The sequence below is a fragment of the Rhizobium hidalgonense genome (genome assembly GCF_002914525.1).
In the GTDB taxonomy this organism is placed as follows: Bacteria; Pseudomonadota; Alphaproteobacteria; order Rhizobiales; family Rhizobiaceae; genus Rhizobium; species Rhizobium hidalgonense.
The window spans coordinates 1-57,671 of the sequence record NZ_LODW01000116.1; the positions used below are offsets into that span (position 1 = coordinate 1).

At 59.0% G+C, this 57,671-nt stretch carries 53 protein-coding genes and 2 pseudogenes (1 of these 55 running past the window's edge); 31 read left to right on the forward strand and 24 right to left on the reverse strand.

Annotated elements, in window-relative coordinates; all coding sequences use genetic code 11:
* Positions 1 to 300: pseudogene (locus tag ATY29_RS31930) on the reverse strand (sialate O-acetylesterase); the annotation flags it as partial.
* A gap of 293 nt (positions 301 to 593) precedes the next feature.
* Between ATY29_RS31930 and ATY29_RS31935 the strand changes: the two are divergent.
* Both ATY29_RS31935 and ATY29_RS31940 read left to right on the forward strand, forming a co-directional pair.
* Positions 594 to 2,114 carry an FAD-dependent oxidoreductase gene (locus tag ATY29_RS31935; RefSeq protein WP_097533829.1) on the forward strand — a complete coding sequence of 507 codons (1,521 nt, stop codon included), beginning with the start codon at positions 594 to 596 and terminating at the stop codon, positions 2,112 to 2,114.
* Positions 2,115 to 2,245: 131 nt separating this feature from the next.
* Positions 2,246 to 4,516, forward strand: coding sequence for a PBP1A family penicillin-binding protein (locus tag ATY29_RS31940; protein ID WP_097533834.1), 2,271 nt, complete (start codon positions 2,246 to 2,248; stop codon positions 4,514 to 4,516).
* Between the two features lie 93 nt (positions 4,517 to 4,609).
* Here the strand turns inward: ATY29_RS31940 and ATY29_RS31945 are convergent, their stop codons facing one another.
* From ATY29_RS31945 to ATY29_RS31970, 6 genes are read right to left on the reverse strand one after another with little or no spacing between them, the layout of a single operon-like run.
* Entirely contained in the window at positions 4,610 to 5,302 is a 693-nt protein-coding gene (locus ATY29_RS31945) for an amino acid ABC transporter permease (protein ID WP_097533836.1), read from the reverse strand.
* Between the two features lie 17 nt (positions 5,303 to 5,319).
* Complete coding sequence (locus ATY29_RS31950; protein WP_097533838.1) at positions 5,320 to 6,027, reverse strand: amino acid ABC transporter permease; 708 nt, start codon at positions 6,025 to 6,027, stop codon at positions 5,320 to 5,322.
* Positions 6,028 to 6,083: 56 nt separating this feature from the next.
* Positions 6,084 to 6,911, reverse strand: coding sequence for a transporter substrate-binding domain-containing protein (locus ATY29_RS31955; protein WP_097533840.1), 828 nt, complete (start codon positions 6,909 to 6,911; stop codon positions 6,084 to 6,086).
* Positions 6,912 to 6,927: 16 nt separating this feature from the next.
* On the reverse strand, positions 6,928 to 7,668 hold the full coding sequence (locus ATY29_RS31960) for an amino acid ABC transporter ATP-binding protein (protein WP_003565772.1): 741 nt from the start codon (positions 7,666 to 7,668) through the stop codon (positions 6,928 to 6,930).
* Positions 7,669 to 7,675: 7 nt separating this feature from the next.
* A complete protein-coding gene (locus tag ATY29_RS31965; protein WP_097533842.1) occupies positions 7,676 to 9,151 on the reverse strand; it encodes an NAD(P)-binding domain-containing protein in 1,476 nt (491 codons plus the stop codon).
* Positions 9,148 to 10,137: a LysR family transcriptional regulator gene (locus ATY29_RS31970; RefSeq protein WP_037091671.1), complete on the reverse strand. Its 990-nt coding sequence runs from the start codon at positions 10,135 to 10,137 to the stop codon at positions 9,148 to 9,150. Before ATY29_RS31970 ends, ATY29_RS31965 begins: the two co-directional genes overlap by 4 nt.
* 166 nt (positions 10,138 to 10,303) lie before the next feature.
* On the opposite strand from ATY29_RS31970, the gene ATY29_RS31975 reads away from it, so the two are divergent.
* The 4 genes and pseudogenes from ATY29_RS31975 to ATY29_RS31990 form a co-directional block, all read left to right on the forward strand.
* Complete coding sequence (locus ATY29_RS31975) at positions 10,304 to 10,786, forward strand: CMD domain-containing protein (RefSeq protein WP_003565775.1); 483 nt, start codon at positions 10,304 to 10,306, stop codon at positions 10,784 to 10,786.
* Positions 10,783 to 11,358 (forward strand): peroxidase-related enzyme, encoded by a 576-nt coding sequence (locus ATY29_RS31980; RefSeq protein ID WP_003565776.1) that lies wholly within the window; start codon positions 10,783 to 10,785, stop codon positions 11,356 to 11,358. Before ATY29_RS31975 ends, ATY29_RS31980 begins: the two co-directional genes overlap by 4 nt.
* Before the next feature lie 157 nt (positions 11,359 to 11,515).
* Positions 11,516 to 12,721 (forward strand): MFS transporter, encoded by a 1,206-nt coding sequence (locus ATY29_RS31985; protein ID WP_003565777.1) that lies wholly within the window; start codon positions 11,516 to 11,518, stop codon positions 12,719 to 12,721.
* 26 nt (positions 12,722 to 12,747) lie between these two features.
* Positions 12,748 to 12,837, forward strand: a pseudogene (locus ATY29_RS31990) (GYD domain-containing protein); the annotation flags it as partial.
* Positions 12,838 to 13,023: 186 nt separating this feature from the next.
* Here the strand turns inward: ATY29_RS31990 and ATY29_RS31995 are convergent.
* Both ATY29_RS31995 and ATY29_RS32000 read right to left on the reverse strand, forming a co-directional pair.
* On the reverse strand, positions 13,024 to 14,022 hold the full coding sequence (locus ATY29_RS31995; RefSeq protein ID WP_003565778.1) for an ABC transporter permease: 999 nt from the start codon (positions 14,020 to 14,022) through the stop codon (positions 13,024 to 13,026).
* Positions 14,023 to 14,089: 67 nt separating this feature from the next.
* Positions 14,090 to 14,767, reverse strand: a complete 678-nt coding sequence (locus ATY29_RS32000; protein WP_244597486.1) for an ATP-binding cassette domain-containing protein — start codon at positions 14,765 to 14,767, stop codon at positions 14,090 to 14,092.
* A gap of 315 nt (positions 14,768 to 15,082) precedes the next feature.
* Between ATY29_RS32000 and ATY29_RS32005 the strand changes: the two genes are divergently transcribed.
* Together ATY29_RS32005 and ATY29_RS32010 are read left to right on the forward strand one after the other, a co-directional pair.
* The gene (locus tag ATY29_RS32005; RefSeq protein WP_097533845.1) at positions 15,083 to 16,063 is read left to right on the forward strand and encodes an NAD-dependent epimerase/dehydratase family protein; all 981 of its coding nucleotides are present in this window, start codon (positions 15,083 to 15,085) and stop codon (positions 16,061 to 16,063) included.
* A 48-nt stretch (positions 16,064 to 16,111) separates the two neighbouring features.
* Entirely contained in the window at positions 16,112 to 17,101 is a 990-nt protein-coding gene (locus ATY29_RS32010) for a substrate-binding domain-containing protein (protein ID WP_003565783.1), read from the forward strand.
* Between the two features lie 59 nt (positions 17,102 to 17,160).
* Here the strand turns inward: ATY29_RS32010 and ATY29_RS32015 are convergent, their stop codons facing one another.
* A complete protein-coding gene (locus tag ATY29_RS32015; RefSeq protein ID WP_097533847.1) occupies positions 17,161 to 18,039 on the reverse strand; it encodes a LysR family transcriptional regulator in 879 nt (292 codons plus the stop codon).
* A gap of 8 nt (positions 18,040 to 18,047) precedes the next feature.
* A complete protein-coding gene (locus tag ATY29_RS37135) occupies positions 18,048 to 18,215 on the reverse strand; it encodes a hypothetical protein (RefSeq protein ID WP_164895901.1) in 168 nt (55 codons plus the stop codon).
* Here ATY29_RS37135 and ampC point away from each other — a divergent pair.
* The 9 genes from ampC (at position 18,172) to ATY29_RS32060 (ending at position 30,265) form a co-directional block, all read left to right on the forward strand.
* Positions 18,172 to 19,326, forward strand: a complete 1,155-nt coding sequence (ampC, locus tag ATY29_RS32020) for a class C beta-lactamase (RefSeq protein ID WP_097533849.1) — start codon at positions 18,172 to 18,174, stop codon at positions 19,324 to 19,326. The two genes, ATY29_RS37135 and ampC, sit on opposite strands and share 44 nt — an antisense overlap.
* Positions 19,327 to 19,660: 334 nt before the next feature.
* A complete protein-coding gene (locus ATY29_RS32025; RefSeq protein ID WP_097533851.1) occupies positions 19,661 to 20,617 on the forward strand; it encodes an NAD-dependent epimerase/dehydratase family protein in 957 nt (318 codons plus the stop codon).
* Positions 20,618 to 20,693: 76 nt separating this feature from the next.
* Positions 20,694 to 21,872 (forward strand): glycosyltransferase family 2 protein, encoded by a 1,179-nt coding sequence (locus ATY29_RS32030; RefSeq protein ID WP_097533853.1) that lies wholly within the window; start codon positions 20,694 to 20,696, stop codon positions 21,870 to 21,872.
* The gene (locus tag ATY29_RS32035) at positions 21,866 to 24,868 is read left to right on the forward strand and encodes a trifunctional glycosyltransferase/class I SAM-dependent methyltransferase/polysaccharide deacetylase (RefSeq protein WP_097533855.1); all 3,003 of its coding nucleotides are present in this window, start codon (positions 21,866 to 21,868) and stop codon (positions 24,866 to 24,868) included. The genes ATY29_RS32030 and ATY29_RS32035 overlap by 7 nt, the downstream gene beginning before the upstream one ends.
* A 7-nt stretch (positions 24,869 to 24,875) precedes the next feature.
* On the forward strand, positions 24,876 to 25,946 hold the full coding sequence (locus ATY29_RS32040) for a glycosyltransferase family 2 protein (RefSeq protein WP_003565795.1): 1,071 nt from the start codon (positions 24,876 to 24,878) through the stop codon (positions 25,944 to 25,946).
* A complete protein-coding gene (locus ATY29_RS32045; RefSeq protein ID WP_097533857.1) occupies positions 25,943 to 27,697 on the forward strand; it encodes an ABC transporter ATP-binding protein in 1,755 nt (584 codons plus the stop codon). Before ATY29_RS32040 ends, ATY29_RS32045 begins: the two co-directional genes overlap by 4 nt.
* A gap of 5 nt (positions 27,698 to 27,702) precedes the next feature.
* The gene (locus tag ATY29_RS32050; RefSeq protein WP_375164582.1) at positions 27,703 to 28,854 is read left to right on the forward strand and encodes a glycosyltransferase family 2 protein; all 1,152 of its coding nucleotides are present in this window, start codon (positions 27,703 to 27,705) and stop codon (positions 28,852 to 28,854) included.
* Positions 28,855 to 29,368: 514 nt separating this feature from the next.
* Complete coding sequence (locus ATY29_RS32055; RefSeq protein WP_133118171.1) at positions 29,369 to 29,704, forward strand: hypothetical protein; 336 nt, start codon at positions 29,369 to 29,371, stop codon at positions 29,702 to 29,704.
* A gap of 354 nt (positions 29,705 to 30,058) precedes the next feature.
* Positions 30,059 to 30,265 (forward strand): hypothetical protein, encoded by a 207-nt coding sequence (locus ATY29_RS32060; RefSeq protein WP_003565801.1) that lies wholly within the window; start codon positions 30,059 to 30,061, stop codon positions 30,263 to 30,265.
* 415 nt (positions 30,266 to 30,680) lie between these two features.
* Here ATY29_RS32060 and ATY29_RS32065 read toward each other — a convergent pair whose 3' ends face one another.
* The 6 genes from ATY29_RS32065 to ATY29_RS37140 form a co-directional block, all read right to left on the reverse strand.
* Positions 30,681 to 30,929 (reverse strand): hypothetical protein, encoded by a 249-nt coding sequence (locus ATY29_RS32065; protein ID WP_025416841.1) that lies wholly within the window; start codon positions 30,927 to 30,929, stop codon positions 30,681 to 30,683.
* 102 nt (positions 30,930 to 31,031) lie between these two features.
* Complete coding sequence (locus ATY29_RS32070) at positions 31,032 to 31,739, reverse strand: TfuA-like protein (protein WP_003565805.1); 708 nt, start codon at positions 31,737 to 31,739, stop codon at positions 31,032 to 31,034.
* Positions 31,736 to 32,926, reverse strand: a complete 1,191-nt coding sequence (locus ATY29_RS32075) for a YcaO-like family protein (protein ID WP_097533863.1) — start codon at positions 32,924 to 32,926, stop codon at positions 31,736 to 31,738. Before ATY29_RS32075 ends, ATY29_RS32070 begins: the two co-directional genes overlap by 4 nt.
* A gap of 217 nt (positions 32,927 to 33,143) precedes the next feature.
* Positions 33,144 to 33,569 carry a helix-turn-helix domain-containing protein gene (locus ATY29_RS32080; RefSeq protein WP_003565809.1) on the reverse strand — a complete coding sequence of 142 codons (426 nt, stop codon included), beginning with the start codon at positions 33,567 to 33,569 and terminating at the stop codon, positions 33,144 to 33,146.
* Positions 33,570 to 33,619: 50 nt separating this feature from the next.
* Positions 33,620 to 33,922 carry a hypothetical protein gene (locus ATY29_RS36590; RefSeq protein ID WP_003565811.1) on the reverse strand — a complete coding sequence of 101 codons (303 nt, stop codon included), beginning with the start codon at positions 33,920 to 33,922 and terminating at the stop codon, positions 33,620 to 33,622.
* Between the two features lie 80 nt (positions 33,923 to 34,002).
* A complete protein-coding gene (locus ATY29_RS37140) occupies positions 34,003 to 34,305 on the reverse strand; it encodes a hypothetical protein (protein WP_165779372.1) in 303 nt (100 codons plus the stop codon).
* Between ATY29_RS37140 and ATY29_RS32085 the strand changes: the two genes are divergently transcribed.
* The 13 genes from ATY29_RS32085 (at position 34,205) to ATY29_RS32145 (ending at position 46,925) form a co-directional block, all read left to right on the forward strand.
* On the forward strand, positions 34,205 to 35,089 hold the full coding sequence (locus ATY29_RS32085) for a DUF6030 family protein (protein ID WP_003565813.1): 885 nt from the start codon (positions 34,205 to 34,207) through the stop codon (positions 35,087 to 35,089). The genes ATY29_RS37140 and ATY29_RS32085 overlap by 101 nt on opposite strands.
* A 559-nt stretch (positions 35,090 to 35,648) precedes the next feature.
* Positions 35,649 to 36,722: an endo-1,4-beta-xylanase gene (locus ATY29_RS32090; protein ID WP_003565815.1), complete on the forward strand. Its 1,074-nt coding sequence runs from the start codon at positions 35,649 to 35,651 to the stop codon at positions 36,720 to 36,722.
* A gap of 31 nt (positions 36,723 to 36,753) precedes the next feature.
* Entirely contained in the window at positions 36,754 to 37,905 is a 1,152-nt protein-coding gene (locus ATY29_RS32095; protein WP_003565816.1) for a glycosyltransferase, read from the forward strand.
* A complete protein-coding gene (locus tag ATY29_RS32100; RefSeq protein ID WP_003565817.1) occupies positions 37,905 to 38,411 on the forward strand; it encodes an acyltransferase in 507 nt (168 codons plus the stop codon). Before ATY29_RS32095 ends, ATY29_RS32100 begins: the two co-directional genes overlap by 1 nt.
* Positions 38,408 to 39,310 (forward strand): exopolysaccharide glucosyl ketal-pyruvate-transferase, encoded by a 903-nt coding sequence (gene pssM, locus ATY29_RS32105; protein WP_097533865.1) that lies wholly within the window; start codon positions 38,408 to 38,410, stop codon positions 39,308 to 39,310. Before ATY29_RS32100 ends, pssM begins: the two co-directional genes overlap by 4 nt.
* Positions 39,311 to 39,460: 150 nt before the next feature.
* On the forward strand, positions 39,461 to 40,963 hold the full coding sequence (locus tag ATY29_RS32110; RefSeq protein WP_097533867.1) for a lipopolysaccharide biosynthesis protein: 1,503 nt from the start codon (positions 39,461 to 39,463) through the stop codon (positions 40,961 to 40,963).
* A 31-nt stretch (positions 40,964 to 40,994) separates the two neighbouring features.
* Positions 40,995 to 42,026 carry a polysaccharide pyruvyl transferase family protein gene (locus ATY29_RS32115; protein WP_097533869.1) on the forward strand — a complete coding sequence of 344 codons (1,032 nt, stop codon included), beginning with the start codon at positions 40,995 to 40,997 and terminating at the stop codon, positions 42,024 to 42,026.
* Between the two features lie 12 nt (positions 42,027 to 42,038).
* Positions 42,039 to 42,860, forward strand: coding sequence for a glycosyltransferase family protein (locus ATY29_RS32120; RefSeq protein WP_003565822.1), 822 nt, complete (start codon positions 42,039 to 42,041; stop codon positions 42,858 to 42,860).
* A gap of 85 nt (positions 42,861 to 42,945) precedes the next feature.
* Complete coding sequence (locus ATY29_RS32125) at positions 42,946 to 43,890, forward strand: glycosyltransferase family 2 protein (protein ID WP_097533871.1); 945 nt, start codon at positions 42,946 to 42,948, stop codon at positions 43,888 to 43,890.
* Positions 43,891 to 43,914: 24 nt separating this feature from the next.
* Positions 43,915 to 44,799 (forward strand): glycosyltransferase family 2 protein, encoded by an 885-nt coding sequence (locus ATY29_RS32130; protein WP_097533873.1) that lies wholly within the window; start codon positions 43,915 to 43,917, stop codon positions 44,797 to 44,799.
* Entirely contained in the window at positions 44,796 to 45,779 is a 984-nt protein-coding gene (locus ATY29_RS32135) for a glycosyltransferase family A protein (protein WP_025416849.1), read from the forward strand. Before ATY29_RS32130 ends, ATY29_RS32135 begins: the two co-directional genes overlap by 4 nt.
* Before the next feature lie 214 nt (positions 45,780 to 45,993).
* Positions 45,994 to 46,452 carry a glycosyltransferase family protein gene (locus ATY29_RS32140; RefSeq protein ID WP_003565826.1) on the forward strand — a complete coding sequence of 153 codons (459 nt, stop codon included), beginning with the start codon at positions 45,994 to 45,996 and terminating at the stop codon, positions 46,450 to 46,452.
* Positions 46,449 to 46,925 carry a glycosyltransferase gene (locus ATY29_RS32145; RefSeq protein ID WP_003565827.1) on the forward strand — a complete coding sequence of 159 codons (477 nt, stop codon included), beginning with the start codon at positions 46,449 to 46,451 and terminating at the stop codon, positions 46,923 to 46,925. Before ATY29_RS32140 ends, ATY29_RS32145 begins: the two co-directional genes overlap by 4 nt.
* A gap of 40 nt (positions 46,926 to 46,965) precedes the next feature.
* Here ATY29_RS32145 and ATY29_RS32150 read toward each other — a convergent pair whose 3' ends face one another.
* The 4 genes from ATY29_RS32150 to ATY29_RS32165 all read right to left on the reverse strand — a co-directional run bounded on the left by ATY29_RS32150 (position 46,966) and on the right by ATY29_RS32165 (position 53,003).
* Positions 46,966 to 47,661, reverse strand: coding sequence for an SGNH/GDSL hydrolase family protein (locus tag ATY29_RS32150; protein WP_097533875.1), 696 nt, complete (start codon positions 47,659 to 47,661; stop codon positions 46,966 to 46,968).
* A gap of 151 nt (positions 47,662 to 47,812) precedes the next feature.
* Complete coding sequence (locus tag ATY29_RS32155) at positions 47,813 to 49,120, reverse strand: HlyD family type I secretion periplasmic adaptor subunit (RefSeq protein ID WP_003565830.1); 1,308 nt, start codon at positions 49,118 to 49,120, stop codon at positions 47,813 to 47,815.
* A gap of 15 nt (positions 49,121 to 49,135) precedes the next feature.
* The gene (locus ATY29_RS32160; RefSeq protein WP_003565832.1) at positions 49,136 to 50,899 is read right to left on the reverse strand and encodes a type I secretion system permease/ATPase; all 1,764 of its coding nucleotides are present in this window, start codon (positions 50,897 to 50,899) and stop codon (positions 49,136 to 49,138) included.
* Between the two features lie 487 nt (positions 50,900 to 51,386).
* Complete coding sequence (locus tag ATY29_RS32165) at positions 51,387 to 53,003, reverse strand: right-handed parallel beta-helix repeat-containing protein (protein WP_097533877.1); 1,617 nt, start codon at positions 53,001 to 53,003, stop codon at positions 51,387 to 51,389.
* 689 nt (positions 53,004 to 53,692) lie between these two features.
* Here ATY29_RS32165 and rapA2 point away from each other — a divergent pair.
* Complete coding sequence (gene rapA2, locus ATY29_RS32170) at positions 53,693 to 54,403, forward strand: calcium-binding lectin RapA2 (RefSeq protein WP_003565837.1); 711 nt, start codon at positions 53,693 to 53,695, stop codon at positions 54,401 to 54,403.
* 117 nt (positions 54,404 to 54,520) lie between these two features.
* Here the strand turns inward: rapA2 and ATY29_RS32175 are convergent, their stop codons facing one another.
* The 3 genes in view from ATY29_RS32175 to ATY29_RS32185 are tightly spaced (at most 47 nt apart) and all read right to left on the reverse strand, a layout consistent with a single transcriptional unit that may run on beyond the window.
* Positions 54,521 to 55,225 carry a hypothetical protein gene (locus ATY29_RS32175; RefSeq protein WP_003565839.1) on the reverse strand — a complete coding sequence of 235 codons (705 nt, stop codon included), beginning with the start codon at positions 55,223 to 55,225 and terminating at the stop codon, positions 54,521 to 54,523.
* Complete coding sequence (locus ATY29_RS32180) at positions 55,225 to 57,501, reverse strand: succinoglycan biosynthesis protein ExoP (RefSeq protein WP_025416854.1); 2,277 nt, start codon at positions 57,499 to 57,501, stop codon at positions 55,225 to 55,227. Before ATY29_RS32180 ends, ATY29_RS32175 begins: the two co-directional genes overlap by 1 nt.
* 47 nt (positions 57,502 to 57,548) lie before the next feature.
* Positions 57,549 to 57,671, reverse strand: the 3' end of a protein-coding gene (locus ATY29_RS32185) for a sugar transporter (protein WP_097533879.1). The gene runs 579 nt beyond the window's last position; the window shows 123 of its 702 coding nt (coding positions 580–702); its start codon lies off the right edge, out of view; its stop codon occupies positions 57,549 to 57,551.

A 57,671-nucleotide genomic window follows, 5' to 3' on the forward strand; every position in this document is an offset into this window, starting at 1 on the left:
GTAATTTGACCGGTGTCGCTGTCCACCGTAGTTGGCCGCGTTCGATTGGCCAAGAATGAGCAAGACAGCCGTTCGATCGGTTTGAACCGGGCAGGTCACAAGCGTTTTTGAGTCATCCCCGATGAGCCGTTCCTTGTCGTCGAAACTATATCGGCTTGGAGCCGCTGCCTTCTCTCCGCCAACCATTTTCTTCAGCGCGGAAAGTTGTGGCCAAGGAAAGATCTCATGTCTCGCGCTCATGCCGCCGAGAAGGTACATGGCGATCACGGCAGCCCCGCCGACTGCTAGCATTTTGCGCATGGCGTCACCTTTAATCATCATCCGATGACTAATCGAGGCTGGTCCAGCCACGAAGGTTCCTTTACACCAGCCATTTCTGCTTGCCCGGGCGTGATCTCACTGACTTCGTGGAGATCGACCCCGTCGCCACTCTCAACTATAGCCCGGACCAGCGATTGCAATTATCCGATTGGGTGAGAGATCCTGCCTGCTCGTAAGCAGCGTGCAGTAGCATGAAGAAAGTCCCGTTGCTCCAAGCGGAACTTTTGTGTGCCTTCCCCAATTTAGCTAGTAGTTGTTCGGAGATGTCCGCCATGAATGTGAGCGACGAAAGAACCGTCTCCTTGTGGGCCGCGCTTAGGGTTATGCCCGACGCGACACCACTCACGCGGAACGATGAGGCTGATGCCGTTGTCATCGGCTCCGGAATTGCCGGCCTGTCGGTAGCCTACGAGCTCGCCCTTGCGGGGCAGAAGGTTGATGTCATCGATCGCGGCCAGATCGGCAGCGGTATGACGGCGCGCACGACGGCGCATCTATCATCCATATGCGACGACTATTTCTCCAAGTTGATCGACCTTCGCGGGCGGGACGGGGCGCGGCAATTCTACGAGAGCCAATCGGCCGCGATCGATCGTATCGAGGCGATCCAGGGGACCGAAGGCATCGCCTGTGATTTCAGACGCGTCGACGGGTTTCTGTTTCCATCGTCCGAAGGACAGGAAGCCGATCTCAAACGCGAATTCGACGCCGCGCTGCAAATCGGCGTCGCGGTCGAACGAGTCACGGGCCTGCCATTTGCGGAATTTTCTGCGACACCCGCCCTTCGTTACACCAGTCAGGCGACATTCCATCCGCTCAAATATCTCCGTGGGCTGGCTGCGGGCATTCGCGCTCGAGGCGGCAAGCTTTTCTGCGATACAGTGGTCGAGGCGGTCGAGGAGACCGAAGGCGGTGTGCGTGTCTCGACGAGTTCCGGCTTCACCGTCACCGGAAAATCGGCCGTGGTCGCCACCAATTCGCCGATCAACGACCGTGTCGCCATCCACACCAAGCAAGCGCCCTATCGCACCTATGCGATGGCCTTCGAGATCGACCGCGGGGCGATCGCCTATGGGCTCTATTGGGACATGGAAGATCCCTACCATTACGTGCGCCTGCAACCCGGTGACGGCGCGACGGATTTTCTTATCGTCGGCGGCGAAGACCACAAGACAGGGGCCATCGACGATGCCGAAGAGCGCTTCGCCGCTTTGACCGCCTGGACCAGGCGTCTGGTGCCCGATATTGGCGCCGAGACCCATCGCTGGTCGGGCCAGGTCATGGAGACGATCGATTACGCCGCCTTCATCGGCCGCAATCCCGGCAATGACCGGGTTTTCGTCGTCACCGGCGATTCCGGCGAAGGTATGACCCATGGCGTGGTCGCTTCGCTGTTGATCCGCGATCTCGTTCTCGATGGCGACAGTCCGTGGCGGGAACTTTACGAGCCCTCGCGCAAGACGCCCCGGGCGATCGGCGATTACCTGATGGAAAATGCGACGGCGATCAAGAGTTTCGCAGAATATGTCGCGCCCGGCGAACGCGAGTCCGTCGACAAGCTACGGCCCGGAGAAGGCGCCATTGTCCGAGAGGGCCTCGCCAAGATCGCCGCCTTCCGAACAGAGGATGGGACCCTCTACAAACGGTCGGCATCCTGCACCCATATAGGCTGCCACGTGCACTGGAATTCCCTTGAACGCTGCTGGGACTGCCCTTGCCATGGCTCACATTTCGCTGTCGACGGCACCGCTTTGAATGGTCCGGCTGTCTCGCCCTTGGCCGACATTTGGTAGTCAAGTCTGTCCTGGCGCCTGTCGGGCAACTGCGCCTATATATTCAGGCCGCCCCTTTGCGGTAGAACACTCAGCGTCGCCCCATTATGAAGCTAAATTCTTGTTGGGAAGGAGCCTCTTGGCGGTAACCGATGCCTAATCCTCCCAAATCCTCCAACGAAAGCGTCAGCAACTCGAGCCAGGCTGGCCATCAGACAGCGGATTCGGCAGCGCCGGTGGACGCACCGGATTCGCCAGAATCCAACCGGGCTGGCGACCGGCAACAGCCCGACGGATCGTTCGGCCAAAGTCGACAGGCTGTGCGAAAACTGTTTCATGCGCTGCGCCAGGATTTGAAGGCAAGTTCCGCCTTGCGAAAGAGCAAGACGGTCGCTTCGAATCTGGGAGGATTGACCCGGCTGGAAAAGCCATCAGCTGCGACGGCCGCACTGATCAAAACCGGGCGCGGTATTCGCAGCCTGCGCACCAAGTGGCGTCACTCCGGCCGACGCGCTCCGTTTGCTGGCCGCTGGTGGAAATTGACGATGGGGCTGGTCTTTGTCGTCTGCCTCCTCGTCGCAAGCGTTCTGGTGTGGGCGCTGAAGGATGTGCCGTGGAGCGAGATCCGCGACGGAACGTTGAAGCCCGTCGTGGTGCTGGAGACTGCAGACGGCGCACCGTTGGTAAGGCAGGGACCATATCAAGGCCCCTATGCTCAATACGACCAGTTTCCGCCCGATCTGATCGATGCCGTTCTTTCCATTGAAGATCGCCGCTTCATGGATCACTTCGGTATCGATCCCCGGGGGATCGGCAGGGCGCTGCTGCGGAACCTGAAAGCCGGCTCGGTGGTAGAGGGCGGCAGCACGATTACCCAGCAACTCATCAAGCTGCAATATCTCGACAGCGATCGAACCATAAAACGGAAAATACAGGAGGTTGTCATCGCCGTTTGGCTGGAGTGGAAGCTCGGCAAGCGGGAAATCCTGACACGCTATCTCAACAGCGTCTACCTTGGAGCGGGCGCTACCGGCATGCCTGCCGCCGCGCGGATCTATTTCAACAAGGATATCGGCGACCTCAACCTGCCGGAATCGGCGATGCTGGCGGGATTGCTGCGGGCGCCGAGCCAATGGAATCCGATCGACAATTTCGAAGGCGCCCGGCAGCGCACCATCGTCGTTCTCGACGCGATGGCTGCGAATGGCAAGATTACCGCGCCAGCGGCGGTGGAGGCCAAGGCGAGCTTTGCCAAGCTGAATCCAACGACGCCGACGCCGCGCTCGGGAAGCTGGTTTGCCGACTGGATCTCGCCGCAGGCGAGCGAAATCGCCGGCTCCTCGCCGGGTTCAACGACAGTGCGCACGACGCTGGTGCCGCGGCTGCAGCAGACCGCCGAAAGGGTCGTGAAAAGAAGCCTGGACGGGGAGGGACAGACAGTCGGAGCATCGCAGGCCGCGCTGGTGGCGATGACGCCGGACGGCGCGGTCGTTGCCATGGTTGGCGGGCGCGACTACAAGGCCAGCCAGTTCAACCGCGCCGTTACTGCGATGCGCCAGCCGGGTTCCACCTTCAAGCTGTTCGTCTATTACGCAGCCTTGAAGGCCGGGCTCACTTTGTCCGACCAGGTTCTGGACGCACCCATCGACATCGACGGCTGGTCGCCGGAAAATTCCGGCGGCAACTATCGCGGCTGGGTGACACTTGCCGAGGCTTTCGCGCGGTCGCTCAATGCCGCCTCGGTGTCGCTTGCCCAAGAAGTCGGGCTGGACAATGTGATTGCCGCAGCGCGTGAGCTCGGCATCGATGCGCCACTTGCCAATACCCCGTCCCTGGCGCTCGGCACATCCGAAGTCAATCTGCTTAACCTCACCAGCGCCTATGCGTCCGTCCAACTCGGCAGAGCGCCCGTCACACCCTGGGGCATCATCGACTTTCAGGCGGCAGGACAGCCGAAGACGTTTCGGGTGGGCCAACAAGCAAAGCCGAATGTCGATCTTTCACCCTACCAGTCCGATCTCCTCGGTCTGCTGCAGTTGGTGGTCGAGCGCGGCACCGGGCGTGGAGCCGACCCCGGCACGTTTGCGGCCGGCAAGACCGGCACCAGCCAGAACAATCGCGATGCCTGGTTCGTCGGCTTCACCGAAACGCTCGTCGTCGGCGTCTGGGTCGGCAATGACGATGACGCGCCAATGCAAGGGGTGACGGGCGGCGCCTTGCCAGCGCATATCTGGCGGGACTTCATGCGCGCGGCGATGGCCGAACCGACGATCGGAGTGCGATCGACAGAGGCCGTGACCGACGGCCAAAGCGCGCCGCTGTCGTGCAACATCACCGCCTGCGCGCGAAGCTACCGGTCCTTCCGACCATCGGACTGCACCTATCAGCCATATTCCGGCGGCCGACGGCTCTGCGAAAAATGATGGGCGAAGATCGAGCGCGGAAAATTGGAGCACTGCTTCCTTGAGAACGAGGTGTGACTGGCTGGCCGTCGCACGCCGGTTCGCGGGCCGGCCTCAGGTCCGCACACGAAGCGCCCGCTCGGTTCTATCGGCGATCCGGGTGACGGCATAGGCGATCGCCATGTAGATCACGACGGCGACGAGGAAAGCCTCGAGGTAGTAGAAGTTCAGCGCGGCGGTCAGTTGCGACTGCGCGAAGATATCGACCACTTCGACGGCGAAGCCGAGCGACAGCGCCTTCATGATCACCATGAACGAGTTCGCCAGATCCGGGATCGCCGCGACGATCACCTGCGGCAGCATGACCCGGCGGAAGAGCTGGCTCTTCTTGTAGCCGAGCGAATAGGCGGCATCCGCCTGGCCGGTGTCGAAGGAATTCAGGGCGCCCTTGACCACTTCGGCCTGGAATGCGGCGCCACAGGCGGTGAGCGCCACGATGAGCGTGACCCAGTTCGGGGTCGAATGACCGTTATAGTCGACGCCGACGAGTGACGTCAGGAACTGCAGGGTCGATGGAAGCCCATAATAGGCGAGGAAGATGACGACGACCATCGGGACGCCCTTGAAGGCGACCTTGTAGGCGACGACGAGCTGCCGAAGCACGGGAACGCGGCGGTATTCGACCATGGCGAACAGGCTACCGATGATCGTCGAGAGCACAAAGACGGCAAGCGCCATTGCAAGGGTCAGCGGCACCGCGCCAAGGATTTCCCGGAGATCGGGGAGAAGAACGTCGATATCGAACATTATGCGCTCTCCTTCGCTCAGACGCTTGCGATCAGCGTCGCCCGAGCCGGCGCAGCCCTCGGAGCGAACTTCGCCGAACGGAGCTCGAAGTAGCGGACGATCAGCCATGCGGCCAGGCACAGCACCGAATAGAGCACAGCCAGTACCAGATAGGTTTCGAACTGATACTGGTTGTAGTCGCGCTCCATGACGAGATGGGCGGTCGCCATCACGTCGGCGGCACCGATATACATGACCAGGGCGACGTTATGGATCAGATAGATGATCGCGTTTCCGTAGCCCGGCAGCGCGATATGCACGGCCTGCGGGGCCAAGACGCGCAGGAGCTTCTGCCGGAAGGAATATCCGAGACTGTCGGCGGCGTCGTGCTGGCCACGCTCGACTGCGAGATAGGCCGGCCTTAGGACTTCGGAGAGATAGCCGCCGTGATAGAGGCTGAGGCCGAGCATCGCGGCGACCGTCGGCGACACGAAATCCTCGACGCCGAAAATGTCCACGAACACCGGAAGCCCGTAGAAGGCGACGAACAACTGTAGCACGACGGGCACGCTCCGGGCGTATGATACGTAGAGATCGGCCAGATGGCTGATCACCGGTATCCTGCGCACCCGGAACGTCGTTGCGATCAGGGCCAGCACGAAGCCGGCGACCATGGCCGTGAAGGTGATCGCAAGCGTCAGCGGCAGGGCCGAAAGCAGCTCGGGAATCATGATGGACAGGTCCACTTTGGAACGCTCCTTCTTTCAGTCTTTGGCCTGATCGCCGGTATCGCAGCCCGGCGTCACTTCATGTATGCGGTGATGTCCTCGCCGAACCATTTCTGCGAGAGCTTGGCGAGCGTGCCATCGGCCTTGAGTTCCTTCAGAGCCTTGTCGATACCGTCGGCGAGCGCCTTGTTCTCCTCGGAGCGGTGGATCAGGACGAAAGTCTCGTTGATCGCCACAGGCTCGCTCGCCTGGACCTTCAGCTTCTGCTGGTCGATCACGGTCTGCTCGCCGAGGTTCGACGGCAGCACAAGCGCGTCGTACTTGCCGTTCTCGACCTCCTTCAGCCGGTCCGGGTACGGAATTCCTGCGCTCGAAGCCGTTACCTCAATCTTATAGTCGGAGTTCTTTTCCTGCCACGCCGTGGCGAACTTGTAGATGCCGCCGCCCGCCGTCACCGGCACGATCTTCTTGCCGACGAGGTCCTTCATCTCCTTGATGCCGCTGTCGGTGCGGCTGTAGATCTTGATCAGGCTGGCGCCGATCGGCGCTTCCGGAATGAGGAACTGCTTCTCGCGGGCTGGCGCGCGATAGTAGCCGCCGGTCGCAATGTCGTATTTGCCGGTCGCCAGACCCGTCTCCTGGGCGATGTCGGCAGCGCCTTCCATCACGAACTTGTATTGGGGCAGCTTGGCGTTGATCGCCTTCAGGACGTCGGGCTCGTAGCCCTGCGGCTCGACGCCGATGGCGCCCCAGGATAGCGGCTTCGATTCCGCCGCGGTGGCGATCTTGATCGTCCGGACAGCGTCCTCGGCAAAGGCTGCGCCGGCGGTTGCGAGAGCGATGGAAACGCCGGCAACGGCGAGGCCGAAGCTGCGGCGGGAAAGTGAACTCGAAGAAGTCATTTCTGGAATCCTTTCTCTATTGGATTGCACGCTCGGAATTGAGGAACTGGGCAAGGCGTGGGTTGGAAGGCGTATCGAAGATTTCTGTCGGGCTGCCGTCGGCGGCGACGACGCCGCGGTCCATGAAGACGATGCGGTTCGAAATGTTCTTGGCAAACTGCATCTCGTGGGTGACGAGAAGCGAGGTGATGCCGGAGGACGTCACGTCCTTGATCACCTTGAGAACCTCGTTCACGAGTTCGGGATCGAGAGAGGACGTCGGCTCGTCGAAGAGCATGACATCGGGCTTGACCGCCAGCGCTCGGGCGATGCCGGTTCGCTGGAGCTGACCGCCGGAAAGCTGTGACGGGTAGTTGTCGAGCTTGTCGGAAAGGCCGACCCGCTCGAGCTCCCGCAGCGCGATCGTGCGGGCTTCGTCCCTGGATTTGCCCTGCACGACGACGAGCGGATCCATGACGTTCTGGATGACCGTCATGTTCTTGAAGACGTTGAACTGCTGGAACACCATGGCAGTGCGCAGCCGGATCGCCTGCACCGCAGCCTTGTCCGGGCGGGCGAAGTCCATCCTGATATCGTCGAACGCGATCGTTCCCGATGCCGGCTTCACCAGATGGTTGATGCATTTGAGAAGCGTCGTCTTGCCGGTGCCGCTCGGACCGATGATCGACACCACGTCGCCGCGCTTCACCGAGAGATCGACGCCGTTCAGGATCTGCGTGCTTCCGTAGGAGAGCTTTAGGTTGTTGATCTCGAGCATTTCAGTCTCAGGTCCTTTCGGAGGAGAGTTGGGCAAGCGTTTCGGTTTCGCCGTCCGCCCATTCGTCGCCGAGCAGTTCCGGGGTGTCGAAGGCCTGGAGATTTTCGAAGTGCGTCTCCCGGTCTTCGACAAAGAGCGATCGGACGATGCCACGGGCAAGGCGATCCGCGCCTTCGCTGATCGCCGGGATGTCGCCCGTGAGCTTGCCGTGGCTGAGCGTCGCCGGGAAATTGAAGCAATGGAGGCTTGCGAGAGTCGGGCATGAACCCGGCTCCCTTTCAAGGAACTCGAATGCATCCCCCAGATCGGGCGATCCCTCGAGTTCTGCGTTCGCCGTTCCGGCCGGCGTCGGGAAGCGGTCGCGCCAGAGGCGAATGTGCGGTTCGAAGGCCGCGAGTTCCGGCCTGGTCGTCAGGTCGATCTTGAAACCGGTGCCGAAGATCAAAAAATCGATGGAATAGCTGGCCTTCGACGTCGTCACGACGAGCTTGTCGCCGTCCTGCCGCAGCCCGGTGATCGGGCTTTGGAGATGAAGGTGGGCCTGTTCGAAGGCGCTGACGCGCATGACGCTCGGACGCGGCGGCGGCGTCTGCTGGCCCATCGCATAGTTGAGGAAGCGCCACTTCCATTCGTCCGGCAGTCCGGCGAAGCCATGGACGACGCCCTGGCTGCCGATGCCGGTGAACTTGTTGATCCGCGGCAATTCCGTCCGGCGGACGAACATGTCGAGGCGGCCGGCACCGGCTTCGAGCGCGGTCGCGGCATTGTCCATCGCCGACGCCCCCGCACCGATCACCCCTACCCGCTTGCCGCGCAGCGCGGCGAAGTCGATCGCATCGGCGGTGTGCGCCCAGAACCTGCGATCGATATTTTCGGCAATGTCGGGCACAAAGGGGCCGCCGAGACCGTCGCGGCCGGTCGCGAGAACCACGTGGCGGGCGATGATCTTTTCTCTACGGCCATTCTCGCTGCAGGCGAGGTCGAGCATGCCATCGTCGCGCGGCAGGATCGCATCGACCGAGACGCCGTTGCGCACCGGCAGCTCGAGCACCTTCCGATACCAGACCAGGTAGTCCATCCACGTCTCGCGCGGCGCCCGGTCGAGCGCCACCCACGCTGCGCTGCCGAAGCGCGCTTCATAGTAAGCGCGGAAGGTTAGCGCCGGCAGACCCATGGCGGGGCCTGTAAGCTGTTTCGGAGATCGAAGGGTGCGCATCCGGGCGAAAGTGACCCACGGCCCTTCCTGCCCGGCGGGTGCCTTGTCGAGGACGACATGGTTGGCGACGCCAAGGCGCTTCAGCATTCCGGAAGCGACGAGGCCTGCCATGCCGCCGCCGATGATGACGACATCGATGACGGGCTGGCCATCAATTTCGCGGGCGGGAACCCACGCCTTGGCGGGCAGCTCCAGCCAGGAAAGGTCCTGACGAAGACGCGCTTCGAGGGCATCAAGATTGTGAGGATTTCTGGAGAGGTCGCTCATGCGGGCGCTCCTTCGGAGATCGCAGCCTGCCCGTAGACGGTGTCCGCCAAGGTTTCGATGCCATTTGCCTCCAGCAGGCGGCAGCCCGGCATCTTCAACGCTTCGAGCCGCGCGGCATCGATTGCGGCGGCGACCGTCGGTGCGAGCGGCAACGCCGTCGCGGAGATCGCACCGAACAGGAACGGAATGGCCTGGTCGAGCACGCGCATGACGATGCCATCCAGAGGCACGCCGCAGACGGTCGCGGGCTCGACGATGGCAATGCCAAGGCCTGCGCGCACTAACGAGAGCGCAGTCAGCGAGGCGTTGACGTCGATGATGCGATCGGGGGCCACCCCTGCCCGTTCCAACGCCTCGTCGACGCGATGACGAAGCCGATACGGGTTTGCAAGCGTGATAATGCGACGCTCGGCAAGATCGGCCAGGCGAACGACGTCGTTCGCAGCGAGAGGATCTTCGGCGCCGATTGCGATCACGCACGGTGCTTCCGCGATCCAGTGGATGTCGAGACCGGGATGTTCGAGCGGCAGGCTCGATATTCCAAGATCGGCCGAGCGGGCGAGAACCGCCTGCACGACGTTTTCGGCGGCGAGCGCCTGAATGTGGAGATGACGCGGGATCAGGTCGGGTGAGACGGCGGCCAAAGCCTGCGGCAGGATTCCCGCGGCAAGAGACGGCGTCGCCGCGATGGTCAAGGTCGCGGGCTCGTCGAGACCGATCGCTTCGGCCCGTTCGCGGATGTGGGTCAGGCTGGCGAGATGACGTTCGACCTCGGCATGGAAGCGCAGACCGCGCGACGTCGGCTGGATGCGCGGACCGCTTCTGTGAAGGAGCGCGTAGCCCAGATCGGCTTCCAGGTCCTGGATCTGCCGCGTCACTGCCGGCTGCGAGCGGCCGAGCAGCCGGGCTGCGCCGGTGACGCTGCCGGCCGACATTACCGCCGCAAAAGCTTCGAGTTGCCGGATGTCGATCGGGTTTTTATTCATATTCAACATGAACCACCGCCATCCATGCTTTGGAAGCATGACGTTTCTATAATTTGAGTGGACAATAGATAATTATTTCGCATTGATTGCAAGCCTTCATGCTATTTTGACATAATGAACTTCAGACCTATCTAATGCTCTCCCGCGAGAAGCAAAGGAGCTTGCCTTGACGCTCATCGAAACTCTTGCCGCCGTCAGACCCGGCTCGGCCCTGGGCGAGGCCATGGAAAAGCGCGCGGAGATCCTGCGCCTCAGCGAAGCCGCCCACGACGCAGTCCTTCTTCCGCGGGACGCCGGCGGCCTGTCGCATGGCCTCAGGGCGGCGCTTGCCGCCCGTATGGCCCGTCACAACCACGACGAAAAACTGGCGAAGCACTACGATGAGCTCGTTAAAGATGCCGCCGAGGCATCGACAGCGCCGCTCGCCAGGCTGGGTACGAGCGTAACCGACGAGCGCATCGCAGAGATCGTCCGCCATGCGGACCGCCTGACCGTCGCGCCGCGCGAGGCGACGCGTGCTCACATCGAGGCACTGCGCAGCGTCGGCGTCAGCGACGCCGACATCGTCCGGCTCTCGGAACTGGCGGCCTTCGTGAACTATCAGGTGCGCGTCATCGCAGGGCTGGCGCTGATCGGAGCAAGACAATGAGCGAAGTCATCCACAGCTTCACCACAACGGTTCCCCGCTGGCAGCCCTATGTCGTGCCCGTCGATCTCGCGACCGCGACCGAGGAGCAGCGCGCGGCGATGCAGGTGACGCCGTCCAACAAGGGCATCTCGCCCTATGTGCTGACGCTCGCTCACGATCCGGAATCGCTCGCCGTCCGCTCGCCGCTGTTCAATCTGATCATGTACGGCAAGGACGGGCTGTCTCCGGGTGAACGCGAGCTGGGCGCCACCGCCGCCTCCATCGTCAACCGCTGCGTCTATTGCGCCGCCGTCCATTCGTCCCGCTTCATCAGCCACACCAAGCGGACGGATGTGATTGACTCCATCTTCGCCGACGGGCTCGATGCCGAGCTTGACGAGCACCTCCAGGCCATCTTCGACTTCGCCGCCCGTCTCTCCGCGACGCCGCCCGAAGCGGCGGAGGCGGACGCGCAGGCTATCGCCGACATCGGCCTCTCCGAGCTTGAAGCCCTGGACCTCGTCCTGTCGTCTGCCATCTTCGGCTGGGCGAACCGCTTGATGCACACGCTCGGCGAGCCGGTAAAAGATTGATGCCGTCAGCAGCGCTGCCGATCGCCGCGATGCCGGGGATGGGCTAGCGCCGAGCTCGATCGAAGCAGGTGTCGGAAAACCAAGCGCCAGATCAGGAGAGTAACAGTGTTTGCCGGCGCCGAGCCGGTTTCTCAAAAGCAAGATGAGATCGAGGCCGATGAAAGAGGTGCGAAGCATTCAGCCGATGACATGGCTTTTCGCAGCCCGTTCTTTGCGCGACTTCGGCGACGGGTTCGTCGCCATCCTGTTGCCGGTCTATCTGCTGGCTCTCGGCTTTTCGCCGCTGCAGGTCGGCGTCGTTGCCACCGCATCCCTGTTCGGCTCTGCGCTCCTAACCATCATCATCGGATTTCTTGGCGCGCATCATGATCTCCGCCGCCTGCTTCTGGCCGCCGCTGGCTTGATGGTCGCCACTGGTATCGCTGTACCCATGATCACCGACTATGGGTTGCTGCTGGTGGTCGCCTTTGCCGGCACGATCAATCCTTCGGCCGGCAGTGTGAGCATCTTCGTGCCCCTTGAGCACGCGGTCGTTGCCCGCGAAGCAACCAGCGCCGATCGCACGATGATGTTCGCTCGCTACAGCCTCGTCGGGGCCCTCGCGAGCGCCGGCGGCGGCCTCGCCGCAGCGCTGCCCGATGTGATGACGCGGCTGGGGATGGCGCAACTGACTTCGATCAAGCTGATGTTCATTGTCTATGCGCTGGTCGGCATTCTCGGCAGCCTTTGTTATGCACGCATACCGCCGCGTCCGGTGCGTCACGAAACCGACATACCGGCGGCACTCGGACCTTCACGCGCCATCGTCCTGAAGCTCGCCGCGCTCTTTAGTCTCGACGCCTTTGCTGGAGGTTTCGTGGTTCAGTCCCTGCTCGCCCTGTGGCTGTTCGAACGTTTCGATCTTTCACTATCCGAAGCCGGAGTGTTTTTCTTCTGGACGGGTCTGCTGTCGGCGTTCTCATTTCCTGTCGCCGCTTGGCTATCGAAGCGGGTGGGGCTCATCAATACCATGGTGTTCACCCACGTTCCGTCCAGCATTGCCCTTGGCCTCGCCGCATTCGCACCCACCTTGCCCCTAACGGTCATATTGCTGCTCATTCGAGCCGCGCTCTCGCAGATGGACGTGCCGACCCGCTCTTCCTATGTGATGGCCGTTGTCACCGAGGCGGAGCGTGCCGCAGCCGCAAGCTTCACGTCGGTGCCGCGAAGCCTCGCCGCGGCGGCCAGCCCAGCACTCGCAGGTGCTCTCTTCGCTGCATCCTATCGGGCTTGGCCACTCCTCATCTGTGCCACACTGAAAATCACCTATGACCTGCTGCTGCTATGGCAGTTCCGGCACCTCAAACCGCCCGGGGAAGGTTAATGGATCGCCTGCACAGATCCTCGCAACTAAACGGCAAACTCCATGGGTTCTGGTACGTCTTCGGCGAGGTTGACGGGTGGAATTTGTGGGAGGCGCCTGACAACGCATCGATGGCCCACCGGCAACTAGGCCGCAGCACCGCGATCTTTCGGACCGCCCTCGCGCTCAAGAGTCGCGTCGCAAGATCGCTGCACAGTGTTGCGCGATTTGCGAGGCTAAGGGTTCATCAATCTGTTCGGGCTGGCCCCTCACCGACGGCCAGTTCGCTGCTATTTTGCGGCGTCGGATCGAGGCGTCTTCGTCTACTCGCTCTGCCGCAAATTCCGGATCCGATCGAACAGCACCGCCAGCACGATCGCTCCGCCGATAAACGTCCCCTGCCAGAACGCATTGATGCCGAGCAGGCCGAGGCTGTTGCGGATCACTTCGATCAGCGCCGCCCCGACCAGGGCGCCGAAGGCCGTGCCGACGCCGCCGGCGAGGTTGGCGCCGCCGATGACGGCGGCGGCGATCACCTGAAGCTCCATACCGGCGCCGATATTGGTGGTGACGGCGCCGAGCCAGCCGGTCTGGACGATGCCGGCAATGCCGGCCGAGAGCGCCGAGATCATATAGACGGCGACTTTGATACGGCGCACGGGAACGCCGGTCAGGGTCGCGGCATGCTCGTTGCCGCCGATCGCGAAAATATAGCGGCCGAACCGCGTCCAGCGCAGCACGAAGCCGGTGAGCAGCGCCAGAATGACCATGTAGAGCACCGGATTGGCGATGCCGAAGAACCAGGCGCCGCCGCCGAGTGCCAGGAGCTTGTCGTGATCGGGGCCGAACTGGAAGACGACGGTGTTGTTCGAGGCGACCATCGCTAGGCTCCGCGCAATCGACAGCATGCCGAGCGTCACCACGAAGGGCGGGAAATTGAGATAGGCGATCAGCACGCCGTTGAAGGCGCCGATCACCAGCGCCGTGACGATCGCCGCCGTTATGCCGATCTCAATGGAGTAACCGGCGTTCATGGTCACCGCCAGCACCATGCTGCAGAGGCAGAGCACCGATCCCACCGACAGGTCAATGCCGCCGGTGATGATGACAAGCGTCATACCGAGCGCGATGATGGCGACGAAGGTGACGTTGCGGGTGATGTTGTAGAGGTTCTTCGCCGTCGCAAAGGAATCGGTGGCGAAGGACAGGAAAAGGCAGGCCAGAAGCACGGCGATCAGCACCCAGAATGTCTGGCCGCCGACGAACTCCGCAAGCCGGCTTCGCTGCTTCTGTGCAATTGTCTGGTCCAGTGTCACTGCCATTTCGACCTCTCACTCCAGATAGACATTCCCGTCGGCGGTATTTCTCCCGCGGGATAAGCGGCGCGGCTCAAACCTGTTCGATGGCGCCTGTTATCAGACCCGTCACTTCCTCAGGCGAACTCGCGGCAATCGCCTTGTCGGCGACTTTCCGGCCGCGGCGCATGACGATCACCCGGTCGGCGACGGTGAAAACATCGGGCATGCGATGGCTGATCAGCACGACCGCGATGCCGCGGTCCCGCAGCTCGCGGATCAGATTGAGCACCTCGGCCACCTGGCGGACGGAGATCGCCGCAGTCGGCTCGTCCATCAGCACGATCTTTGCTTCCGACAGCATGGTGCGCCCGATCGCCACCGCCTGCCGCTGGCCGCCCGACATCTGCTTGACCAGATCGCGGGGGCGCGTTTCCGATTTCAACTCCTTGAAGATCTCGCCGGCGCGCCGGTACATCGTCTTGTAATCGAGGACGCGAAACGGGCCGATGCCGCGGCGGAGTTCCCGCCCGAGGAAGACGTTGGCGGCCGCCGTCAGATTGTTGCAAAGCGCCAGATCCTGATGGACGATCTCAATGCCGTGCTGGCGCGCCTCGACCGGGCGGTGCAGGACGATGTCCCGCCCCTCCAGACGCATCGTGCCCTCGCTCGGCCGGAAATTGCCGGCGATCATCTTGACCAGCGTGCTTTTGCCGGCGCCGTTATCGCCCATCAGGCCGACAACCTGGCCGGCTTCAAGCGCGAAGGACACGTCGTTGACCGCCTGGATGGCGCCGAAATGTTTTGAGATATTGGTGAGTTCGAGAACCGCGACCAGCCGACTACCCTCCCCGGAACCTGCAGGCCTGCCTTCGCCGCCGGTTGCCGGTTGCCAGTCAGACGCCTGCGATCTCGCTCGGCCGATCTCCTCCCGGAAAAGCGATTGCGTTCATTAATGCAAAAGCGCCAGGAATCGTCAATCAAATGTCGGCTAAAATAGCCCCTCATCACAAAAATCTATTTTGTACGACAAATACAGATTGACGCCGGAAACGCGTGCATATTAGCTGTTACTGGGGAGAGAGGTATGCTGATCCTTGTCACCGGGGCTACCGGCAAGGTCGGGCGGCGCTTCATTACTGGGCTGCTTGACGAGCCACGATTTTCCAAAGCACGCGTTCGCGCGCTTTGCCATAATCGCGTGCTTGCGGAGACCGACCGCATCAGTGTCGTGAAGGGCTCGATCGCCGACAGCGAAGTCGTCGCGGCGGCGATGGACGGTGTCACCCATGTCGTGCACCTCGCCACCTGTAAGGAAATCCCTGCCGATGTCATGGATATCACTGTCAAGGGCCTGTTCTGGCTGCTCGAGGCGTTCCGCACCAGCCCCACGGCAAAGCAGTTCATCCTAATCGGCGGCGATGCCGGCATCGGGCATTTCTTCTATCGCCATGACGGACCGGTGACCGAACAGACGCCGCATCGCGCCTATCCCGGATGTTATGCGCTCTCCAAGGTGCTGGAAGAGGTGATGCTCGAGCAGTTCACCATCCAGTACGGCATCAACAGCTGCTGCCTGCGGGCGCCGTGGATCATGGAGAAGGACGATTTCAGGTTCACGCTGTCCTTCGGCGACGATGTCTTCGGCGGGCCGGACTGGAAGACGCTGGTGCCGCCGGCCGATGCCGAACGTTACGCGCATGATGGCACGGTGCCGCTGCTACGCGATGCCGACGGCCGGCCGCTGAAGCGCAATTTCGTGCATGTCGATGATCTCGTCGCGGCGATCCTTGCGGCAATCGACAATCCGCGCGCCAAGGGCGAGCTTTTCAACATCTCGATGGATCGACCCGTCGATTACGGCGAGGTCGCAGCACACCTGGCCCGCACGCGCGGGCTCGGCTCGGTCGACATATCAAGCCAGTTTCACTCGAACTGGATGGACAATAGCAAGGCCAGATATCTCTTGGACTGGGAACCGGTCTACGATCTGGAGAAGCTGATCAATTCGGCTTGGGACTACCAGCGTTCGAAGGAGGAGCCTCGAGTCGTCTGGTATCCAGGTTGATGACGCGGCGGGTGCAGAAGCGCCCGTCTTTTTCAATGGGAGGAAGCTATGAGGAAGGCATTATTGCTTACAGCTGCAGTCCTGGCGCTGACGGCCGGTCAGTCCCTGGCCGCCAAGAAGCAGCTGGTCATCGTCGTCAAAGGCCTCGACAACCCGTTCTTCGAGGCGATCAACCAGGGTTGCCAAAAGTGGAACAAGGAAAACGCATCCGCCGAATATGAATGCTTCTACACCGGCCCGGCATCGACCTCCGATGAAGCCGGCGAGGCGCAGATCGTCCAGGATATGCTGGGGAAAGCCGATACCGCCGCCATCGCCATCTCGCCCTCGAACGCCAAGCTGATCGCCCAGACGCTGAAGACGGCCAATCCGAGCGTTCCCGTCATGACGCTCGATGCCGATCTTGCAGCTGACGACGCAGCGCTGCGCAAGACCTATCTCGGCACCGACAACTATCTGATGGGCGCCAAGATCGGCGAATACATCAAGAAGGCCAAGCCGAACGGCGGCAAGATCTGCACCATCGAAGGCAATCCCGGCGCCGACAACATCCTGCGCCGCGCCCAGGGCATGCGTGACACGCTGAGCGGCCAGAAGGATCTCCCCGCGCTGAAGGGTGAAGGCGGCTGGACGGAGGTTGCCGGCTGCCCTGTTTTCACCAATGACGATGGCGCCAAGGGCGTTCAAGCGATGACCGACATCCTCGCCGCCAATCCCGACCTCGACGCCTTCGGCATTATGGGCGGCTGGCCGCTGTTCGGCGCCCCGCAGCCCTATCGCGACCTGTTCAAACCGATGGCCGACAAGATCGCCAAGAACGAATTCGTCATCGGCGCCGCCGACACGATCGGCGACGAAGTGGCGATCGCCAAGGAGGGACTGGTCACCGCGCTCGTCGGCCAGCGGCCGTTCGAAATGGGATATAAGGCGCCAACCGTGATGATGGACCTGATCGCTGGGAAGAAGGTCGAGGATCCGGTGTTTACCGGGCTGGATGAATGCACCAAGGATACTGTCGACACCTGCATTCAAAAGTGATGCTGGCATTCGATAAATGACGCGGCTCGGAGCGTCCACGCGTGTGGGCGCTCCGATGATCATGCCGGGCTCAGTTGCGAACCCAGCCAATCCGTAAATGCGCGCATCGCCGCCGTGACCGGCCGCGATTGCAAGCGCGTCAGCCAGTAGCTGCCGAGCGATATGGCGGTGGCGAAGGGCTGGACGACCGCGCCTGACGCCAGATGCCGTGTGAACATCGATGGCGGCGCGAGCGCGATGCCGAGCCCATGGAGGGCGGCCTCCATCATGCCGACGGAGGAATCGAAGACGATACCGGCATTGACCTGCGCTGCCGGCGGAACGCCTGCCGCCTGAAACCAGGTGCTCCATTCCTCGGTTCGATAGCTGCGCAGCAACGTCGCGCCGGCAAGGTCTGCGGGCGATTGCAGATGTTCCGCCAGCTTGGGGATGCAGAGGGGCGAGAGCGGCGCTTCGAACAGGCGTTGCGCCTCGGTGCCGTGCCAAGAACCGCTGCCGAAGCGGATGGCGAAATCCAGCCCTTCGGCGGCCGGATCGACCCGGTTGTTGTTGGTGGAAATGCGGAGATCGACAAAGGTATGCCGGCGCTGGAAATCCGAGAGCCTCGGCAACAGCCAGCCAACGGCAAATGTCCCGACAACGCCGAGGAACAGCAATTCCCGCACCTGCCCGGCTTCGATCCTGTCCAGCGTCGTCGCCATCTGGTCGAACGACGCCGTCACCGTCGGGAGCAGCGCTTCGCCTTCCGCGGTGATTTTCAAACCGCGGGGGAGACGCTGGAACAGGGCCACCCCCAATCGCCTCTCCAGGCCTTTGACCTGCTGGCTGACGGCCGCCTGAGTGACGCAGAGCTCGATCGCGGCGCGGGTGAAGCTCAGATGCCGTGCGGAGGCCTCGAAGGCGCGCAGGCCGTTCAAGGGGAGGAATTGCCGAACCATTGTGAGCCCTAGATTTTCTTTTGGCTGCTGCGAGATATCATCATTTGTGATTGCAAAATAGCGCCGTTAAACGTCGTCGCCATCGGCCTTTGCGCCGCTTTTGGATGCCTGTCGATTTGGAGGATGACGGCTATGAAAAGCATTGGGATAAGCATTTTATCGGCATCTATGCTCATGGCCTGCGCTGCCACAAGCGGTTTTGCCGCCGACGAAACCAAGATCAAGACGATCACGGATGCCGCGATCAAGCCGATCATCGAGAAATATGCCATCCCCGGCGTTGCCGTCGCCATCACCGCCGACGGCCAGGACCACATCTTCAACTATGGCGTCGAATCCAAGGACACCGGCAGGCCGGTGGCGCCGACCACGCTGTTTGAGCTCGGCTCGATCAGCAAGACCTTCACGGTGACGCTGGCATCCTATGCGGAAGCAAGCGGACAACTCTCACTGTCGGACAAGGTCGGCAAGTTTCTGCCGGCGATGAAGGGAAAGCCATTTGGCGATGTCACCCTGATGTCTCTGGGCACCCATACAGCCGGCGGATTTCCGCTGCAGCTTCCCGATGAGATCAAAACCGAAAAACAGCTGCTCGGCTATTTCGAAGCCTGGCGACCCTCCTATGCGGCTGGGACGCAGAGAAGTTATGCCAATCCCAACATCGGCATGCTCGGCTATGTCGTGGCGAAAGCCATGCACGGCGATTTTGCGGCGTTGATGGAGGGCAAGCTGTTTGCCGCGCTCGGTTTGAAAAGCACCTATATCGATGTGTCGAACGCGCGGCTCGCGGACTATGCTCAAGGTTATAAGCGCAGCGGCGAGCCGGCCCGGATGACGCCGGCCATGCTTTCGGCCGAAGCCTATGGCGTCAAATCCACCGCAGGCGACATGATCCGTTTCGTCGGCGCCAATATGGGCCTGGTCAAGCTCGACGAAAAACTGCAGCAGGCGATCACCAACACCCATATCGGGTATTTCAAAGCAAGGGCGATGACCCAGGATCTCATCTGGGAGCAATATGCCTATCCGCCGAGCTTGAGCGACCTGTCGCAGGGCAATTCGCCCGCCATGCTGAAAACCATGCCGGTCTCGGAATTGCGGCCGCCGATGAAGCCGCGAGACGATGTGTGGATCAACAAGACCGGCTCGACCAATGGCTTCGGCGCCTATGTCGCCTTCATCCCCAAACAGCGGCTCGGCATCGTCATCCTGGCCAATAAGAACTATCCCAACGAGGATCGCGTCGCCGCAGCCTATCAGATATTGACCGCGCTCTCGGCCGACTGAACCAAAACAGGCCGGCCGACTCGGCACACGTCGGGCGGGCCTCCGCGGCAAGCACACGGCATCATTTAATTCTGCATCGAGCGTCCGAAAATCGAGTCGGACTTTAGCCCGATGCCGAGCCAGCGCCCTCGTGATACACAAAACCAGTGCGATCGACGGACGCATTCCGGCGCAGGTGCTCTGACGCCGAATCGGCGGGCACTACTTTAAGTAAAACCTATGAATAATTAAGATTAATAAGGGAGTATTTCCTGGAAAACTTCTAATGAATTGCCACGACTTAAAGGTGATGCTAATAAACGCTCATATTCTTAACGTCACAAGGCACAATGCAATGAAAAGCGTATTGATTTCTGGCGGAGCTGGATTTATCGGTTCACATCTGTGCGACCGGCTTTTACTTAGAACGGACGTCCAGAAACTGGTGGTCGTTGACAATCTCTGGACCGGACTTTTCGACAATATCGCCCATATTAGGGATCCCCGCTTTCACTTCGTGAAGTCGGACGTCGAGACGCTGCGCAGTTCTGAAAAATTCGATGAAATCTACCATCTTGCGTCCCCGGCATCGCCGCCATGGTATATGAAGGAACCGAAGAGGACGATTTCCGCCAATCTTCTCGGAGCACTCCGGCTGCTGGAGCTTTTGAAGAAGGGCGGGCGTTTCGGCTTCACCTCGACCTCCGAAGTCTATGGCGACCCGCTGGTGTCGCCGCAGCCGGAATCCTACAAGGGCCAGGTGGACTGCACCGGACCGCGCTCGTCCTACGACGAGAGCAAGCGCTGCACGGAATCGCTGCTGTTCGAAATGCAGCGCACCGAGGGGCTCGACCTCAAGGTCGTGCGTCCCTTCAACATCTACGGCCCCCGCACACGGCCCGATGACGGCCGCGCCGTCTCCAATTTCATCACCCAGGCGCTGGCGGGCCGGCCGATCACCGTGTTCGGCGACGGCAAGCAGTCGCGCAGCTGGGGCTATGTCGACGATGTCGTCGATGGTTTCGCGCGATATTTCTGGATCAATGAAACCGACTACAAGGGACCTCTGAACGTCGGCAACGATCGCGAGATTTCAGTTCTCGAAGTCGCGCAATATGTGTCCAAACTGGTCGGCGGCGTGCCGATCGTCTTCGAGCCATCACCGCCGCAGGACCCGACGAACCGACGGCCTGATCTGACCAATGCGAACTACGTCATGCCGGAGTGGTCGTGCAAGGTCTCCTACGAACAGGGCGTGGCCATGACGCTCGACTGGTTCAGGGAAAGATTGACGGCGGGCGCGGCGGAATAAGCCATCACGACTTTCAACGCTCGCGTCATTAGACGCGAGCGGCGTATGCTCAGGGGTGCGATTTGAGAGAGTGGTAATGCGTGAATCAATACCGTCCGATCTGAAGGATGTGAATTTCCCCGTACCGATCCACTATCTCGATCTGGCATCCGACCATATCGACGCTGCGTCGTCTCCGCTCTCCAATGGGCTGGTGGTCTTTCTGTCGGATGGTCTTCCCGTCGGACAAGCCTACATCGAAAGACTGGAAACTGCCGCGGCACTGGCCGAGCGTGTCGTGCGGCCGGATACGCTCGAGCATATCGCTCAAGTCGCGCAAACGCCGCTTCGCAATCGCGAGGTCAGCATTCTGATCTGCACCAAGGACCGGCCGGAGGAACTGCGCCGGTGCCTGGCCTCGATCCCCGAACAATCGCTCCGCCCCGTAGAGATCATCGTCGTCGACAATGCGTCGGCTGGCGATGCGACGCGTCGCGTGGTTGAAGAGGCTGGCATCACTTATGTCCGCGAAGATCGGGTCGGGCTGGACTTTGCACGCAACGCGGCGGTTCGCGCGGCGAAAACCGAGTTCGTCGCCTTTACAGATGATGACGTGGTCCTTCACCGCCAATGGCTAGAGAACCTGATGAAGGCATTCGACCGGCCGGAGATCGCCTGCGTCACCGGGCTGGTGCTGCCCGGAGAACTCGCAACGCCCGCGCAATTCATCTTTGAAAAACACTGGAGTTTCGGCAGGGGTTATCTCCGGCAGGATTTCGACCAGGATTTCTATCGCCTTCACGAACGTTACGGCGCTCCGGTCTGGACGATCGGCGCCGGCGCAAGCCAGGCCTTCCGCCGCAAGGTTTTCGACGAGATCGGCCTGTTCGATGTCCGCCTCGATATGGGTGCGGCCGGCTGCTCGGGTGATTCAGAATATTGGAACCGGCTGCTGCATCACGGCCATGTCTGCCGCTACGAGCCGACGGCGGTCTCGTGGCACTTCCACCGCAAGGATATGAAGGGGCTCGCCAAACAGATCTACCAATATATGAGCGGCCATATCGCCGCACTGCTGGTGCAGTATCAACATACCGGCAATGGCGGCAATCTCCGACGCATTCTGCTTTCGTTTCCGAAATATTATGCCGGCAGGCTGCGCAAAAGATTGCGCAAAGGTGCGACGTCGCACGACTTCTTTTTGAAGCAGGAGATGCTCGGAAGCATCAATGGCGCCTTCTATGTTCTGCGCCGATGGAAGATGCGAGCATGGTGACGACGGCCGCGCCCGATATCTCCTTCCTCATCCCTGCCCATAATGCAGGCGATACACTTGCCGAATGTCTTGCCAGCCTGCAGCGGCAGACCCGATCGAACTGGCAGGCGGTGGTGGTCGATGACGGTTCGAGCGACCGCACCTGGGAGATACTTCAGGGCATCGCAGCAACGGACGATCGGATTTTCGCTGCCCGCCAACCGAATGCCGGCGCAGCCGCGGCGCGGAACCACGCCGCCAGATTGGCGGCCGCCCCCCTGCTCTGCATGTTGGATGCCGACGACTGGGTAGATCCGAGCTTCGTCGAAACCCTGCTGCCGGTGGCAGCGGATGCATCTCCAGCGACTATTGCCTATTGCTCCTACCGCCGTGTCGCGCCGGATGGCCGGCAGATGCAGGTCGAACAGGCTCCGCTCCTGACAGGGAATATCGCCAAGCGCGAATTCTCTTCCTTTTGTGCGCTTGCCGTCCATACGGTCGTCTTTCCCAAAAGCCTTTTCGACAGACTCGGAGGTATGGATGAGAGCTTGCAGACCTGCGAGGACTGGGATCTGTGGCTGCGCATGGCCTTTGCAGGCGCCGAATTTCGCCGTGTGGACGAATGCCTGGCTTTCTATCGCATGAAGGCGGGATCGCTGTCCGGCGATCCGGTCAAAATGGTTCGTGACGCCATTTGCGTGACGAGTAAGGCAGAAGCGCTGCGCGTGCAGCACGGCTTATCGGCCGAGGAGCCGGAGGCGGGTTGGATCACGCCCGCCGTCAGCCAGTTGCGCATGCTTGCCTGGGTCGTCGCGGCCAAGCTCGATTCGACCTTGGATGTTGCAGCCCTGGCAGCACTCCTGCCCGAAATACCGGACGCTACGGGTTACGAGAGCTTCTTTGCCGGCGTGATCCTGCACGGCCTGCAGACCGGCCTGCTCCCCGACCGGACCGACGATCTGATCGATGCGCTCGACAAATGGCAGCCGACGTTCCTTCGGCTCATCCAGTTGATCCAGCGTCATTCCTTCCCCGGCACCGGGCGCAAGATCACTGAATCTGCCTGCTGGCAACTTTCCGCCGCGAACTTTTTGCGCTCCTTCACGCTCGGCAATATTCAGGTGGCCAGTGTCGAGATCGGCGCGCTTTCCAGGATCCCCAAGACTGAGCAAGCCGATACGCTCATCATGCACTGCTTTGCCGGTGCAGAGCATGTCGGCTCCTTTGTCGGGCCATTCTGGGGGGATCTTTCGATCCGGGCGCAGATCCGACTGATCATGTATGAGATGAAAGCAGCAGAACATCTGCAAAATCCGCATACGCTCGCCTATTTCAGTTCCTGGACAAGGGAAGCGCTGCGTGGCTACAGAGCCTTCGGCGGGCTGATCATCCACAATGGCCGGCGGCGAGGACGTTTCGAACGACTGATGGTCCACCTCGGGCGCAACGCCCTGCTGGCCAGCGCGCCAAGCGACAAGCAGGACTACGATGCTCGGCTGTCCGACATCCTGCGGGATATCGAGCGCCGTTTGGCGCCACTGTTTCGAGATTCACCTCAGTTGCCGTCAGACAAAAACGAAGGGACTGCGCCCGTTCGATCAGAAGAAGAATATTGGGAGCATATCTTCGAACGTCCCGATCCATGGAATTACGTCTCGGTCTACGAACAGGTCAAATATGCGCAGACGTTGAGCCTGATCCCGCAGGGGATCGACAAGGCGCTGGAGCTTGCCTGTGCCGAAGGCATTTTCACCGAAAAGCTGGCGGCAAAGGTCGGCCGGATGACGGCCACGGATATTTCGCAGCGGGCAATTGACCGGGCGGTCGAGCGGTGCCATGGCCAAGACAACGTCGAGCTTCTCGTTCTCGACTTCGTCAGACAAGATCTTCCGCCCGAACAGGATCTCATCGTCTGTTCGGAGGTCCTCTATTACATGAAGGATGAGGAGATGCTTGCCGCCGTCTGCCGAAAAATGGCGGCGGCTTTGAAACCGGGCGGCTATCTGGTTACCGCCCATGCGCATATCCGCCGCGACGAACCCAACCGGACGGGTTTCGACTGGGGCAATCCTTTCGGTGTCGGGACGATCAAGCGGGTTTTCGCCGAACAGGCCGGGCTCGCCCTGGAAGAGACTGTCGATACCGAGCTCTACGCGATCCACCGCTTCCGGAAAGGCGCCATCGCCAGTCCTGCCCTGCGGATCGAGCGGCATGGAACGCCGTTGGATGTCGATGTCGCGAAGCACGTCATCTGGGGCCCCGACGGCGTCGACCGCGAGGTGGCTTGGACGAACGAGCTGACGACCTCGGTCCCCGTTCTGATGTATCATCGGATCGCAGAGGAAGGACCCGCCGCACTCCAGCGCTTCCGCACGCCGCCGGAGATTTTTCGCAAGCAGATGCAGTTCCTGCGGCGGCAGGGTTTTTACACCGTGACGGCGCCGACCCTCGCCGATCTTTTACGCAGCGGCAAGCCGATCCAAGGCCGGCCCGTCATGCTGACATTCGACGACGCCTATGTCGATTTCCTGGCGAATGCCTTCCCGATCCTGACCGAGAATGATTTCAGCGCCGACGTCTTCGTCGTCAGCGATAAAGTCGGCAGCCGCTCGGATTGGGATTCAGCCTATGGCGAAACTGCCGCCTTGATGACGTGGGCAGATATTCAGGTGCTGCATCAAAAGGGCATCAGCTTCGGCTCCCACCTCGCCACCCACAGGCCAGCCAGTGCGATTGACAACGAATCGCTGCTGGCCGAAGCCATGCTGTCGCGCAATGCGCTGCAGAGCCGGCTTGGCGGAGCGGTGGAGGCAATCGCGCTGCCCTATGGGGCGACGGATTTCAGGGTGCCGGGCATTCTTGCCCTGGCGGGCTATGGCCTCGGCTTCACGACACGACCGGCAAAAGCCACCCTCTCCGACAATCTCTTCGCTCTGCCACGCATCGAGGTCCGCGGCGATCGTCCGCTTGACGCCTTCCCTGAACTCATGGGCCTACCGGGCGCCTTTATCGGATGACGACGCCATGACTGCTGCTACAGCCCCTTTGATCACCATCGTCATACCGGCTTACAACGCCGAGAAAACGCTTTTGGAAACATTGGGAAGCGTCTCCAGTCAGTCCTACGACAAGCTGGAGATCCTGGTGGTCGACGACGGATCGCGGGATGGCACCTTCGATCTTGCCCGCGACTATGGCCTGAAAGATGACCGGGTTCGTGTTCTCCGCCAGGACAATGGCGGGGTTGCGCGTGCGCGCAACCATGGGATCAGAGAGGCGCGCGGCCTCTATATCGCCCCCGTCGATGCCGACGACATATGGCATCCCGAGAAAATCGAGCTTCAGCTTCAGGCGCTGAAAAAGTTTCCGGACGGACACGGGGTTGCCTATAATTGGTATGCGGCGATCGACGAAAACGGCATCATCTTCGGCCATTCACGCCCGGTCCTGCATCAAGGCGATATCTTCGAACTCCTGCTCCGGGAAAACTTCATCGGCAATGGCAGCACGCCCTTGATGCCGCGGGCGGATGTCCTTGCCTGCGGCGGTTATGACGCCGGCCTGCGTGATGCCGGCGCCGAAGGGTGCGAGGATCTGAAACTTTATCTCGCTTTGGCCGAGAAATTGCCGTTCGCGCTGGTTCCGGATTTCCTCACCGGTTATCGCTTCACCCGGGGGAACATGTCCAGCAACGCCCATCGGATGCTGAAATCCCATGCCTTGGTAATGGCACCGATCGCTGCGCGTTATCCGCAGCTTGCGCGCGATATCCGGGCGGCCCAGTTCAACACGGCGCGCTGGTATTTCAAGAAGGCCTTTTTTGACGGCGATTACCCCCAGGTGAAAAAGCTGGCGCCGATGATGGCCGGAAAATACACCCCGCAGCTGATCATCTACGGCATGCGGGACAGCTGGCGCCAAGCCAAACGCCAAGGCATCGCGATGGCAAAGCGCGCCCTTGGCAGACCCCCGGCCCGGCCGAAAACCCGCTTCGCAGGTGCAGTCCTTCCACAACCTGGAACGGCATTCAGCGATCGTTTCACGACCGTCCCCGTCAAGGACGCAGTGAAGCCGACCGGGGGCAGCCGACCATGAATAGGTTTCGAAAACCCGCTCCCGCCAAACCGACAGGCGCCTATAATCTGATCATCGCGGCTCGGTTCCGCGAGCTCCGGCAACTCGTACCGGCGCTGCACCTCAAGATGACGGTGATGATCATCCTCGGCATTCTGACAGGTTTCTTGGAAATGGTGGGGATCACTTTTCTGGTCAGCCTCGTCTTTCTTCTCGGGCAGCAAGGCCCGGTTTCCGGCTCCGGCGCTGCATGGCTTCCAGCCTTTTTCGGCAGCATCGACCTCAGTCTTTCAAAGCCAGTGCTGATCGGGATCCTCGTCGGCTCCATCCTGTTACGGATTTTTCTCGGATGTGCCAATGCGCTGATTGCAAGCGCCATCAACCACCGCATCAGTGATCGCGTGCGGGATCGTCTCTACGCCAAGGTCTTGACCATACCCTTCCAGCGCTTTCAGGATTACGAGCGCAGCGACCTGATCAACGTCATTGCAACCGAATCTTATGCGGTATCGTCGGCGCATGCCAACCTGGTGCGTCTGGGAGTCAATTTCGGCACGATCGTTATCTTCGGCATCGGCATGCTGGTCATGGCCTGGCCGATCGCCCTGCTTGGGCTCGCCTTCGGCTTCATCCATAATTTCGCGCTCGGTCTTTTTGCCGGCGCCTACCGCCGCCTCGGCGCCTCGGCACTGGCGGCGGTGGAAGCCTTGACCCAGTTGAGCTGGACAACGCTGCAGACCTTGAAGGCCGTCAAAAGCTTCGGCTTGGAACCGCGCCACCAGCAGCTTTTCGAAGCGCTTTCCCGCGACGTCGGCCAGACCTGGCGCAAATCGGACCGGATGGGGGCGATGACCTCGCTCCTCAGCGAGGTCCTGACCTTCGGAGTCATTCTGACGATCATCCTGTCCTCGGAATTCCTGCCGGTGGATTTCAAGGCGGCGCTCTCGGCCACCATCCTTCTTTACCGGCTTCAGCCGCATATCAAGGGATTCGATTCCCAGATCCTCAGCCTTTACGAGATGGAAGCCTCGCTGCAGAACGTGCTGGCGCTGCTATCGGAAAAAGACGACACCAAACAGACCTCGAAAGGGCAGCCTGTAACCCGCCTGGCAGATGCGATCGTCTTCCACGATGTCTCATTCGCCTACGAGCGTGCGAACGCCGCGGCTGTCAGCCATCTCAATTTTTCGATCCGAGCCGGTGAGACAACGGCGCTGACGGGGCCAAGCGGTTCCGGCAAGACGACGATCCTCAACATGATTCTCGACCTCACCCGGCCGACCCAAGGCAGGATCACGGTCGACGGCGGGGATCTCGCAACAATCGACCGCTCCAGCTGGCTGCAACTACTCTCCGTGTCGGGCCAGGACGTCGAACTGATGGAGGGCACGGTGCTCGACAACATCAGATTTCGTCGCGATATCTCGGAGGATGATATCCGCTGGGCCGCCGATATGGCCTGCGCAACCGAGTTCATCGAAGAACTACCGTATGGTTTCGATGAATGGCTGGGCGACGAGGCGATCCGGCTTTCGGGCGGGCAAAGGCAGCGCATCGGCCTGGCGCGCGCCCTCGCCGGCCGGCCACAGATCCTGCTGCTGGACGAAGCCACGAGCGCGCTCGACGAGGATACCGAGATGCGGGTGTTTGCCGCGATGAAGGAAGACGCCGGCAGGACGCTGATCGTTGTCAGCCATCGGCCCGCCGTCGCCCGACTGATGAAGAACCGGATCGATCTCCGTCCGCCCTCACCGACCTCCAGGCTGGGGTGACGGCTATGAAGCTCGTGACGATATCAGGGATTGAGGTGGCGGTCGTCATACCCGCCTATAATGCCAGCCCCTACCTTGCCCAGACGCTCCAATGCGTTGTCGATCAAACCCATAAGGCCCTGGAAATCATCATTGTTGACGACGGCTCAACCGACGAGACGGCGTCTATCTGTCGCCGCTTCGCCGCCGCCGATCCAAGGATCAAGCTTCTGTCGACAGAAAACCGTGGCGTCGCTGCGGCCCGTAATATCGGCATTGCGTCATCGACCTCAGACTATATCGCCTTTCTCGATGCGGACGACCTCTGGCATCCGACCTATGTCGAGCGCATGCTTTCGGCTCTCCATCCCCTCCCAGAGGCCTGGGGGGCGGTCTACGCTCTTCACCGCTTTATCGACACCGAGGGATATTGCACGAAATCAGGCTCGTCAGTGAACGCCCGGGACTGCATTTTAGCGCGTCATCTCGTTTTCCGCTTCGTCGGCAATGGCAGCGGTTTCATGGTTCGCCGCGCTGTCGTCGATAAGATCGGCGGCTACGATCCGCGTTATGCCAGGCAGGGGATTGGCGGATGCGAGGATTTCGATTTCGAACTCCGTACGGCAGAGCATTTCAAAATCGAGACGGTGCCGCTGGGTCTGGTGGGATACCGCCTTCACGCGGAAGCCATGTCTGCCGACAAATCGCGGATGGCTCGATCGCTACTGGCGGTGAGCGAGCAATGCATTGCCCGCAATCCAGAACTGCCGGCTTATGTCGTCAGTTGCGCCCGTGCCTCGGCGCATCTCTATGCATTTTCAAAATATGCCAGTTTGAAAGATTGGCAGAGCGCCGCGACTTCGCTGAAATACATCTATGATCATAGCCCGACGCTCGCTGCCAGCGTGCTGGTCAGATTGATCCTTACGAAAGCCAGGAGAGCCGCACGCAGGACCTTGCGCAAAGCCTGGCCGGTCGGGCGGAAAACAGAAAGGAATGTCAAGAAATTCGAAGAGATAGACCCGCTTTCCCCCTTGGTGGGCGGTTGGTCACGCTTCAGAACGAAAGCATTGCTCCGGCGCCTGTCGGAAATCGATCGGGCTGGTGGATGCTGTGCGGCGACCTCGTCAGCAGGCCTGATGCCTGGCGGCCGAGCATTGTCAAATATCCAAAGTTAGAGATCTCCTCATTCGACCGCCGTCATATTATGTTCCGAAATTTGAAATGTCCCCGAATATCAGTAAGTAAAAATAGAGATTAATTCGGGGAAAAAGCATTCACCCCAATAATAACATGTGACAATAAAGGATTTGCCTGCGATCATACCTATGCACTGTGCAAAACTTCCTACTGGAGGACCCGCCACCACCCCGGCGGGTTCTCAACTTGTTTCACGACAAGTCGCCGCAGGCGCGCGCCTGTATTGCTGCCTCAACATCGATACATCTTGTTTCGGATGGTGATATTTCATTGGTGCGGTCGCCGTGATGAGCAACCTCCATCACCGGCAAATGAAGATGGAAGCGCTGTCTATCCCGGGAATATTTCCACCGATGCTTCAACTCACAACTGAATCCCCTTCGAGCAGGAACGTTATCTGGCCGACAGGAAACTGTCATTAAGTCGATATTATTATCAGGTAGACATCAAAAAGTATAATATCCATGCGTAACAACAGTGCATCTCATAATCATGACCAGACTTAACTTAATAGTCATGCAATTTATATTGAAACACAACCTCTATCTGAAATTAGAAATTTTACCTTTTGATAAATTTCGACTTGCTCTATCCGATTTTCGAACCCAATTCACTGACCATTACATTTCTACGGATATCCGCATGACCGCTTCCCAAGGAGAAGAAAACTTCCGGAAAACCATCCACGGTTTTCAATTACATAGAAAGCTTGCGGTATCGCTGATGAGTGTGTCACGGCTGAAGGACCAACAGCTGGGGATGGCCGCACGCCGCATAGGTGCCGATGCAGTTCGCCGTGGCGCGATGACGACATTGGAGAAGCATTGATCTATAATATACTGATAATCAACCGATTTTATAGTTCACTGCGTCCCACCGGACCAGGTTCGGCGGCGATGGTCGGCCTATCGTTTCGAACCTTGGCACAGGATCTGGCGCCTCCAACGGAAAATTCGCGGCACCGGGATGCCGACCCGTCGCTGACGCGTTTCCCGATCCGAGACAATCGATAGTTGGCAATGCGACGTCGTCCCGTTTCGTCCGCCGCAAAGGTCTTATGGTATGCCAAACCTGTGTCGAAATGGTCGCACCTCGATAGCGAATTAACCCTTCATAAAGCATTTGCTTGCTCAACTTATAATTTGTGTCATGGTGACTGTAAGTAGTGAGGGAGCCGACCTGATGAGTGATATGGCATCGCATATTCCGGAATTTGGTTACGATGAGCGCGTCATGATCTGCCGGAAGCAGATCGAAAAGGCGGTCTATCAGTTCATTGCAAACACGAAGGTTGACGGATGCGATCCGGCGGAGGTCGCCATGGCCATCGCCGACATAGCCGACGATTACATTCTCCTGCTGGCTCAGAAGCGTAATCTGACCCATTGATCAGGGATCGACCATTGGTCGGCCGATCGCCCGGCAGCTGAACGCAAAGTCGCCGCCGCTTCCCTGCCAGGAGGTAACGTCAACGTGATCGTTTATCACGCGCTATATTAAACCCTCAGGCTCAAACCGACCGGCGACAATCAGACTTCTCCACCTACAATTCAGGACCGACTGAAAAACCTCGGCGAGCCACGGGCGTCCGTCTCTGCGCCTGATCCTCCCCGCAATCGAGTGAACGCCCGCTTCGGGAGATGACTGCGCTTTTGCACCAGCGCACGCAAAATCGCGAAAACCGGTTGATTTTCGCGGTCATCCACATGAGCTTGAACGGTGAACATTCAACGGCGCGTCAAGCGACGCGCCGTTGTTTTAATGCATGTCGTCCCCCACGCTCTACGCTACCCGACGCCATGCATTAATGGCTTCTCACACTCGCTTGCGGAACCGGCGAACGCAATTCTGCCAATTCCCTGGGCAACCCCTCCCCCAGTTCCTGCTTCACCGCCTCGAGCGCCAGATCGAGGCAATTCGTCGCGAACGGCAGCTTGACATCCTGTGCGACCTGCCGCGCATAGGCGATCATCCGCGCCAGCGCGATGAGTTCGTTCAGACCGTCCTGCGCCCCCTGGTCTGCATTTATCTTGGCAATCGATGTCACGTCCATGACCATTTCTCCGACGAATTGAAGGAATGATACGCGCGTAGACGGGGTCGAGCCCGTGAAAAAAGCGTGACACAACCCTTGGTGAAGACTGCTGCCTTCGCTTTACAATGCAGGACGCGTATGGAACGCGGTTGCGTGCAGTTTCCAGGGCAGATCGGCCTTCGAACGGATGTTGGGGGCTTCCTGCACGGCTTTCAGCAATTCCAGGGCATCGATGCGTTTTTGATCGACGGAATTCGAAAGGAGTGCCGCCAGCAGTCGCGGACGGTCCGGCTCAGCGATACCGGCACATTGCTCGACGATCGCCCGCCACGTCCGCTTCTTGAAAAAGGTCGCATCTGCCGCATCTTCGAGTTCCTGGCGCAGCCCAACTGCCAGCAGTCCGCCATCCTCCATCGAATCGAGGGTGGCGCTGACATTGACGAGCGGTATCGTCAGCGGCTTGCTGCCGAGTGCCGTCGGCGCGTGCACGAGTGCGACGGCGGCATCGTCGACCAGCCGGCCGGTGCGATAGTCTTCGAAAATGCGGCCGATCCCGATCATCCCGAATGAATGACATTCCGCCGCCCGCAAGGCGCCCATGCTTGCTGCCCCGAAAACCGCCACGCCGAGCGAGAGAGCATGGAGAATTTCCTTATGTCGAACCGGTGCGGCATATTCAAAACCGCCGTCGATCAAGCCGATGACATTGGCGCCCTGCTCCACCTGAGCCAGGACATCGCCCTGCATGGCGGGCGGCAGAACGCGCAGCGCCTCGCCAGCGAGCGATGCCGCATCGGGAAGACTGGGACCTGCGAAAACGATCTTCAAAATCCTATCGCCTTGGCCAGAGCCCTTGTTCCAAATCGCCGAGCGCGCCCTCCCTCCGGATTTTCGAGCTCGGGGATAACCACCTTGACGACGCTGAAGGGAAGCGTGTCGTTGCTGAGCAGAACTCGGATCACCGAAGTGATCCCTCGGTTGCGCAGAGCGTCAAGCACATGCTGCAGCAACTGCGTCAAATCCTGTTGCCGATATCCTGGCGCCCCCTCACGGCGGAGGGCGGCTGACGGTGCGGCAACCGCATCGAAAGCTTGCCGCATCAGCGGCGGAAGGGATCTCGAGAAAGTTGCAGGAGAAATATCGTCCCTGGCGCCGCTGATATAGGTCAGCCGGGATTGCACGGCTTCCGTCACCGCCCGAATGGCGGCGCGGACGGGAGACGGATGCGCCCCGGTGCCGCCCGTCACTTCGACGAGGCGAATGCCCCTGTCAGCGTAAAGATGGCTGGAGCCCGAAACCAGCTCCCCAGGACCCAGCATGGCGGTGAAACAGGGGACTGCGATGTCGCTGGTGATATCGAACAGCCTGAGCGCCAATCCCGATGCTTCGATCTTGTCGATCAGCCCGTTAAGGGCATCGTCCTCAAAGCCGCGGGGATCGACGCAGCCGAAATAGAGATCGGCTTCCCCGCTCACCTGCCACAGCACCTGAGCGTCACGCTCGATACGCTCCAGCACGCCATGAAAGATTGCCTCCTCAGCGCTGTTTCCCGAAGCCAGGCCATCCGACGACATCCAGTATCGCGCGTCACGCGTCCGGTCGAGCACCACCGTTTCGAAAGGAATGTGGATCTCGCCGCCCGTGAGGAGATTGATGCCGGCAACCCATTCGGTCTCGTCATCCGGCCCGAGATCGGGTTTATGGACGGCGGTCAGGCAGTTCAACCGGTCGACCTGGTAGCCCGTCGTCTGGAGGCGGGAAGAGGAACCATGGATGCGCTTGACGAAGGGTTCGCCGGCAACCGCCCGTTCAAGCGCCTCCATGACCGTGGATACCTTGGCGTCCAGATCGGTCACGCCCTTTCCCTGAGCAATGACGATCGACCGCGAATTCGGGGCATAGGCACACCAGACAGGGATTCCGATGTGGTCCAATCCAGTATGTCGCGCAACCCTGGTGATGCCGAACTTTTCAAAAAAAGGTTCAACACGGGAAAGAGTTTCCCCCGGCGATATGATCCTATCGGAATAGTGGGCCCGGTGTGTCAGAATGCCGCCTCACCCGTCGCCGTCACTCCGCAGAAGCTAAGCCAATTGATAAGGGCTGAATTCATGGCGCACCGGCATAGCGATGGGTTATCATCAACAGCTCCTTGATCGAAGAGCGGACCGGTCGCCATTCGTCTCGTTCAACGGCAGATCGCCGAAAGTCTGCAGGCGGCACGATGCGCCCTCAGCCGTTAATAACCGGATCCTGCAACTCACCGTCGATTTCCGATAGCCCCGCGACGGCCAGACTTTTCGCCAGTGCCACCAGTTTTTGCCTGATATTCGGATCCTCGATGGCGATGAATGCCTTGTTGAGCGCCAGCCCCTCCTTCGAGGACAAAAACCTGTTCAATTCGCTCGTCTCGCCTTCGATCGGTCCGGAACCACCGTTCTCGAAGAAAAAACCGATGGGCACACGAAGAATCTCGGATATGCGCTGAAGACGGCTGGCACCTATTCGGTTTGCACCTTTTTCGTATTTCTGGATCTGCTGGAAGGTAATGCCCAGAAGTTCGGCCAGACCGTGCTGGGTCATCCCGAGCGTCTTTCGCCGGACCCTCACGCGGTTGCCAACATAGACGTCGATCGAATTCGGGGATTTAGCCTTCATGTGAATAAGTCTCCCACTTTATCAGCATGCCCAGCCGTATAATGGAGAGTTTAAGCAAAAATGCAACTAAAAGTAAATATTTCATAGGGATTTTTTTGGGCGCTGCGCATAGTAAAAACAACCTGTGGATTATTGCAGCGGATGCCCTTGGAGCGGATGCGCATCGCACTGTCGCGCGTACTGCTGCTCGAAATCAGGGCTGCGGGACACCTGCTTCTAAAGAGGCCTTTTGAGCCACGGCAAACTCGGCAAAAACGGCATGCTTTCGACATAATCAAACGGGCCTTGTCTAAGCCGGTATCCAGAAGCAGCGTGCTTAGGGTGTTTTCGACCAGAACTTGTTTCAGCAGCATGAAGTGATCATCCCTCAAGTAACAAGCAAAATATATAATCTGGAGTTTTACAATTAAAGACAAAACCAGCGGCAACTGCTTCATAGAGCGACGAGCGACAGGGCAAACCGTTCACGATCGAATCGGTGATGCGCCTTCGCCGAATCTGTCGCGTCTATCCTGATGGTGATGCACAAAGGCGCACAATTGCCGACATGAAGCCAAAGATATTTAACGGATAAATGTATACTGCTGGATTTAGACAGCCCGATCGAAACCCTTCTCGCACCGGAGAAGACAAGCTTGCCCGAGAATTCGTCCGCAAATGCAAAACAGCCATTGGGAAAACCGAAGATTCCCGTGGTCTTCTGGTTGCTGCTGACGATCTCCCTCTCGCTGGTCATGGGGACGGTGCTTCTTTCCAACGATATGAAACACTTGAAGACGGTGAGCCATTATTTTGGCTTCGAGCTCTTTCCCGCTGATGTTAGGCCGCCTCCCCCCAAAGCTCTTCCGCGCCCGACGCCGCCTGCCGCCTTCAAGCTCCCCTTGCATCTCATCGAACCGCCATTGGCACAGACCGCGGCGACTTTCCTACGCACATGGCGAATATCCGGGCCGGCAATGTGTGCCGCGCTACGCGATGCCGGCATCGCAACCAGCGATTGGGTGGCGGCGAGCTTTAACGCCGATACGTTCGAATGCTTTTTCGAACATGGCGGCAAGCGGGAGAAGGATCAGCTTCCGAGCTCCATCTTCGTCATCGTTCGCGGCGACGCCGCTGGCGCGATCAACAATATGCGGGTGAAAATCATCAATCCCGAGACAGATCAAAACGGCCAGCTCGATCCCGGCATTCTGCGGATCTTCGAAACCATGTTGCGACAACCGCAATGGCTCGATTTCCATGAGACGCTGAACGCGATCAGGGATTTGAGAGACATCAAGGAAGACGGCTTCGGAGCCAGTATCAACTTCACCCGTGAAGTGCTCAATCCCGGGCGCTATAATTTCACGCTGTCGCTGGATGCGACCTCGGGACCGCAGAAAAGAACAAGAAGCTATTTTTCCGACAGAACATGGCTTCCATCGCCGGAGCCCACGGCCGAGAACGACGTACGCTCGGCACCGGCATCCACGCCTGCCGATGCCGAGGGACCGGCAACAAAGCCGGACCATCCGCATTAAAGCAATTCCAGCAAAAATGCGGAGCGGTATGCCGTTGCGAATTGCGTGAAAACGAAGAAAAAGAGCATATCCGTGATTCCGAAAAAACGGATATGCTCTAGGGGCTGCCGAGATTATGCGGCGGCTATCACACCATGTAACTTGCACCCTCGTGATGCCTCAATGCAACCACAAGGAGGCTCTGATCAGCGCTGCAAACAGGATGACAATGACGCCGGCGACGCCGAGGACAAGGGCTGTGAACGGCCGGACATCGAGCAGAGATAAATCGTTTCGGACAGTCGCCATAAAAAAACGGCATTTTGAAATGCCATATGAAAACAGCTCATCAGATAGCTAAACCGATCTTCCATCGCGAGCGCCCTCTAGAACCGTATGTGTCTTGGAGGACAGCTGGAAAGTCTAGCATATACTGACAATATCCCCTGGTTCGAAAGTATATTTGAGGTTGCATTACTTTATTGAATTGAACGCGAACCCCGCGATGGATCGTTGCCGGCTAGTCCAGCCCCTCAAAATTGCGCCGCGGACATGAAAAAAGCCAACAGTGAGAGATAGAATGAATAGAAGACGTTTCCTCGCCTCGATTCCGCTTGCTCTGTTGTATGCCAATGCCGGCGACGTCCTGGCACAGGTGCCTCCGGCGAGCGGGTTGCGCCCCCTTGCCGACAGCAAGGCGTTCCGACTCGGATCGGCAATCGACCTGCAGAACATCACCGACCCAATCGCTTCCGGGATTTACACCGACAACGTCAATTCGATAACGCCGCGAAACGAGTTGAAATGGAATGCCACAGAAAAGAGACCGGGTGTTTTCAATTTCAAGAGTGCCGACCTTATGGTTGCATTCGCGCGAAAAAACAACATGAGGGTTTATGGCCATACGCTGATCTGGTATCGCGTCCCGGAGTGGGTCTCGGACATCGACGACGCAAAGACAATTCAGGCGGCGATGAACCGTCATATTAAACAGGTTGTCACTCGCTATAAGAACTCGATCGACGCTTGGGATGTGGTGAACGAGCCGTTGGAATATGATGCGCCGGATATGCGGGATTGTGTTTTCCGACGCCTTCTTGGCGACGATTATATCCGTATGAGCTTCGACATGGCGCACGAGGCCAATCCCGGGGCGACGCTGGTGCTCAACGAAACGCATCTGGAGAAAAAATCCGACGTGTTCGAACAGAAGCGCGCGCGCATCTTGAAGATCGTCGAGGATCTCGTCGCCAAGAAGACGCCGATCGGCGCCGTCGGGCTGCAGTCGCATTTCCGCCCCGGCCTCGACCGAATCGATCCGGAAGGAATGGGCCGTTTCTGCGCGGCGCTGAAGGATATGGGTGTCGGCGTTTTCATCACCGAACTCGATGCCTCCTGCCACTTTTTGAACCGCGACAAAAGCTTCACGCCGGCGTCATACGCCGATATTTTCAGCGACGTGATCACCGTGGCGGCCGAACATGGCGACTTGAAAGGCGTGACGGTATGGGGCATGTCGGAAAAATACGGCGAGCACGATGAGAAGGACGCCGGTCCCGGCGCGGTCTGCACCAAGCGCGTTAATCTCTACGACGAAAACAATGCGCCGAGAAGTGCGGTTGATGGCATCCGACGGGCAATAGAGGCGATGTGATGCGCAAGACAACGGAGACGTCGACAGATTCATGAGAAAAGCCGTTATTTACGTGGAAAAGTTTTTGCCTGCCAGCCAGGCATTTGTTCTCAATCAGGCGGTGGCGTTTCGTTCCTTCGAAGCTGAAATTCTTGCCGGTTCCCGAATTTCTTCCGCCCATACCAAAAAATCCACTGTTCCGGTTCATGACATCCGTCGGTCTCCCGTTGCGCGGGCCGGTGAACTGCTTCTGAAAATCCCGCAGATCGGCCTTCCCTTTCTCTTTCCCGCGATCGGTAATGCCGATCTCGTTCACGCCCATTTCGGCAAAAACGGTTATGTCATAGGCCCCTTAGCTCGTGCCGCAGGCAAACCGCTGGTCACGACCTTCCACGGCTTCGACGCCACCTACGGCGGCGATCCGAAAAAGCCGGGCGGCTTCAACCAGGTGCGCTTCTTCGCCAAGGGCCGCAGTGAAATGGCCGGCTGGAACAGCTGGAATATTGCCGTTTCCGACTTCATCCGTGACCGGCTGCTGGCTCTCGGTTTTCGCGCCGACCGGGTCTTTCGCCATCATATCGGCATCGATCTCGATCTCTTCAAAATGGAGCCCCGTCCGCGAAAAAAGGGATTAGTGGTTTCAATTGCCCGCTTCGTCGACTACAAGGGCCATCGATTCATGATCGACGCGTTGTCCCGCGTGGCAGCGGCCGGCACGCCGGTCGAATTCGTCATGGTCGGCCAGGGTCCGTTGAAAGAGGAAATCGAAGCACTGGCGCGTCGTTCCTTGCCAAGCGTCACGATCCATGAAAATCTGTCGCAGACTGAGATAAGGGATCTGCTCGCCAGTGCAGAGCTTTATCTCCATGGCAGCGTGACCCTCGACAACGGTCACGCCGAAGCTTTCGGCCTCGCCAATCTGGAGGCGGAAGCCGTCGGGACTCCGGTCGTCGCATTTCGCTCGGGAGGCGTGGGCGAAGCGATCGAAGAGGGGAAAACTGGTTATCTCGTGGAGGAGCGGGATGTCGCAGGAATGGCGGAAGCGGTCGGAAGACTGCTCAACGACCGGGCCCTGTGGACAGCCTTCAGCGCGCGGGCACCGCTTCTGGTGGCCGAGCGCTTCGACTTACGTCGTCAGACGGGGATGCTCGAGGACTATTACAGTTCCGTGCTAGACGAATATTCCAGCCGGGGTCGGACTTGATGGTGCAGACAGGAAAAAAGCCGAAGTGGGGACTGAATGTATTTCGGCCGCTGCGGAATGGAATTGTGACGGCCAAATGGCTCTATTATACGAAGTTCTGGGGAATGGACATCGATCCGACCGCCAGCTTTTCGCTCAGCGTGCGGTTCGACAAGACCAACCCGAAGGGATTGCATATCGGCGCGGAAACCTATGTCGCCTTTGAGGCGGCGATCCTGACGCATGATCTCACGCGCGGGCTCTACCTTCACACGAGAATCGGCAAACGCTGCTTCATCGGCGCCCGCAGCATCATCCTGCCCGGCGTTGAAATCGGCGACGAATGCGTCATCGGCTCCGGCTCGGTGGTGACCAAAAGCGTTCCGCCGCGCTCGCTTGTGGCGGGCAATCCGGCAAAGGTTATTCGCAGCAACATCGAGATCATTTCACGTTACGGACGCATGGCACGCGAGGATGAGGCGATCTCGCAGGTCGTCACGCATTTGCCGACTGGAGAAGCACGATGAAGATGTTTGCCTACCGCGGGAAACACGAGAATTTTGGCGACGAGCTGAACCATTGGCTTTGGGAGCGCCTGCTGCCCGGCTTCTTCGACGAGGACGAAGGGCAGCTCTTTCTCGGCATCGGTTCGATCCTCTACGACAATTTCGATCCGAACATGCAGAAGATCGTCTTCGGCTCAGGTTATGGGGGCTATACCAACCCGCCGAAGGTCGACGGCAACTGGACCTTCTATTTCGTGCGCGGAAAAAAGACCGCCGAAGTCCTCGGCATCGATCCGAGCTACGCCATCGGCGATTCGGGCATCCTGACGCGCAGCTGCTGGGATGCCAAAAGCATCGAGAAGCGCTATCCTGTCTCCTTCATGCCGCACTACGAAAGCGCCATGTACGGCAGTTGGGATAAGGCCTGCGATCTCGCCGGCATCCACTATATCGATCCGCGCTGGTCGGTGGACAAGGTTCTGACCGAAATCAGCGCGTCGCATAAGGTCGTCTCCGAGGCGATGCATGGCTGCATCATATCAGATGCGTTGCGCGTTCCATGGCGGGCGATCCGCCCGATCGCGCCGGGCAATCGTGCCAAGTGGTACGACTGGGCGAGTGCGCTCGATCTGGAGATTGATTTCGACCCGATCGGCCCGTCGAACCTCGTCGAAGTCGGAGCGTCGCTGGTACGGAAAAATACCACCCTGTTGAAGAACATAACGTTCCGTCACCGCCGGATCCGGCAGCTGACCGGAAATTACGTCCTCGGATCGACGGTCAAGACATTGCAGCGGGTGGCGGAGAAGCCGGGTCAGCTCAGCACTGATGAGGCTATCGCAAGAGCACACGAGAGAATGCTGGTCGAACTGAACCGGCTGAAGCAAGATTTTTCCAAGAAAACGGCAAGCGCCCTTTAAGGTCGCAATCGGTTTCGCGATGAGGCAACAAAGCATGATGCTTTCCAACTCCATCAATCCTCTCTGCGCCGGCAAGGGGCAGAGGCATTTTGGATCGGTATGCGGCCCGCTTGAATGGTCGATGTTCCAGACGGCGGGAGCGGTGCGCCCATGAGCAGTGTGACCGACCGACTGATTCAGGGCAGCATCTGGCTGAGCCTGTCTCGCGCCATCGTCAACGGGCTTTCGGCACTCAGCACCTTTGTGCTGGCCTGGTATCTCGTACCGGCGGATTTCGGTCTCGTCGCCATTGCGACGACGATCCAGGTCATCTTGAGTTCGGTCACCGAACTTTCGCTCAATCAGGCGCTCATCCGCCACGAGTCTCCGAGCGAAACCCACTTCAGCGCGGTTTGGACATTGAGCGTGACAAGAAGCGCCATATTGGCGCTGCTGTTTGCCGCCGCGTCTTATCCGATCGCCGAATTTTATAACGAACCTCGGCTGACCAGCGTGATGCTTGCCCTGAGTTTCAGCCTGCTTCTCAGCGGTCTCGCCAATCCGCGGCGCGTCATGCTCCAGCGCGATCTGATCTTCTGGCAGGAATTCGTGCTGAACGTCTCGCAAAAGCTGGTCGGTTTTGTCGTGACAGTGGCAATTGCCGCCATCTATCAAAGTTATTGGGCGCTCGTTATCGGCACGCTTGCCTATCAGGTGACCAATATCATCGTGTCCTACACCGTCTTGCCATTCTGGCCGCGCATAACCTTCCGCCATGCCCGGGAACTGTTTTCCTTCTCCGTCTGGCTGACGGCCGGACAGATCGTCAATACGTTGAACTGGCGGATCGAGTATCTGCTGATCGGCAAGATGCTCGGCGCCACGCAGCTTGGTCATTATACCGTCGGCAATACGCTTTCGACACTGCCGACGCGCGAGGCGACGGCGCCGTTGAACCAGACGATTTATCCGGGTTTTTCCAAGGTCCGCAACGATCCGGTCCGCCTCATCGCAGCCTATCAGCGCGCGCAGGCGCTTCTGGCTGCGGTGGCGCTTCCGGCAGGTATCGGCATGGCTGTTGTGGCTGATCCGATGATGCGGCTGGCCTTGGGAGAGAAGTGGGCTCCTGCGATCTTCATCGTCCAGGCACTCGCATCGGTCTTCGCCTTGCAGACGCTCGGTTCGCTCGTCCAGCCGCTGGGCATGGCGAAGGGCCATACCAAAATGCTGTTCATCCGCGACACGCAGATGCTGGTGGTTCGCGTTCCTATCATCATCGCCGGCCTGATGATGGCCGGGCTTCCGGGCGTCGTTTACGCGCGGGTGTTGACGGGTCTGATTTCCACCGTCGTCAACATGCTTCTCGTCAAGCGGCTGATCAATCTGCCGTTCCTCCAGCAGCTCGCGGCAAATTTCCGCGCGCTTGCCAGCGTCGCCCTGATGGCCGCCGGCGTCTGGGGATTGTCGCATGTCTTGAACACCCCCACCGACAAGCCGGCGCTGGCCCTGCACCTCGCCGTCCTCGTCTTCACCGGCGGTATTCTCTATATCGGTTCCAGCTTTGTCCTTTGGCTCGCAATGAAGAAGCCAAATGGCCCCGAAACCGAAGTTCAGCGTATCGTCGTCAAGTTCCTGTCAAAAGCCAAGCGTATTGCCGTTCCCAAGTCGGCTTAAAGCAAAAACGAACATTAACAAGTGAGGCAAAATGACCAGCCTATCCAGATCTGAGCTGATCGCAAAACTCAATGGAATGATCCATGATTGCCTGAAGGACTATGTCTCGCGCGACGAGCCGCTCGCCATTCTCGACTTCCCCGACATCCGCAATTGTGGCGACTCGGCGATCTGGCTGGGTGAGATGGCCTATCTCCAGGATCGTTTCGGCAAGCGCCCGGATTATGTTTCCAGACTATACGACTTTTCCGCGGAAGAGCTGAAACGGCGAGTTCCCACAGGCCCGATCTTCATCCACGGCGGCGGCAATTTCGGCGATATCTGGGTTGCCCATCAGGATTTCCGTGAGGCGATCATGGAGCGTTTCCCGGATCGGCAGATCATCCAGTTCCCGCAGTCGATTCACTACAGTTCGCCTGAGCGCATCGAGCAGTCCAAACGGGCAATCGGGCGCCACAAGAATTTCGTGCTGCTCGTGCGCGACGAAGAATCGAAGGAATTTTCCGAGAAACATTTTGACTGCATGGTCCGGCTATGCCCCGATATGGCTTTCGCCATCGGCGCGCTTCCGCAACGGGCGACGCAAATTCCCGTCCTAGCCATGCTGCGCGAGGATGCGGAACGGGTTGGCGGCACCGATCGCAATATTCCTTCCGACATTCCGGTGGAAGACTGGATCACCGAGTCGAAACGGAAGGTGAATATCGCCAAGAAGCTGGGCGTAGCTTCGGCCTATCTCGCATTGAAGCCGAGCGAAGTTGCCTTGCGCAGGCTGGACGCCGCCGCGCACAACCGCTTCGAACGCGGCATCAGCCAAATCTCGCGTGCCCGCGCAATCGTGACCGACCGCCTGCACGTCCATATCTGCTCGGTGCTGCTCGGCCGTCCGCATGCAGTGCTGGACAACAGCTACGGAAAGATCCGCCGCTTCATGAATGCCTTCTCCGGCGGCACGGATCTTTCCTACAAGGCGACCTCGCTCGAGGACGGGATCGAGTGGGCGCGTCACCAGGCGGCCCAACGGCGTATCGATAACAAAGAAGCTATGAGCCTGCGGGCTTAAGGGGGTTATTCGATGCCACTTGTCACCTTCATTATCCCGGTCCGACATCAGGACAATGCCCGCGACTGGAGCAGGCTGAAGGCAAATCTCACCCAAACCGTGGCCTCCATTTCCAATCAGACCAATGGAGATTGGCGCGGGATTATCGTGGCGAACGAAGGTGCCGACCTGCCTGATTTGCCGGAAAAATTTTCCGCCGTGCGGGTGACTTTTCCGCCGAACGACCTGCATGAACTCGGCAAGGGCAGCAAGGAAGACTTCCTCGACGCCTTCCGGGCAGACAAAGGCCGGCGCGTCCTGAGCGGCATGTTGACCGCCGCCGATAGTCGCTTTTTCATGATTGTCGACGACGATGACTTCGTCAGCTCTCGCATCGTGCAGCACGCATCCGAAAATCGGGACGCGAACGGGTGGACGATCGACCATGGTTATATCTGGGACGATGGCGGCAATTTCCTGTTCGGCCACGATGATTTCAGCCATCTCTGCGGCACTTCGCTGATCATTCGTGCCGATCTCTACGAACTCCCCGGTCGCTTCGAGGATGCTTCGCTCGACTGGATCAAGTCGATGCTGGGCAGCCATGTCCGCATTGCGAACATCCTGTCCCAACGTGGAGCGCCGCTGACGAAACTTCCCTTTCGCGGGGCAGTCTATCGGGTTGCCCATGGCGGCTCGCACAGCCAGGCACCGAGCCTGCTGCGGCAGTATTTCCTGAACCGCGGCGTGCTCACCAAACCGCGGCGGTGGTTGCGTAATCTTCGCAAGCTGAGGGTTCTCGGCGAAAATCACCGGCGCGAGTTTTTCGGCAAAACACGGTCGAACCCCGCGTAAGGCGCCGATCCCGTTCAAACATCGCACAGGCAGTTCAAAATATGGGGCTTTTCGCTTTCGACTTCACCAAGAGGGTTGGTCACTGATGTCGGATCTATTCGTCAGCGTACTTTTTTCCTCCTACAATGGCGCCAGCCGCCGGCTGCGCCATACTTTGGATTCCTTGGTGCGCCAGGAGCTTCCTCATGATCGATGGGAACTGATTGCTGTCGACAACAACAGCAATGACGACACGTTCGATCTTTTGACGTCATTTAGCGATAAGCTCCCCATCACCATCCTGCAGCAGCGCAAGCCGGGAAAGTCCGGGGCGCTGAATTTGGCTCTGGATCGGGTGAAGGGAGATCTCGTTGTCTTTACCGATGACGACATACGGGCCGAACCGAACTGGCTGAAAGCCATCGTCGACTGCGCCGTCGCCCATCCGGGCTATGGCGTCTTCGGCGGCAGGATCGTCCCCGATTGGGAAAAGCAGCCGAAAGGCCGCTTCATCGAGTGGATTCCGATGGGATCCACCTTTGCAATCGTGGATGAAACGCAAAGCGGGCCGTGTGACCCGACAAAGGTCTGGGGCCCCAATACGATCATCCGGCGGGAACTGCTGGGAACCAGTGTGCGCTACCGGGAAGATATCGGTCCTCTCCCGGGAAAGATATTTGCCATGGGGGAAGATGCGGAGATCATCATCCGTCTGGCGGCAAATGGCGCCAAATCCTATCGATGCGCCGAAGCCGTGGTTCATCACTGGATTCCTGCATCCAGTGTCACCGAGGATTGGGTGCAGAAACGCGGTGAGCGTCTTGGCTATGGCATGCCGGCGCTCTTTCCCGACGAGGTGCCTGGAGGAGTGCGGCTGAGCGGAGTTCCGCTTCCGACCTGGATCGAAAGCGCGCAATGGGCATTCCGGGCAGCCACGCTTTATCTCCTGCCGCAGTCCAAGAAGCGTTTCTGGGCGATCTGGAAATACTACTACATGCGGGGTTATCGTGCGGGAATTCGCCGATATGCGCCGCAGACGCTGGCGCGGTGATCGATTGATCCAGGAGGCGGTAATTTGAAACTCTCGGTGCTCATCAATAATTTCAATTACGGCCGCTTTCTCGGCCCATGCATCGATAGCGTCCTGTCGCAGGCCTACCCCGACTTCGAAGTGGTGGTGGTCGACGACGGATCGACGGATGATTCCCGCGAGATTCTTGCCTCCTACGGGGATCGGATTTTGGCTGTCTTGAAGGAAAACGGCGGTCAAGCCTCGAGCTTCAATGCAGGTTTTGCGGCGGCAAGCGGCGATATCCTCTTTCTCCTTGACGCCGATGATGCGTTTTTGCCGGGCAAACTCGCACGGATTGCCGAGATCTACGATCGCAACGAGATCGACTGGTGTTTCGACCGGGTGACGACCGAGGAAAGCGACCAGCCTTCTGCAGAATTGCAGGTGACGCTGTTCGACAAGCGGGACACGCTTCGCAAGGGAGGCTTTCCCTCGCTTCCGGTTCCAACATCGGGCCTGAGCTTTCGCCGCAGCCTGCTGTCGCAGATATTGCCGATGACCGTCGCGGCAGATGTCGTCCTCAGCGACAATTATATCAAATTTGCCGCAGCCTTTCTCGGCCGCGGCGCCATCGTCGAAACACCGCTGACCTTCCAGCGCATTCATGCGTCGAACCGCTATACGGGCACAAGCAGGGCAAAGACGCTGCGCCCGCGGATCATGATCGCGACAGGGCTGGAACTGGCCCGCCGCTATGATGGGCTGCAGATGCTCGGCAAGAGCCTGGTGGCCGGCGGCATCGCCGAGACGACATCGCTGCTGAAGCTCCGGAGCGAAGCGCGCAACACGGTCGCCGGTGGTCCGTTTGGCGATGCTGCCGCAACCGAGGTGGCCCTGATGGCGGCGCGCAAGCGTTTGGGAAATATGCTGCGGAGGGGACAGCCATGACCCAGCAGGAAACTTTGCCGCACGCATCCCTCGGCACCGATCAGGCAGCTGATGCGCCATTGAAGATTGCCGTCGGCGTGCTGACCTATCGGCGCCTGGACGGGATCGCCAAGCTGCTTGACGTCATGACGCGCCAGATCAGGCACCCGGCCCGCCCCTATCATCTTACCATGGTGATCGTGGACAATGATGCGGCCGGCAGCGCAAAGGCAACGGTGGAGGGCTTTGGCCAAACCGGCGCCTACGACCTGATCTATGTCGTCGAGCAAAACCAGGGCATCCCCTTTGCGCGCAACCGCGCGCTGGATTCGGCGCCTCCCGGCACCGACCTCTTCTGCTTTCTCGACGACGACGAATGGCCGGTCGACGGCTGGCTGGACGCTATGCTGGAGACCCGCGAGAAAAACCGCGCCGATTGCGTCTATGGCCCCGTCCAGCCGGTCTATCCCGAAAATCCGCCGCAATATTTCATCAAGGCCCGGGTATTCGAGCGCAAGAAGAACATCGACGGCCAGCGCATCGGTTATGCGGCTTCGAACAACGTCATGTTCGACTATCCGCTGATCCGCTCATGGAATCTTCGCTTTGAGGAGAAGATGCGCTTCACCGGCGGCACGGACTATCTTTTCTTCAATCAGGCCATTCGCCGCGGCATGCAGATTTTCTGGGCTGACAAGGCACTTGTCTATGACATCGTTCCTGCGAACCGGATGACCTGGAAATGGGTATTGCAAAGACAGTACCGACTTGGCAATACCTTCGCAGTCAGCGAGGTTTTGCATGGCAACCTCAAACGCCGGGTCTACCGGGCGGCATATGGCGCCACGAGAGTCGTACTTGGACTGGCGATGCTGCCGGCCATCCTGATTTCACCCTACTGGGGCATGCGAGCCCTCACCCATGTTCTGCGCGGCGCCGGCATGGTCAATGGGATCCTCGGACATGCATACCAGGAATATAAGCCCAATGCCGCTCTCTAATATTGTTTACGGGAGCTTGTTTCGGACGAGTTTTAACGCATCTTATGTTCCAAACCAAAACATCATTTTTGATTGGCCCCCCGCATGAACGTCAAGGCTTCGACCAACCCTACCAAGAATGGTACAGTTCAACGGTACGCTCGGGACACAACCGCTGTTCGAACAAAACGGTTTTTCGCTCTTTCCGTCGGTCAAATATAGGAGATGCCTGTCTATGACTGAGAAAAAATTAAAGGTTCTCGCTGCCTCGTCAGGCGGCGGCCATTGGGAGCAGCTGATGGCGATGCGCGGCGCCTTCGAGGGCTGCGATATCGTTTTTGCAACGACCATCCCCGGCTTGCTTGCCAAATATGATATTCGCGACGGGCTGGTCCTTCCCGATTGCAGCCGCGACTCGATTACCATGTCGATCCGATGCTTTTTCAGCGCCTTCGCCATCGTTATCAAGCAAAGGCCCGACGTCGTCATTTCCACAGGTGCTGCACCCGGGCTTTTTTGCCTGCTTGCCGGCAAATTGACGGGCAAGCGGACGATCTGGATCGACAGCGTCGCCAATGTCGAGAAGCTGTCCCTGTCGGGAAAATTGGCTGGCCGCATCGCGACACTGTGGCTGACGCAATGGCAGCATTTGTCGCGGCCTGATGGTCCCCACTACGCAGGAGCTGTGCTTTGATCCTTGTCACCGTCGGAACACAGCTGCCGTTCGATCGCCTCGTCAAGGCCGTCGACACCTTCGCAAAGGATTTGACCAGGCCGGTTCTGGCGCAGATCGGCAAGGGCAGCTACACGCCACAGAATATGAAATGGATCAAGAATATCGAGCCTGCGGACTTCGATAGCGTCTTTCGCGACGCGACGGTCATCGTCTCTCATGCGGGGATTGGCACTGTGCTGACTGCGAAACGTTTTGGAAAACCGATCATTCTCGTGCCCCGGCAGGCGTCGCTCGGCGAGCATCGCAACGATCATCAGCTCGCAACGGTAGGCCAGCTTGCGGGCCGGCCGGGCATCTATGTCGCGCATAGCGACGAGGATCTAAAAAACTATCTTCTCGACGATCTGGACAGCCCCTCTCGCGAGGACCCGTCCGAGGTTGGACGCGCTTCGCTGGTCAACTATCTTAAAGGTTATCTCGCGACAGTCTGAACCCGAGAGCGCGATAACGCGCTCTCGGCAGCGGAGGTCTTCATTCTTTGCAATTGCCGCCGGCAATATGTTTGACAAGTTCCGGCACGATGATGTCGGATGCAATGTCAGGCAGGGGATGGGCGCCATCCGGAATAGCCGCAGCCAGATCCCCCGGCGTCAGACGCTGCCAGTTCGGCCGGTGGTCGACAAACTCCAGGCCCCGTTTCTCTGCCTCCGCCTGATGGGCCGAGATGTAGCTGCCGACAAAGGGGCGGATCAGGCCGCGCAGTCCCGAAAACGGATTCATCGCCATTACGATGATCCGCGATTGTGGTAGGCGCTGCCGAAGCTGGTCTAGGATGTCGCCGATATCCTTTCGGCTTTGCGCAAGCGACACGAAGCGCTGTAATGCTGCGTCGTTAGCATAAAGTTCGATCAGAACGATATCCGGCTCTTCGGCAACGACCCGATCAATCTGGGTCAGAGCCCATAGCGACGTCTCGCCACTCTTTGCAACGCTCCCGATTTTCACCGGCCTCTGCAGGCAGGCTGCAAGCCCTGTCTCGAGAGCGGGCTGCCACCCTCCCCGGGCCGTCAAAGATGTTCCGAAAGCGACTATTTTCAACGGCGGGGAATTCCCGGCATAGCCGCTTTTGGGGGTTGTGAACATCACCAGACACACCAAAAGCAGAAGCCATCCATAGGCCGATCGTCTCTCAATTGGCACCGCTCGCCAAAGCCGCAAACTTGTCATAGAGCAACCATATCTCGGCGGAACCGATAGGTCACGCTTCGGAAATCCGGTTGAAAGGGCAGCCATGCCGTTCTTGACCCAAGCTGCAGCAGGCTCGAGGCAAATTCATGAAGATGAGCTCATGCCGGTAGTGACGGCGGCCGAGCCGCCATCACTCCTCGCGAAATACGTGCTGCATCTGATCGGTCAGCGGCTTCGTCAGATAGGAGATAACATTTCTGTCGGCGATCTTGATGAAGACTTCGGCCGGCATGCCGGGGTAGAGCTTGATCGACTTCAACTTGGCGATGCTTGCAGCTTCGGGCTGGACGCGAACGGGATAATAGCTGATGCCCGTCCGCTCATCCTTGACGATATCGGGCGCGATCGACGTGATCTCGCCGCGCACATCCGGCGTCGTGCGCTGATCGAAGGCGCTGAAACGCACATCGACGGACTGGCCGACATGAAGCTGGTCGATATCGCGAGTGGAGACTTTCGCCTGAACCGTAAGATCGTCATTTTCGGGAACGACGAGCATCAGCGTCTCACCCGGATTTATGACGCCGTTCACCGTGTGAATGGAAAGCTCGTGAATGCGCCCACTGAGCGGCGCTGTAATATCGAGACGGCGGAGTTGATCGAGGGCGGTGCCTCGGCGCTCTTCATTTTCGGCGATCTTCGCCTCGACGTCGGTCAGTTCCTTGGCGATCTCCGAACGGCGATCCTCGTCCAGCTGGATCGTCTGGCGATCGATCTCGATTGCCTTGCCTTCGGCCTCCGCCTTTGCGGCAATTTCCTGGCCGCTATTGCCCTGGAGATCGGCGCGGGCGCGCTTCAGCGAATTCAGCCGTTGAAGCGTGACCAGTCCCTTCTTGTAGAGCGTATCGACGCCTTCGAGCTCCTGTTCGATCAGGCCAAGGGAATCATGGGTCGCATCGATCTGAACGACCAAGCCCTTGATCTGCTCGGCCAGCTGATCCTTGCGCGACGCCAGCTGGCTTTTCATGCCGACCAGCGCCGATCTGCGGCTGTCGAACAACTTCGTCTCGCCGTCGAGCAGATCCCGCGCTGCGGTGCTGGATGTCAGATCGCTGATGTTTTCCGTGACATTAAACGACTCGGCGTCGATCCGTTCCGCTTTCAACCGGGCCCGGCGCGCATAAAGCTGAGCGAGGGTGCTCTCAACGATCGAGAGCTGTGCTTTTGTCGTCGTGCCATCGAGCTGTATCAGGACTTGCCCAGCCGTCACATGGTCATTTTCGGAGACCAGCAGTTTCGACACGATGCCGCCGGTCAGGTGCTGGATCTTCTTGACATCGCCATTGACGACGACCACGCCTTCGCCGATGACGGCGCTCGAAAGTTCCGTCGTTGCCGCCCAACCGCCAATGCCGCAAACGAGTGCGATCGACAACGCGCCGACAATGGCGACATGACGATTGAGGGAGCGTTTCGATTCACTGATGACTTTGCTCACAATCTTCCTTCCGGCCTATTCGGCCGCGTTGCCGTCGACGACGACTTTTAGCTGCGCCACGCGCTCGGCAATCGATGTACGCGCCGGTTCCGGCCGGCTGACCCGCGCCAGAACTTCCTCCTTCGGACCGAATGCGATCATCCGGCCATCTTGCATCATCAGCACGAAGTCGCAGACCGCCAGTACGCCGGACCGATGTGCGATGACGACGACGATGCCGCCGCGTGCGCGCACGCTCATGATCGCGGCACTCAGCGCCCGCTCGCCTTCTTCATCGAGGTTGGAGTTCGGTTCGTCGAGCACGACGAGGAAGGGTTCGCCGTAAAGCGCTCTTGCAAGCGCGATACGCTGTCTCTGGCCGGCCGAAAGCGCGGCACCCCCTTCGCCGATTTCGGTTTCGTAACCGTTCGGCAGACGAAGAATGAGATCGTGGACACGCGCCGCCCGCGCCGCGGCAACCACCGCCTCAGGCGACATCTCCTTGGCGAAACGACAGATATTCTGCGCAACGGTTCCAGAAAACAGTTCCACATCCTGCGGGAGATAACCGATGTGGCGGCCGAGCGCGTCGCCATCCCACTGATCGAGCGCTGCGCCATCGAGGCGGATGGATCCCCTGACGGTCGGCCAGATGCCCATCATCGCCCGCGCCAGCGACGATTTGCCCGAGGCGCTGTAACCGATGACCCCGAGGGCGCTTCCTGCTCTCAATCCGAAGCTGACATCGGAAACAACCAGGCGCTGGCCCGCGGGCGGCCCGCTTGCCAGCCCTTCGACCGTCACCTGCTTGGAAGGCGCCGCCAGCGCCAGCGGTGCCGGAATTTCCGGAATGGTTTTCAACAGGTTCGCAAGCCGCGCCCAGCTTTGCTGGGCGGAAACGAAACCGCGCCAATTCCCGATCGCGGCTTCCACCGGCGCCAGAGCACGCGACGTCAGAATGGAGCCCGCGATGATGATGCCCGAGGAGGCCTGCCCTTGAATGACCAGGATCGCGCCGGTCGCAAGCGTTCCCGATTGCAGGGCAATACGGAAAATCTTCGACAAGGTCGCATATCCGTTCCCGACATCCGACGCCTGCCGGTTGATGAGCCGGAATTCACTATTCTTGCGGTCCCAGATTTCAGCCATGGTGCCGGCCATGCCCATGGCGTGAATGACCTCGGAGTTGCGGATCGAGCTCTGCGCAAAGGCATTGCGCATATTGGCGGCTTCGGATTGCCGTTTTGAGAGCGTCCGCGTTCCCTGGTTGGTCATGAACGTCAGGATGGCGAGAACCAGCGATCCACCGATCGCGATATAGCCGATCGCCGGATGAAACATGAAGCAGATGACGATATAGAAGGGAAGCCAGGGCAGATCGAACATCGCCGTCGGGCCCATGCCGGACAGGAAGGTCCTGATCTGGTCGAAGTCGCGCAACGGCTGAAGCCCGTCCCCGCCGATCTTGACCTTCAACGGCGCCTTGATGAGCGCCCGGAACACCCGTCCATTTACCATCTCGTCGAGCGCACCGGCGACGCGCACGAGCATTCTGCTTCTGAGAACTTCGAACGCGCCCTGAAAAGCGTAAAGGGTTAACGCAAGTATTGCGAGGGCTGCCAGCGTCGGTATGCTTTTGCTTGGGATGACGCGGTCATACACCTCAAGCATGAAGAATGAACTTGTGAGATAGAGAATATTGATGAGCGCGCTGGCTATGCCAATAAAGACAAGACCTCCCTTGCATTTTCGCAAGGCTTTGGATGGCTCGCTAACGTCCGCCGCTGAACTCTGAAACACCAAGTAATCCCTCTCTTACCGCATCGCACGCAGGTATACACCAGCGCCCATTGCAGTTACAGGCCACATCAAGCCCGATCATTGACATAGTCGCATCTGGATCTCGGTACCGTGCCGAATCTCCGCTTGCAAGTTCACAACTAATATAAGAATCCCACCGAAAGATGACCGAAAATTGGAAATTTTTAGCGCGCGACTTCAGGGACCCTGACTTGACACTACGATAAATATACCGGCCCAAGCAAGTGAAAATCCAAGAACCGCCCAATAACTGATCAAAGCGCGGGCAGCATCGCGCGCATAGACACGCTGTTTACTAGGACGTTAACTATAGATTCAATCTAGTTGCTCTGCTTATGGCGGCCGGAATATTGTCATCCTTTAGCCCGATTTCTACAACCGGCAGCAATTCATCACCGTGCATCGAAATCGAGAAACGTCAGCCGGACGAATGTGGCCGACCGACGCTATCTCGTCTTGGCGTGTTTCACACCAACAGATGCGAGGCTTGGCTGGAATGGAATGCGTCGACATTGATGTAAACACCCAGCGAATCCGTATCGATGTGCGAAGCGCCGTCAGAAATTTTGTACTGGAAGGATTCGCTGACCTTCCCGCTGAGGCCGGCGAGCTTCGCTGCGTCCACGGTGTAGGTGTAATCGCCATCGCTCTCGATATGGATGACACCGTATTTCCCCGTAACCGTCAGTCCGTGTTTGTCCACGGCACTGTCGCCAAAGCGGCGGAGCAGCACGCTTCCGTTGGCGGCGCTGTCGTTTTCGAGAAGGTTTCCATGATACGCGCCACCGGTATCGGCGGAAATCTTCAGGCTGTCATGGACTGCGACAATCTTCGGCGGGGCGACTGTCGGCGTAGGCGCTGTCGGCGTATCCGTGACCGGCACTGGGGTGCTGGGCTGCGGCGGTATTTCCGCAGGGTGCTCGACAACCGGTGCCGCAGGCGTCTGCTCCTGGCTCGGTGACGTGTCACCACCCGTGCTGCCGGCGCTGTCGAGCTCGGCCTGCGCTTGCTCGAATGTCTTGTTGTCGCCGACAAAGAACGTGTTTTGGGCGGCGATTGCGGCCGGCATCGTCAGAGTCGATACATCGCTGTCGATAATATTATCGTAGAAGGAGCCCGATGCAGGCCGGTCGACCTTAAGCGCCGAGGAGGACAGATCGTCAAAGACGTTGTCATGAACATCGATATTCTCGCGGATATAGACGGGATTGCCGGCGGCGCTGACCAGAACCCCATACACCCCGCCGTGAATATAATTCCCGCTGATGTCGTAGTTCTTGGCATCGCCCTGATCGCCAAGGCCGATGCCATAGGACCAGCTGTAGCCGCCATATCCCGAGATGTCGTTGTCGTGGATGGATATATTGGTGCCCGCCTGAGCGCTCAACCCGAAGCCGCCGCCGACCAGTGTGTTGCCCTCGACCAGAGCATCATGAGCTCGGACCAGCACCAGAACCCCTTTGGCGCTATTGGTTTGCGTTTGCTCCAGATGATTGTCCTTGACGAGAATGTTGCTGCTGTCGTTGAGCTGAATTGCGTCTGCGGCACTTCCCTGGCTGTTGGTGACGGTGTTGTTGATCAGGGTGACGCCGTTGACCTTTTCCATCCAGATCCCGTCGGAATGGACACCGGTTAGCGTGCTGTTCTGGATGGTGATGTTTTGGCTGCTTTGGAAGCTGACGGATCCGGGCTTTCCGGCAAGCCCCGTATTCGTTACCTCGACATTCCGTACGACCCAGTTCGACACGTTCCCTGCATATATAGCGTTCGCTCCAGTATCAGCGATCTTGATATTCTCGATAACGATATTCGAGGCCTTGGAACCGTGGATGCCGTCGTTGCTGCTGTGAATGACCGGGGCGTCGCCAAGACCGTAGCTGCCAATGGTGATCGGAGCCGTGACGCTTCCGGAGTATTTCAAATCGAATTGTTCATTGAACACGCTTCCGGCAGCAAGCAGCACACTGTCGCCAGGGTTCAGCCTCAAGGATTCGACGGCAGACAACGTCGCAAAAGCCGAGTTCTCCGTGGTTCCGCTATTATGATCGGATCCCGTCGCTGAATTCACGTAGTAGACGGTCATGCTTTGATCTCCCCCAAGGTAATGGAAATCTTCTAAGCGTGGACCTCTCTCCGGCAGCTAAAATGAAACACTAAAATTCTTTCTATCTGTCGATATTCTTCACCGGCTGGCGTATTTTCTTCGTCGGTGACATATTCTTCATGGCGTTAAAGTTGTGTCACACGAAAGAAATACATCTCTACTAGAACCTCAATTTAATAGCAGCCCATTTATGTATCCGGCGGATTGCTGTGGTCATGGCGCCACAACGGCGAAGGTTTCTCCCGCGGCGTATCCGGCGATGGAAATGACAGTGATGAAGCTGGATGATGTGCAGTCGCGAAGTCCGGGCAACGCACCAAAATTACCAGTGAAGAATGGTAGCCCAATGTGATTATTTGACATTCTCACCCTCATGGAGGTGAATATCTGTATTCCTATTGATCATCTCCGAATAAAATCTCTTACCTTTCGAAGAAATCAACCTAGTTGTCGGCATACCCGCGTATTCGCTTATTATTAATGCGCCAAGCTCCAAGTGCTTCGTCCCCTTAACTCGGTTGCATGTGTGCCATTATTGCACACATCGCACGATTAATGTTCATCCTCAGTTAATCTTAGCCTTGACTCGATGTATTAACACATCCTTAATCCCACACGTCGCTAAGGTTAAAATTGGCCAGCGAAGATCAATTCATGGAGAGACAACAATGGCTATTCACGCAACCGACGATACTGCCACATTTCTGGAAACCGACGTCATTTCGGGAAATCTGCTTACTAACGATTCATCCGACAACGGCCACCTATTCCTGCGGGCTTTCGATCAGCAGAGCGTTGGCGCCAAGCAAGGCAACAGCCAGGTCACCGAAATCCAGGGCGACTACGGCACTTTCTTCGTCAAGCCGGACGGCAGCTACACCTATGTTCTGAGCGACGCTGCCAAGGTCAACTTCACCAACGGCGAGTTGCTTCAGGAGAAGGTCTCCTACAAGATCTCCGACGGTAGCGGCCATACCGACGTTGGCCTGTTCACTCTGAACATTCAGGGTGTCACCCAGGTGAAGCCAATCGCAGTCGACGACCACTACAGCTTCAACGAAGGCAGCGCCATCAGCGGCAACGCTCTGGACAATGACATTGCCGGCGACAATGGTCATCTATTCCTTCGTCAGTTCGCCGGGACGAACGTCAACGGCAACCCGAGCGCAACGACCGACGTCGCCGGCACCTATGGCACGTTCCACGTCAAGGCGGACGGTTCATTCACCTATGATCTGGCGGCAGATATCGCTCCGGGCGATCACGTCACGGAAACAATTCAATATTACAAGATCTCCGACGGCGAAGGTCACACGGATGCCGGCGTGCTGACGCTCAATATAACAGGCACGGATTTTGTTTCGGGCGCCAGCGTCTGATCATTCATCTAATCAATTGACGACGCCCGCCGCTCAAGCGGCGGGCGCTGCTGCCCATCAAGCCGTGGCTGACGGCCGTTCTGATTCGGCAGCTGTTTTCCGTAGAGTTACCGACGATTACTTGCTGCAGCGCTGCCGGAATCGCGCTGTCGCTCCGTCCCCAAGCTCTGTCCAGGTTCGATCGAAGATCGGGCGCAGTTGGGGGCTGATTTCTTTGATGGTGGCGTTGACCCTGCAACGGTCGCCAAGTTTCAGCATCGTCAGGAGATCGCTATCGAGCGCAGTCTTTGCTGCTGCAAGCGTTGCATTGGTAAGATCGTTCCAGAAGTAAAATCGGGTCAGAATTATCGCCTCGTCGTGGGGCGCAAGAGCGACGGACCGCGTCATCATTTCCGCAACTGAAAGCGGCTCTTCAGCAATTACAGATTGGACGGCGGCGAGACGAAGCCAAAAGTTGCTGTTCGTCGGCATGCAGGATAACGCATGTTGCAGATAGTGTCGGGCGCTCGATGCCGCGGCAGCCCAGGCGTCATATTCGACGTTCACGTTCTGGCGATCGAGTTGCGCCAGAACAAGTGTCACACCGGCGGCGACAATATCGGAGCGACAATAATGTCCATCGACAATGTCGATAGTCCGCGCTGCGTATTTGGCTGCAATATCATCGCTGACGGTCTCGCCGCGCTCGATCCGTTCAGCGACGATCGAAATACTGGCGGTTCTAATCGAAGCGTACAGCTCTCTGCCGGCCAGCGCCGCAAAGGCGGCGGTGGCGACAAGGAAAGCAATCCGTGTGACCGAAACGAACGGACCGCGAAGCATCAGCTTTCAGTGTAGTATCGCGAGTAACGCTTATAATAATACTCACTGGAGCCGAATGTCCGGTAAAGCTTCATCTGCGACGGATCGACCTTGGTCAATATGGCGCCGACGCATTTCGCATAGAGCTCCGGCTCGGACAGCAGCGTCGACTGCACGACCTTGCGCGATGTCTTTCCCCACTCGATAACGAAAACCACCGCATCGAGCTTCGAGTTGATGGCGCGCGCATCGACGACCGGCGCCAGGGGCGGCAGGTCGACGATAATGTAATCGAAGCTTTGACGCGCTATTTCAAGAAGTTGGTCCATGCCGCGTGATGCAAGCAACTCCGACGAATGCGGGACACGATACCTTGCAACCGTCGGCAGAAATGCAAGCTTTGTTTTGGGATCGAGAAGGATCAGATCCTTGAGTGGACGGCCATCGACGATCGCCTCGAGCAAGCCGGCCTCGGCATGGCGGCCGATCGCCCGGGTAGCACCGGGATTGCGCATGTCGCCGTCGATTAGCAGGCAGCGGGCCCCCTGCATTGCCAGGAGCTTGGCAAAATTGATGGACGTCGTCGACTTCCCCTCGCCGGGCAAGCTTGATACCACGCCGATGACCTTGCAGCGCTGATCGGCCGCGCTGAGGTCGATCGCAATCTTGGCGCTTCGAAGCGTCTCGGCAAAGGCCGAGAGCGGGTGCTCCTCGACATAGGTCGTAGTCTTGCTACCCCTGGCGATGCTTCGAGGATTGCTGGGATCGACGAGCGTCGGATCATCGACGTTATCGTCAACCAGCGGCATGACGCCAAGCGATTCGACATCCAGCACTTCCTTGACGTCGTCACCGGTCCGGAAAAACCGATCCCGGAATTCCCGGAACGCACCTATGCCGCTTCCGACCGCACATCCGAGGAACATCGCAAAAGCGACGACAAGGGCTCTCTTCGGAGCACTCGGCTTCGTCGGCGTCTCCGCCATCGTGATGATGCGCGCAGCGGTAATCGGGAAGCTCTGCTGCTGAATGGCTTCCTGGTAACGCGTCAGGAAACTCTGATAAAGATTCTTGTAGGTATCGCGCGTGCGCTCGAGTTCTCGAACCTGCACCTGCGTTTCACCGGCTGTCGCGGCAATGCCAGTCGCCTTTGTGACGCTGTCACGCAAAGAATTTTCCCGTGACTGCGCGACCTGCAACTCGCTCTGATAGCTCTCGGCGATGCGGTTCAACTCATCGAACATGAGTCTCTTATATTCTTCCATCTCCGCACGCAGCCGAACCGCCTGGACGTGATCGGGACCGAGCCGCGCCTCGATTTCCGTCTCAAGCTTGGAAGCCTCGAGATATTTCTTGCGCAGGTCGTTGGAAATGGAGCTGTCGAGCACATCGGTGACGATCGCATCGGTCTGCTTGGCGTCGATGATCGATTTGACGCGCGCATATTTTGCCTCGGCCTTCGCAGTCTCGGCCTGGGCATTGATCAATTGCGTGTTGATCTCGGTAAGCTGCTGCTCGCTGATCAGCGTACCGGATCCGGCCTCTACAAGCCCATGCTCGCTGCGGAATTTCTGAACCGCAAGGTCAGTGTCCAGCGCCTGCTGCCGAAGTTCTTCGATACGCTCCTGCAGCCATTCGCCGGCCCGGCGTGTCGCCTCATATTTCGAATTGAGTTTGTCGACCAGATAGACATCGGCAATGGCTGCGGCGATCTGACGCGCCATGTCGGGTGACTGCGAGGTATAGCTGACATCGAGAACGTAGGATTTTCCGACACGTTCGACATCGATATTGCCGGCCACAGTTTCCGCAGCCCACCGCCGCCTCATTTCCATATCGGGGGCGACCGCCGCGTCGTCGGCAAACCATGATTTGAAATTGAACAAAGACTTCAGCGTTGCGACTGAAAACAACGAATTCCGCTGTGCGTTGAACACCGGATCGTCAACCAGTTTCAATTTGTCGACGACAGCATAGGCGATCGTGTCGGACTTCAACAGCTCGACCTGGCTCAGCACAGTTCCTTCGTCATCGTCCATCTGGCCGAAAGCCGCCAGCTGGTTGATGACCTGATTGTCGCTGCGGTCGATCAGCACGCTTGTGTCGGCGGTGTAGACAGGCACCGACGTCAGGACATACACAACGCCGAGAATGGCGAAGGCGAACGCGCACGCCGCAACCATCCGCCACTGTCGGCGGGCAATCGCGATGAGCTTGTCGAAATCGATGAAGTCAGCTTCGTTTCCCGTATCGCGGGAGGGGTCGATACGCGGCGTAAGTTTATCTGGCGATAGCAATTTCGATCTCCAACAAATCAAGCGCTAAGATCTAAGGGCAATTCCAGCTATTGTATGACCGCGACACTCGGACTCGTCGACTGCGTCGTGTCGGAGGAGGATTGACCTCCCCCATTTGTGCTGACAATCGTCGTGGTGCTCGAAGATGAATCGTCGCTGGCGTTCGAAAC

Excerpts from the sequence above, each read along its gene's own strand:
- ATY29_RS31935 (WP_097533829.1), top strand. The coding sequence starts at position 594 with ATGAATGTGAGCGACGAAAGAACCGTCTCCTTGTGGGCCGCGCTTAGG.
- ATY29_RS31940 (WP_097533834.1), top strand. The coding sequence starts at position 2,246 with ATGCCTAATCCTCCCAAATCCTCCAACGAAAGCGTCAGCAACTCGAGC.
- ATY29_RS31945 (WP_097533836.1), bottom strand. The coding sequence starts at position 5,302 with ATGTTCGATATCGACGTTCTTCTCCCCGATCTCCGGGAAATCCTTGGC.
- ATY29_RS31955 (WP_097533840.1), bottom strand. The coding sequence starts at position 6,911 with ATGACTTCTTCGAGTTCACTTTCCCGCCGCAGCTTCGGCCTCGCCGTT.
- ATY29_RS31960 (WP_003565772.1), bottom strand. The coding sequence starts at position 7,668 with ATGCTCGAGATCAACAACCTAAAGCTCTCCTACGGAAGCACGCAGATC.
- ATY29_RS31965 (WP_097533842.1), bottom strand. The coding sequence starts at position 9,151 with ATGAGCGACCTCTCCAGAAATCCTCACAATCTTGATGCCCTCGAAGCG.
- ATY29_RS31970 (WP_037091671.1), bottom strand. The coding sequence starts at position 10,137 with ATGAATAAAAACCCGATCGACATCCGGCAACTCGAAGCTTTTGCGGCG.
- ATY29_RS31980 (WP_003565776.1), top strand. The coding sequence starts at position 10,783 with ATGAGCGAAGTCATCCACAGCTTCACCACAACGGTTCCCCGCTGGCAG.
- ATY29_RS31985 (WP_003565777.1), top strand. The coding sequence starts at position 11,516 with ATGAAAGAGGTGCGAAGCATTCAGCCGATGACATGGCTTTTCGCAGCC.
- ATY29_RS31995 (WP_003565778.1), bottom strand. The coding sequence starts at position 14,022 with ATGGCAGTGACACTGGACCAGACAATTGCACAGAAGCAGCGAAGCCGG.
- ATY29_RS32005 (WP_097533845.1), top strand. The coding sequence starts at position 15,083 with ATGCTGATCCTTGTCACCGGGGCTACCGGCAAGGTCGGGCGGCGCTTC.
- ATY29_RS32010 (WP_003565783.1), top strand. The coding sequence starts at position 16,112 with ATGAGGAAGGCATTATTGCTTACAGCTGCAGTCCTGGCGCTGACGGCC.
- ATY29_RS32015 (WP_097533847.1), bottom strand. The coding sequence starts at position 18,039 with ATGGTTCGGCAATTCCTCCCCTTGAACGGCCTGCGCGCCTTCGAGGCC.
- ampC (WP_097533849.1), top strand. The coding sequence starts at position 18,172 with ATGAAAAGCATTGGGATAAGCATTTTATCGGCATCTATGCTCATGGCC.
- ATY29_RS37135 (WP_164895901.1), bottom strand. The coding sequence starts at position 18,215 with ATGAGCATAGATGCCGATAAAATGCTTATCCCAATGCTTTTCATAGCC.
- ATY29_RS32025 (WP_097533851.1), top strand. The coding sequence starts at position 19,661 with ATGAAAAGCGTATTGATTTCTGGCGGAGCTGGATTTATCGGTTCACAT.
- ATY29_RS32030 (WP_097533853.1), top strand. The coding sequence starts at position 20,694 with ATGCGTGAATCAATACCGTCCGATCTGAAGGATGTGAATTTCCCCGTA.
- ATY29_RS32035 (WP_097533855.1), top strand. The coding sequence starts at position 21,866 with ATGGTGACGACGGCCGCGCCCGATATCTCCTTCCTCATCCCTGCCCAT.
- ATY29_RS32040 (WP_003565795.1), top strand. The coding sequence starts at position 24,876 with ATGACTGCTGCTACAGCCCCTTTGATCACCATCGTCATACCGGCTTAC.
- ATY29_RS32045 (WP_097533857.1), top strand. The coding sequence starts at position 25,943 with ATGAATAGGTTTCGAAAACCCGCTCCCGCCAAACCGACAGGCGCCTAT.
- ATY29_RS32050 (WP_375164582.1), top strand. The coding sequence starts at position 27,703 with ATGAAGCTCGTGACGATATCAGGGATTGAGGTGGCGGTCGTCATACCC.
- ATY29_RS32055 (WP_133118171.1), top strand. The coding sequence starts at position 29,369 with ATGACCAGACTTAACTTAATAGTCATGCAATTTATATTGAAACACAAC.
- ATY29_RS32060 (WP_003565801.1), top strand. The coding sequence starts at position 30,059 with ATGAGTGATATGGCATCGCATATTCCGGAATTTGGTTACGATGAGCGC.
- ATY29_RS32065 (WP_025416841.1), bottom strand. The coding sequence starts at position 30,929 with ATGGACGTGACATCGATTGCCAAGATAAATGCAGACCAGGGGGCGCAG.
- ATY29_RS32080 (WP_003565809.1), bottom strand. The coding sequence starts at position 33,569 with ATGAAGGCTAAATCCCCGAATTCGATCGACGTCTATGTTGGCAACCGC.
- ATY29_RS36590 (WP_003565811.1), bottom strand. The coding sequence starts at position 33,922 with ATGCTGCTGAAACAAGTTCTGGTCGAAAACACCCTAAGCACGCTGCTT.
- ATY29_RS37140 (WP_165779372.1), bottom strand. The coding sequence starts at position 34,305 with ATGACCAGCGAGAGGGAGATCGTCAGCAGCAACCAGAAGACCACGGGA.
- ATY29_RS32090 (WP_003565815.1), top strand. The coding sequence starts at position 35,649 with ATGAATAGAAGACGTTTCCTCGCCTCGATTCCGCTTGCTCTGTTGTAT.
- ATY29_RS32095 (WP_003565816.1), top strand. The coding sequence starts at position 36,754 with ATGAGAAAAGCCGTTATTTACGTGGAAAAGTTTTTGCCTGCCAGCCAG.
- ATY29_RS32100 (WP_003565817.1), top strand. The coding sequence starts at position 37,905 with ATGGTGCAGACAGGAAAAAAGCCGAAGTGGGGACTGAATGTATTTCGG.
- pssM (WP_097533865.1), top strand. The coding sequence starts at position 38,408 with ATGAAGATGTTTGCCTACCGCGGGAAACACGAGAATTTTGGCGACGAG.
- ATY29_RS32110 (WP_097533867.1), top strand. The coding sequence starts at position 39,461 with ATGAGCAGTGTGACCGACCGACTGATTCAGGGCAGCATCTGGCTGAGC.
- ATY29_RS32115 (WP_097533869.1), top strand. The coding sequence starts at position 40,995 with ATGACCAGCCTATCCAGATCTGAGCTGATCGCAAAACTCAATGGAATG.
- ATY29_RS32120 (WP_003565822.1), top strand. The coding sequence starts at position 42,039 with ATGCCACTTGTCACCTTCATTATCCCGGTCCGACATCAGGACAATGCC.
- ATY29_RS32125 (WP_097533871.1), top strand. The coding sequence starts at position 42,946 with ATGTCGGATCTATTCGTCAGCGTACTTTTTTCCTCCTACAATGGCGCC.
- ATY29_RS32135 (WP_025416849.1), top strand. The coding sequence starts at position 44,796 with ATGACCCAGCAGGAAACTTTGCCGCACGCATCCCTCGGCACCGATCAG.
- ATY29_RS32140 (WP_003565826.1), top strand. The coding sequence starts at position 45,994 with ATGACTGAGAAAAAATTAAAGGTTCTCGCTGCCTCGTCAGGCGGCGGC.
- ATY29_RS32150 (WP_097533875.1), bottom strand. The coding sequence starts at position 47,661 with ATGACAAGTTTGCGGCTTTGGCGAGCGGTGCCAATTGAGAGACGATCG.
- ATY29_RS32165 (WP_097533877.1), bottom strand. The coding sequence starts at position 53,003 with ATGACCGTCTACTACGTGAATTCAGCGACGGGATCCGATCATAATAGC.
- rapA2 (WP_003565837.1), top strand. The coding sequence starts at position 53,693 with ATGGCTATTCACGCAACCGACGATACTGCCACATTTCTGGAAACCGAC.
- ATY29_RS32175 (WP_003565839.1), bottom strand. The coding sequence starts at position 55,225 with ATGCTTCGCGGTCCGTTCGTTTCGGTCACACGGATTGCTTTCCTTGTC.